The following is a 57,671-nucleotide window of genomic DNA, read 5'->3' on the forward strand; positions in this document are numbered from 1 at the left end:
TAAAAGCTCTCGCTGGCCAGCGCGGCCCCGGTGGGGTCCTGCACCGTCCGGCGCAACTCGAAGCTGCTGCGGGCCTCAGGCGTTGAGGCCTGATACTCGTACAGCGTGCTGACCAGTCCTGACGCTGAGCATGCCAATGCGGCCGAACCCGCTGCCTGGCTCTCCAGGCAGCGGTCCTGGGCGATGGGGAGGGTGATCGCCGATTGCGAGATGTCCGGCACGCCTGCCACGGCGGGTGCGTTGCTGTCTGCTGCCGCCGCAAATGTTGCATAGCGCATGGCCGAGCCGGAGCGGGCACCGGCTGCATCAGGTGGACTGAGCTGGAAGGTCAGACCGCCGTGCGCCGGGTCGTAGCGGCTCTCCTGCGTCCCACCGCGAGCATCCTTGGTCGAGGTGGGCTTGTTGCAGACACGGAAGTTGCTGCCATCGCAGGCCGGAAAGGTGGCCGTCTCCACCAGGTCGGCCAGGCCCGAACCCGGCTTGGCCTTGCGAACGCGCTCGACCAGGTTGCCACGCTCATCAAGCCGGTTCTCCACCAGATCGCCCTCGGGCGACTTCACCGAGGTCACCCGCAATGTGGCGTCGAAGGTGTACTCGGTCGTGGCGCCGTTGGCGTCGACCACCGCGACCGGGTAGGGGTTTCCGGCTGCGTAGCGATACGTCGTTACCCCGCCCAGCGGATCGGTCACTCGCGTTTCCGATGCGGCATTCACATCCGTGCTGCCGTAGGCGTACTGGGTCGCATTGCCACCGGCATCGCTCTGCTTGACGACGCGATCACCTTCGTAGGTGTTGACGTAGACCTTCAGCGACGGGTTGCTGGGGCGGCGCTCGGAAACGATCCGATAGGTGTTGGAGTTGGGGCCAGCAAGGAATTCGTACTCATACTCGGTGGTGCCGCCGCTAACGTCCACCACGCTACGCAAGCGTCCTTCATGCGGTGGCAAGCCGTTGGCGCTCCAGCGGTCGTAGGTGTACTGGACGGTAGGCAGATCGCCCGTTCCGCACAGCACGGTGTCCAGCTCCACGCAGCTGGCACGGAAGCCGCTGGCGCTGCTGACCAGGGTCGGATCGGTCGGGGAATCAAAGGCAAATCGGATGCCGTACCCGCGGCTGTTGACGACCTCAGCCAGCTTGGCCAGCGGGTAATCGTTGTAGTTGGTGCTGGTGCGGGTCACGTAGCGGTAGGACAGCGACTCGCCATTGGGCATCTCGATGTAGCGAACCTGCTGGCAGATCGCTTTGGTGAAGGCATTGGTGCCGCCAAAGCTGCTGTTGTCGGCACTGCTGTAGCCGCATGTGAACTCGGTGGAGAAGTCGAAATAGGCGGTGACCCCGTCGCGGTTACGGAACAGCAGGCGCTTGTCCTCAGCATCTCGCTCCAACGTGGCACCGTCGGCCTTGTTTGTGGCGAGTGTGCCGTCGGCCTGCCGAATGAAGCGGTAGGTCGCACCGAGCAGCACGATATCCACTGCCGGCCACAGACTTGGCTTGAAATTGAGCGGCGGACGACTGTCATTGGCCGTATAGGGGCCACAACCGGAGCACACCGCACGCCCATCCAGATTGAACTGTACGCCCGGTCGCTTGCTGGACTGAATCCGTACCAGGTCCAGGCGCGAGGGAAAGGAGCCTGAACCGATGGACAGGTCCGTACTCTGCAACAGGAATTCACCGGTGCGCGGGTCCACGCCATTGCTCAGCACCGACTGGTCGCTGGGCGGAGAAAGGCGTTGATCGATTCCGATCTGCACCTGCGCACTCGCCGAACCTGCAACCATGCTCAATGGCAGGGCCAAGCTACCCAGTACGCGGCGTACCCAACGCGACAGCATCGCAGACGTTACGGAGCGTTCGTTGAGCATCGTCGTATCGGCGCGCATGGCTTACTCCTGAGCACCGGTGATCGAGCCACCGGCGTTGGTTACGGTGACTGCATGGCCGTTCTTGCGAACCGCAAATCCGGGGGCGCCACCGGCGCCGGCGGAGGACTCCGTGCTTGTCGTTGCCTGGCCGGCTTCGCCCGGCGATCCGGCACCGCCGCCGTTACCTCCCTTGCCCGAGGGGCCCGTGGGGATGCTGATACCCCCCGCACCGCCGCCTGCAGCTGTGCCGGGAAGTCCACTATTGACGGTAGGTGCGCTTGATGCACCACCCGCTCCATTGGGGAAGCCGCCGCCTCCACCGCCGCCCGGCTTGGGGCCAATGATCATGTCCAGCCGTGGTGATTGAGCTCCACCGCCACCTCCGCCTCCGCCGCCAGCGATCGTTCCGCCTGGCAGCACTTCAATGCTCAGGGGCGCTTGGGCAACAAAAGCGTCGCCGCCAGTAATCCCGGCGCCCGCAGCCGGCGTCTCACCACCCGCGCCATTGCCGCCAGTTCCACCGCCACCATAGACCTGCCCCGAAACCTTCAACGCAATATCAATGGCGTAAGTACCAGTGGGCCACTCACCTGACACCATCGCCACGCCGCCGGGAGCGGCAATGATGCTTACCCCAGCAGGCACATCGAAGATGATCTTGGCTGGCTGTTGGCCGTTATAGCCTGCAGCATTGGCAACGGCCCTGAGGTCTACGGTCTGTCCCGAGGTGGGCGAAAGCGCCAGCGTGCGCTCGAAAGCCACCGGTTCCGGTGGATCGACTGGAGGATCAGGGTCGACAGGCTTCTTGCTGCCGACCACGGTAAGCCGATTACCCGCCGCGTCGAACACATGATCGACAGTGGAACCGTCGCCGTGAGTAACCTGGATCAATCGCCCCAGTTCGTCATAGGCAAATGACTCGTTGACCTGCGCTGCCAATGAACCAGAAGCAGTAAGCAGCGCTGCCAACGCCAGTCCAGCACCCACACGTATCAATCGCCCTGCATGCCTCATGGCTATTCCTTGGTCCGCTCACCATGGCGGAGATCAACGCTCGCAGCTGGATCACTCGGCTGCTGGGCATGGATGGGAATACGTCTCTACTCAATCCTTGAAGTACCGCCTCACGATTGCATGCCTGTTACACAGACCAAAATACTCAGCCGGCAGGCTGCAACATTGGCCTGTCCTCAGAATCATGAGATAAACATCACAGAAGACTGAAAGGAACCATCGCCCGTGGTGTTCATCGGCGATGTCCAACTTGGTAACGCCGTCCAGATCATTTGGCGGCGGCGCCCTATCTATCGGATATCACTGTCCAGATTTCTTGGCGCCGAATGCCTAGCTAACTAGCATTTCTTACCAGACAGCCGATGACAGCCTAGGTTCCGACTTCGTCGCGGCATCCTCTCCCAAATGACAAAGCCCACGGTCGAATGTGCTCAACCCATACGCTACCGATCAAAGTTCGAATCACTTTTCATCGTCCGCGCCAGCCAATCAAGCGGCCAATCACTGCAAGCTGCGGTAGCGCCCGATAGAGGCTGGTCAGAGCTCGACGTCCCGGGCAATGTGGATATCCGTCGGCGCGGTTAGCGCGATTCCGCGCGTGGACAGAATCTCCAGGAGGCAGAAGTAGAGGTCGCTGCGGACAGCGTAAGCCTGACGAGGACTGGATACGTAGGCAAAGCTATTTAGGGTGATGTTTCCATCAAGGATGCTATCGATGAACACCAACGGTGCAGGCTGGGAAAGAACGGCCTCATGTCCGGCGTAGGCATCCAGCAGTGCCTGACGCAACGCGACAACGTCCGTGCTGGCTGGCACCGCGAACATGATCTGCACCCGTCCTTGATTGTGGCCCATGGTCAGATTGCGCAACGTCTTTGTGATCAGTTCCGAGTTTGGAACAACCAGTGTTGAACGGTCCGCCGCGATGATCTCGGTCGAACGCACGTTGATCCGTCGGATGTCGCCTTCAATATCTCCCAGTTTCACCCAGTCGCCGATCTTGACCGGACGCTCCGCCAGCAGAATGAGGCCGGATATGAAGTTCTGCGTGATCGCCTGAAGACCAAAGCCGATGCCGACCGAAAGCGCCCCAAGCACCAACGCCAGCTTGTCCAGGCCCACACCTAGCACGGTCAATGCACACAATACCGCGGCGATGACACCGAGGTAGCTTGCTACCGTACTGATGGAGTTTCTGGCACCTGTGTCCAGTTCGGTCCTGGGCAGATAGGTCTTCTCGAGCCAGCCTCGGAGCAACCGGGCCAACGCCAGACCCGCCGCCAGCACCGCCACGGCCAGCAAAATCTGGCTCGGCTTCAGAATGCCTTTTCCTATTGGGATGCCATTGAGCAGCGCGATGCCCCGATCGATGATCGAGCCAATGCTCCCAAACGGCGCAGCCAGCGCGAGCAATGCAACCAGTACAACCGCCAGTCGAAGCACGCCCGACAACAGCACACCGGCCTGTTCCAATCGGGTTTGCCTCAGCCCGATGCTTACCTGGATTGTTCGGCCGACAGTGCTATCGGTGCTGAAAAGCCACGTTGCCACGTCATCGAAGAACTTCAGCAGCAAAAGCGCAGTCAGCACCACGATTCCACCACCGATCAATTGCTGGGTCACGAACTTGGCGAAGTTCAGGTAACCCAGCAATGTAGCGACGATCCCAAGCAGCACGGCCGCGCCGCCCAACAGACGCGCCAACGCCAGCCAACTGCCCTGGCGGATCCTCTCCTCGCCTGCCCTCCTGTCGGCCTGAACTGAATCTCCAGGGCCAAGCGCGTCTTCCTGACGATGATGCAGGCGCGTCAAAGTGACCAGCATCGCCAGGACCAACCCCAGATAGGCCAGCGCGATGAGCCCGTCCAGCACAATGGTACTGGCGTCACTGGTGAGTGCCGCCTTGTCCAGTGCCAACAGAACGGTACTGAACCATGCCAATCCTGCTGCAATCCACACATGCTTGCGCAAATGCAGTGCCGCTACATCATTGAGTTCCAGCAGTCGCCATGTAGCGTGCTTGGGCATCAGCAATGCCGCCCCGAGGGCAACAATGAACGCAGAAACAAACGTCGCCGCCTGTATCCCATCGGCAACCCCCCTGAGCGGCGTCGGAATCCCGCCAATTCCATCGAGCACCGTCATCAACACGACCACTGCATATCCGGGCAATAAGGTGCCCGTCAACAGCAACCAGACAGCCAAGCCAGATCGGCGTAGACGCCCGTCGGGAGCATGCTCAGACGCTGCGAAGCGCCATCCCAGGCTGCGCAACCACAAACGCAATGGCAGCATCATCACCAGCGCGGCCAACATCGCCAGCAGCAATGGGCTCCATCCATGTGTCCTGATCGCGCCTGTCATCGCGTCGCGTCCTTGGCGCAACAGGGGTGCCATCCTGGAGATGTCGCCAGGAAGCTGCGCGACAACCACCCTCCAGATGTCTGGTGACAGTGGGGACCCCACCTTCTTGCCCAACGCCTCGCTAAACAGCTCCGTGCGTTGCTCGGATATTTCACTGCTCAGGTGGGTCGCACGTACCGCCAATACCCTGAGCTGGGCAACGATGGAAGCTCGCGCATCACGCTCGCGCTTCAGGTTACTGCGTTGAAGCGCAAGTGCGGGAGGCTCGCTCCCCGCAACAGCTGCTCCCAGTTTGGAGAGCTGTTCATCCAGCTGATCGATGCCAGGCTGCAGTTCTCGCTCCAGCGCCGTGGCGGCACGCTCTATATCGGCGGCCTGCGCTGAGAGTTCCGCAAGCGCCTCTGTCGTGTCGACAGTGGCGCGTGCGCGCGCTATTCCATCCAGGGACCTACCGAGTTCCATTAATTGCTGTCTCGGTGAAGCTATCTCGCTCTGTGCCAGAGCCGGGGGCGCCCCCCCAAGGACGGCAAACATCAGCATGCCACTACACAGCTTCAGCAGATGCAATCGCGACACGAAGCTCTTCAATCGCTGCGCGAACGCCTGCTTCATCTTTGGCAAGGAGAGCAGCATTGTCACAACGATTCGGAACAGCGACTGGTAGATGGGAATCACGGGAATAATTCGGTAGCGGCGGCTCTGGCACAGCGTTAAGAGAGATACGGTGCGAACAAGTGACCCTGAGCTCATGCAAGCTATAAGCAGTGCAGAATTCTCACGAGTCCCGAGCGTAGGCTGGATTCAGTCCTAATATCGGATCCAGGATAGATCAGCGGCGCCCAACAGGGCGCGTCGGCCCCACCTTTCACATTGCTGCACTCGGTCGTAAGGATGCGACGTCTGCACCCGGTCTTGGTTGTAGAAGACCGAGCCGTTGGAGCTTCCGGACTGAGCACGATCGCGTCCAGTACGAAACTGTAAAAAATCGTGTCAAACCAGCACGCAAAGCTGCGGCTCCCGAGCCAGTCCCCTCCTTAGATGGGAGAAGAACGAAATAGCAGCCCACGACCGCTATGAGAACCTGGAGCGGAGCGATGCCCTTTCCAGACTTCGTCGGCAGGGTCAGCAGATTGGCCAGGTGGGGCACCCTATGGGTTCTGCCTCCAAGATCGCTGCGGCCGAGTGGGCGAATCGCTGACCCATCATGCACGACCACGGTGTCTGGAGCGAACTGATCGTCAAGCGCGGCCGTGCACCGATAGTCCCGATACAGATGATTCAGCTACGGCAATTGATAGGTGCCATCAGGGGGCACTGTTGTGCACCTTGCGCGGATCAAAAATGAAAAGCCGCACTGCGCCCACGCCCGGTATGCGCACCACCTGCGACGGACGGCCATCGCCGCTGGGCTTGAGCCATCCAGCCTCCAGCAATGCATGAGCGGCAAGACGCGCATCGAAGCCGGCGCACAGTTCGCGCTTGAAGGCCTCCTGCAGTACCAGGTACTCGGTGACGCCCACCTCATCAAAGCGACGGAAGCCCGCTCGGTCGCGCACTGGTGGCGCCTCCTGCGCGTAGCGCAGCGGTTCCGAGCGGCTTTCGCCATGGGCCTCAAAGAACGCACGCACGCGCGAAAGCAGTTCGTCGGTGCACGTTGTAGCCCGGGCCCTCGAAGTAGCCGTTGCGATTGAGCAGTTCCTTGTAAGCGGGATCAATGAGGGTGTAATCGATCGCGACCTGATTGCCGTCGCTGGTGAAGCAGGCATCCGGGCCGGCGAGTACCTCGCGGCCGCACAGCCTGCCATCTCCCAGCACATCGGCCAGACGGAGGCTGCGATGGTTCTTGCCGGCGAATTCCGGGTGATCCAGGCCCGTGCCGCTGTCGAGCACGCCGAGACGGATGCCGGTATCGGTCAGGCCGCGCGCATAGGCGTGGTCTGCATTCGTCGCAGCCAAGCCCCAGTCAGCATTGAACTCCTCCGTGCGCCAGCTTGTCGGATCTCCAATCACGCCAGCGACATTAGCTGGGCTCGTGACCGCTGATGTCCCTTGTACGCTGCCGGGCACAGAAGAAGAAGAAGAAGAAGAAGAAGGAGTAATCAATGATCTCGCCCACGCAGCAGCCTGCAAACTGCGTTGTTGTCGCAGATCCTCCAAGGGATCCGCTGCTACCACTGACATGGATGTGGAGAACATTAGTGAGCTCAGGACCGCCAAAGTCAACGGACGGGGAGTCAACCTACGACGCAAGCGAGAACTTGATTGATGCTTCATCAACATCTGCTCCTCTACTGACGGATGGTGGAATGACATACCCCGCTCCCCAGCCTGGAACTCAAACACCTCAATCGGTCGACGCAAAGCGCCTACCTTCGAAGTATCATGTTTATGTAGATAGAACGCTTGGACATAGCCCCCCCTACCGGCGGCGTCCAGTCCGTTGATAAATGAGTTCAGCGCTACTGACGCTAGGAGTTACACTCGTACTCAGGCGTCGGATCATGTGTAAGCATTGACGTCGATGCGGCGCTGCTCATACGCCCCTGGCTTGAGCAGCCAAGGCCTCGCACGGCCCCTCTGCTTGGTGCGCCGGATCACCCAAGAAGAGTGATTTCATCCGGGCCACCAACTGCACGCCCAGAAAGCCGGCATAAGCCGCAGCCACCTCGGTCAGCAGCATGAATACGAAGGCCCGGCAGTTGCCGGGCCTTCAAGATGCCGATCCTTATTTGAAACTGTAGCGAAGACTCGCCATGTAGCGACGGCCCAGGCCATCCAGTACATACGGGAATGGCCCGATGTCGTCGCCCACGTTGATCACCGACAACGTCACGCGAGCGGCGTCGGTGATGCGGTAGGTGACGTTGGCGTCCCAGGTGGTCCAGCTGTCTCGATAGAAGTACTGACGACTTTCCGGGGTATCGGTCATGGTGTACTGGGCGCGGCTGGTGTAGTTGGAGGCCACGCCGTAGTTCCAGTTGCCGATGCGGTGCTGTGCGGTCCAGCGGAACTGGCGCTTGGGCTCGTTGAAGCTGCCCGCCTGTTCAACGAACGGCACGTCCCGGTTCGCAGCCTGGCCACGGTTCTTCGGCATGTAGCCATAGAAGTCCAGGTCCAGCACGCCGAAGCGCGACAGGTCCCAGCGGTAGCCGACTTCGGCGGTCCAGCCGCGGAACATCAGCACCGGGCCGTTGCCATACTCGGTCTTGATGTCGGTGGCCACGCCGGTGCTCGGATCACGCGTTACCAGGCCGCAGAAGCGGTTGGCATTGGGCACGTTGGCAGCATTGAAGTCGGCGTTGTCGAAGCAGCCGGTGATGATGTCGTTGGCGCTCAGGGCGGTGATCGCGTTGTTGATCTCGATGTCATACCAGTCGGCGGCGACGCGCAGGCCTGGGATCCACTCCGGTGCGAACACGATGCCGGCCGTCCACGACTTCGCCGTCTCGTTCTGCAGACGGGTGCTACCGTTCCTAGAGCCCAATGTTGTGGTTGGCTGCTGGCGGAAGGTGTTCGGATCGGCGCCCGGGTACGCGGCGAAGAACGCCTGGCAGTTGCGGTTACGCACTGCAGGGTTCGAACCCCCATTGATGCTGTCCAACGAGCACACTTCCGGGATGGTGAAGTAGGCCGGTTGCTGGGAGGTGTAAAGCTCGGCGATGGAGGGGGCGCGCAATGACTGGGTCTTATTGCCGCGCAGTTGCAGGCCTGCAATCGGTTCGTACTGGATGCCGTAGGTGAACGCATTGAACGCGCCGGCCACGGAGTTGTCGACGCGGCGGAACTTGGCAGTCAGGTCCAGCCGGTGCAGGCCCGGGAGATCCCAGTCGGGATTGAACAGCGGCGCCAGCACTTCGGCGAACACTTCGTTGGTGTTGTATTTACCCTGTGTAGCCTGGGTTGGCACCGAACGGCCGTGGCCCAGGCGCTGGTACTCGCTGGGGGTGAAGGAACCTTCTTCGCGGCGGTGTTCGAAGCCGGCCGCAACGGAAAGCTCACCACCGGGAAGATCGAACAGACCGCCGGACAGCGAGGTGTTGATCACGGTCTGACGGGTCTGCGCCTTGGCCACGGTACGGGTGGAGACATAGTCCAGGGCTTCGCGTGATGCCTGGTTCTCGCCGAACAGGTTCAGCGGGCGGCAGTTCGCATCGGCCGTAGTGCCCGGGCTCGTGGCATCGCAGATGATGCGGCCGCTGGCATCGGTGGTGACGTTGATCGCATTGATGAAGTTCTGCTGGATCAGACCGGTGCCGAGGTAGTCGAAGTCGCCACGGCCATGGGTGACGCTGGCTTCCCAGTTGAAGTTGCGTTTTCCAACCTCGAACGCACCACTCAGGCCAAGCACCGCACGGGTCAGGCGGGTTTCGGTGCTGGCGTTGTTCATCGACAGGTCGCGCGAAGAACGCGACAGGCGGAACGAGGTGATGCCGTTGTCGGCGAGGATCTTGCGGGTTTCCTCACTCAGGAACGGATTGCTGGCGCTGAAGGTCAGCGCGCCGTCGGCCGCACCGCCTCCGTCCAAGCGGGCGTTGCCGAAGGACACCGCGTTGTAGACGTTCTGGTCCAGGGTTTCGCGGGCCGTCGCTTCGTATCGCGAGAGTTCGAAGAAGCCCCGTACGTTGTCGGTGAAGTCGAAGCTGCCGGTAGAGAACACCGAGCGTCGTTCGAGGTCGGCGATCAGCGGCATCGTCTCGAACAGGTTCAGGCCGTCACCGCCGGATGCATTGCCGCCCGCGTAGCTGGTGCCGGGGTTGAACTCGACCAGCTTGCCCTCGTTGTTGAATTGCCACAGTTTGTCTTTGTTCGGGCCGAAGCCAAGGATGTCACCCAGGCCGTTGCGCGTGTAGCTGCCGGTGGCCGGCATCACCAGGCCACCGAAGGTCATGCTGGCAATGCGCCGGTTGCGGATCCAGACCTGGTCGGGGATACCGTCGGCCGGCCCGGTATTGAACGGAATGCTGCCGTCGATGCGGCCATCATTGGTCGGACGGCGCAGGGGCTGGGAAGTGGCATTGGCCACCGTGGGATTGGCCTGCAGGCTGTAGCCCTGGCGGTAGAAATCACGTTGCAGCGCGTTCACACCGTCGGCGTTGTCCAGCTCGGCGGCCACCACGATGTGGCCGCGCCCATCAGCGAAGTCGGTACCGAAGATGGCCGACCAGGAGTAGCGCTCGTTGTCGTTCTTGCTGGTTCTACCGTAGCCCAGCTCGACTTCGGCGCCATCGAACTTGTCGCGCAGGATGATGTTGTTGACGCCGGAGATCGCATCCGAGCCGTAGGTGGGGGCACCGCCCACGCTCAGGCTTTCAATGCGTTGCACCATGACGCTGGGAATGGCGTTCATGTCGACCTGAACACCCGAACCACTGCCGGCACCAAAGATGGTGGGCGGGGTGGAGGTCACGAAGCGGCGCCCGTTGACCAGGGTCAGCAGGCGATTACTGCCCAGGCCGAATTTGCTGGCGAAGTTGACGCCGGCACCGAAGCTGGATTGGTCGCCACGCGAACTGACGCCCGCACTGATGCCGGGAATCTTAGTCACTGCGTCGATGAGGTTGGTGTCGCCATAGTTCTCGATCGATTCACGGCTGACCACCGCCGCCGGTTCCAGCGTGTCGAAGCCGGCGCGGTAAATGCGTGAGCCGGTGACGGTCATCCGATCAAGTTCGGTCAGCGTACTGGCGGGGGCTTGGGTGGTGGGCTCCAAGGCCTTACTCTCTTGGCTCTCTGCAACCTGTTGCGCCAACACCGGTGCGGGCTCGATAGCAGCCAAGAACAACACTGCGGTGATAGCAAGCATCAACGGGTTACGGCTAAACGAGTGCTGATCCATATGTCCCCCTCAAGAGTGATGTGACAGCAGCGCTGTTGAATCGGCATGAGAGTCTGAAGTTTGTTTGTCGCTTAACTTGCCGATAACAAACCATTGCACGTAGATATATCCATTTGCAATATTCAACGCTAACGCTGGCATAACTCACATTGTTACTAATCTCACAAATTTATTTGCCATCGGCGCTGGACGACGACGCTGTCCTTGTCCGCTCGTTGGTTGCTGATGTTGATTGCCATTGTCCTGCCGCTCGCCTTGCCCTGCAGGCCTCGTTTTGAGCGATTTTTGCCTAGGTCCCGTCTATTCCCTGGTCTGATTACTACGAAGGCGATAGCATCCAGCTCGACAAGGCGTTCGCTGAACTCAGCTCCAAAGCAGAGGGCTCAGCGCCTGCCGGTGATACGCTGCCGGATTGATGTAAATCAATCTCGCATGTGAATAGATTTCGCGCTTGGACGAGGTATGTGTCCATTAGAGAGGCCCTTTTACGGGTTGTACTGAGCGTGTTCACAGTTCGCCTCAGATCATCGCCCGGTCAGCTCTCTACTTTCGTGGGCAGCCGACGATGCTGCGCTGTTCCGATGGGGCAGCGTTTTGCCTAACAAACTAAGGATCTGTGTCCATGCGAGTCTCATTGAAAGCAATCGCATTGTCCGTCGTCGCATTGGGAGGAGCCAATGCTGCCTTCGCCAACACGTCGGATCCCGGTACCACCGCGTACCTCAGTGCACAGAACACGATCGGCGTATTGCAGTACTGCGCCGGGAAAGGGTTTGTGGATGCTGGCGTCGCATCCGCGGCTGGTGAGATGCCGAAGATGAAGGTTGAAGGGGAGCTTGCCGCAGCCGGTACGGCGGCTCGTAGAGTCGGTGAGCGCGGCGTGGTGTTCCACTTCTCCGCCAAGGGCAAGAAGTCGATGATTCCAGTTGTCACCATCGAGGCGCTGGCGGAGGCTGGGAAAACGTCAGTCAAGAGCGTCTGCGAGACCTACGCAAAGGCCTTCGAGCCGGCTGCAGACAAGAGCAGGAAGTAGTGATTGCTCTCATCGGCGCTTTGACCGGAACGGGCCTGTACATCGTGGGGCTTTAAGCTGCCGGTCAAGCAGTGCAACCGTCAGGCGGCCGGCAACTACCGGCCGCCTTTTTGTTGCCTGGCCGGATGACCACGAAGACGACAGCATTCAGCTCGCCGAGGCGTTCGCTGAACTCAGCTCTAAGGCAGAGGGCGCAGTGCCTGCCGGTGATACGCCGCTGTAACAGCGCACGTGGTATCCACGACGTGTTGAAGGCTGCCGGCGTGGCGGGGCGTCATGCCGCTGAAGGATGTGGAAGGCCGGAAGGGTGGGCGTGACGTCCACGGTGCAACCACGGCGGCAGCTTTCGACACGTGCTCAGCCCAGTTCTGATCGGAATCGGGCCACCTATCAAGGAGCGACCATGATCAACCACACCACTAGTTCTATTGCCGCCGTCGCGCAGGCAGGGCCTGGGGTGGGTGGTCCCTGCTACGTGCCGGCGTCTACACGATTGAGCTGATGCTCACCGCTGCGGTGTGCGCTGCGGCCGCCGTCGGGGTCGCGCTGACGATCGCCCTGCTGAACCTGGACGTGCCGTTGACGATCGCCGCATTCAGCTCATCGTGAGCATTGGTTTTGTTTTAGTCGAAACTGAAGATGGTCAAAAAATCGGTGCGGCGCGTGCGCGAAGTGCTGCGCGTCGCCGGCATCAAGCAGACACCCGGCGGTCGCCAATACAGCTTCGTTGACGCGCTGTAGACAGCTTTTCGTAAGTGTTTTCCCGCGCAACGCGGAGGGAAAATCTTATGCGAAGGCGGGTGACATACCTTGTAATACATAGGGTCTGAAACGGCATTGCGAGGCTAGCAATGCGGCGCTACATTAAATGCGGCGCTACATTAGCGGCTAACGTGCCGCCTTCGTCTTGTTCAATAGACCTTCGGGTCAGGGAGGTTGTCCATGCGATACCCGCTTCGTTCACTGCGTGCGTGGGGCCTGTTCGCACTGCTGATGGCTGGCCCAGCACTGGCCCAGGCCGCCGACACCACCACCTTCAACGTCACCCTGGTGGTCACCAAGGCCTGCACCATCACCGCCGCTGCGGCAACCAACGTCGACTTCGGCACTGCGGCCTCGACCACGGCGACCCCCACCCTGGGCCAGGGCACGGTCACCGCGCAGTGCTCGGCCCTGACCCCGTACACGATTTCATTGAATGCGGGCGCCAATGCCAGCACTGCCAATGACGTCACCACCCGCCGCATGAAGAACACCAACGCCGCGGTGACCGCCAACAACTTCGTGGGCTACCAGCTGTACCAGGATGCCGCGCACACCCTGGTCTGGGGTTCCACCTCCGGCACCAACACGCAGGCCGGCATCGGCACTGGCCTGGCCGTGCCTTACATCGTCTACGGCCAGATCCTCAACCTGAGCACCAACAACCCGGCCACCGGTAACTACCTGGATACGGTCACCGCCACGATCACCTATTGATGGAGCACGCCCGCATGGCCGGACCCCGCCCGTGGCGCGCCACCGGCGTGGCGCTGCTCGCCCTGTGCCTGCTGGCGACCTCCATGGCAGGTGCCACCAGCCTGCAGGTCGCCCCCACCAGCCTGCAGCTGGAAGCCCGCCAGCGTGCCGGCGAGCTGTGGCTGACCAACAGCGGTACCTCGCCGGTGAAGCTGCAGGTACGCGTCTTCCGCTGGGTGCAGCAGGGCGGGCAGGAACAGCTGCTGCCCACCGATGAACTGGTCGCCACCCCGCCGATGCAGGAACTGGCGGCCGGGCAGCAGCAGCTGGTGCGGGTGATGCGGCCCAACCGCGAGCCGCCGCCGGCACAGCAGTACTACCGGCTGATTGTCGACGAGGTGCCCGACCTGGCCACTCGCACCGACGGCATGCAGTTCGTGCTGCGCTATTCGATCCCGGTGTTCGTGCAGCCAGCGTCGGGCAAGCTGGCCGCGCGGCTGGAGGCCCGGCTGGTGCGGCTGGCCGATGGCCGCAACGGGGTGGAGGTAGCCAACGCCGGCAACAGCTATGCGCAGATTGCCGACCTCGCACTGGGCAGTGCCCAACGCCCTCGCATCGTGCACCCCGGGCTGCTGGGCTATGTGCTGCCCGGGCAGGTGATGCGCTGGCCGATCGAGCGCACCGCCATCGACCGCGACAACGACCAGATCACGGCCAAGCTCAATGGCGAGTCGGAACAGACGCCGCTGTCGCCACCATCGGCTCGCTGAGGCGTTGATGGGCGCGCTGTTTGCTGCCCTGGCTCCTGCGGCGACCGAAGCCGCCGATGTGTCCGGCGTAACGGCCACCTTGGCCGCCGACGTATCAGGCATCTCCGCCGATGCGATCCTGCCGCCCCCCACCCCGCTGACCGCCAGCCAGACGCTGTACCTGGACGTGTCGCTCAACAGCACGCCGCGCGGGCTGCTTCCCTTCATCGAGAACCGCGGCCGCCTGCAGGCCAGCCCCGAGGTTCTGCGCCAGCTCGGCTTCAATGCCAGTGGCGATGCGCCGGTGTACCTGGACCAGATCAGCGGCGCGGTGGTGCGCTATGACGCCCACCTGCAGACCCTGGCGCTGGACGTGCCGCTGGACCAGCTGACCCTGCCGACCACCGTGCTCAGCCGCCCGCAGACGCGTGCGCCCGCCGGCAGCGCCTCGCCCGGCGTGCTGCTCAACTACGACATCTACGGCAGCCGGGTGGACACGCTCGGCAACCTCAGCCTGAGCTCGGAGCTGCGCCTGTTCGGCGTCGGCGACGGCACCTTCGAGAACACCGCGATCAGCCGTCGCTACCAGCAGCCCGGCGACCGTCGCTGGCGCGGCGAAAGCGTGCGCCTGGATACACGCTGGCGCCTGGATTTCCCCGACAAGGCGATGACACTGGAGGTCGGCGATTTCTACAGCGGCTTCGTCGATTGGACCCGACCGGTGCGCCTGGGCGGCCTGCAGATCGGCCGCAACTACGGGCTGCAGCCCTATCGCGTCCTGACCCCCACGCCCAGCTTCCTCGGCCAGGCGGTGGTGCCGTCCACGGTCGAGCTGTACGTCGATGGCCTGCGTCAGTACAGCGGCCAGGTGCCGGTTGGCCCGTTCCAGCTGGCCGCGCAGCCGGGCATCAGTGGCACCGGCAGCGCGCAGGTGGTGGTCACCGATGCGTTCGGCCGCATGCAGACGCTGGACTTCAGTTTCTACGGTACCCAGCAACTGCTGGCCAAGGGCCTGTCGGACTGGTCGGTCGGTGTTGGCCAGCTGCGCGAGGATTTTGGTCAACGCTCCTTTGGCTACGACGACCGTACCGTCGCCAGTGCGAGCTGGCGCGGCGGCGTCAGCGATACCTTCACCGGCGAAGCCCATGCCGAAGGCGGCGGCGGCCTGGCCCAGGCTGGCATCGGCGGCTGGTGGCTGCTGAGCGGTGCCGGCGTGCTCAACGCGGCCTATGCACGCAGTGATTACCACGGTCTGCAGGGCGGGCAGTGGGCGCTGGGCTACAGCTGGAACAACCGCCGCTTCAACTTCAACCTGCGCAGCGTGCGCAGCCACGGCGACTACCGCGACCTCGGCGCACTGCAGGGCAACCTGCCGCCCAGCATCAGCGAACAGGCGACGGTCGGCCTGGACCTGCTGCGGCTGGGCACCCTCAGTGCCAGCTACCTGCGCCTGCGCTATCCCGATGGCGAGGACAACCGCTATGCAAGCCTGTTCTGGTCGCGCAGCTGGAGCCAGCGCTGGTCGGCCTACCTGTCGGTGAACCAGAACCTGGACAACAGCAATGACCGCAGCATCTATCTGTCGATGACCGCCAGTCTCGGCAACAACCGGCAAGCCAGCCTGTCCAGCCAGCGCAACGGCGACAGCCAGAGCTGGGTGGCCGACGTCACCCAGCCGGTGCCCGGCGACGGCAGCGCTGGCGGTGTCGGCTGGCGCGCCCAGGTCCGCCATGGCGAGGATGGCAATGGCGGCCTTGCCGAGGTCGGCCTCCTGAACGATGTCGGCCGCTATTCGTTCGGCGCTTCGCGCCAGGGCGGGCTCAACTACAGCTATGCCAGCGCCAGCGGCAGCCTGGTGTGGATGGGCGGGCACACTTTCGCCGCCCGCGAGGTCTCCGACGCGTTCGCGGTGATCAGCACCAATGGCGTCGGCGGCGTGCCGGTACGGCTGGAAAACCGCTTGATCGGCGTCACCGATGATCGTGGCCTGCTGCTGGTCAGCCCGTTGCTGTCCTGGCAGCGCAACCGGGTCTCGATCGACACCCTGGACCTGCCCGAGGACATGCGTGCCGATCGCATCGAAGATTGGGTAACGCCGCGCCAGCGCGCCGGCACCCACGTGACATTCCAGTTGCGCTCGCGGCCCTCGCTGAGCCTGACACTTCAAAGCATGGACGGGCAGCCATTGGAGGTGGGCAGCGAGGTGCAGCTGCCCGACGGCCGCCAGGCCACGGTTGGATACGACGGCCTGCTGTACCTGGAGGACGTACCTGCTGGCAGCGTGCTGTACGTCACCACCAGCCGCAGCCAGTGCCGGGTGAAGGTACCGGATCTGCCCAAGGTGGTTGCCTCCGGCGCCCGGCCGCACCCGGCACCGTTGCCGTGCATTCCGGAGGTGGCGCCATGAGGGTACTGCTGCTCGGCCTGCTGCTGTGGACCGGCCTGCTGGCAGCGGCGCCTGCCAGTGCCACCGCGGTCTGCACGGCGGTCGCCAATCCGACCCTGCCGTTCGGCAACATCAACAGCAATGCACCCGGCCCGAGCACGGCCAACCTCAACATCACGGTGACCTGCACCACCGCTGCGCTGAGCCTGCTGGCCACCACCGGTGTACGCGTCTGCGTGGGCATTGGTGCAGGCAGTGGCGGCGGCAGCGCCACGACCTCGCGGACGATGGTCACCGGCAGCGGCGACACCCTGAATTTCCAGCTGTACAACAATGCCAGCTTCGGTCAGGTCACCGGGCTGGTTCCGCGCGGCACGCCCCCGGCACAGGAGCTGACCATGAGCTACAACGTGCCCCTGCTGATAGGTGGCAGTGGCGCGCAGACCACGCAGTTGTTCGCGCAGATTCCAGCCAACCAGGTCCTGGCATCGGGCGCGTACAGCAGCACCTTCAGCGGTGCCAACGTGGTGCTGACCTGGGCCTGGAACGAAGTGCTGTTCGGCACGGCGACGGTGCCGGCCACCTGCAACGGCGGCGCCACCGGCACCAACAGCGCCAGCGCAGCCTTCAGCTTCACCGCCACCGCCAATGTGCTCCCGCAATGCGGCAGCTACGTCACCACCAACATGAACTTCGGCAACGTCACCGGCGGCATTCCCGCCAACATCGATCAGACCGCCACGCTCACGCTGACCTGCCTGAAGAACACCGCCTTCCAGGTCGGCCTCAACAACGGCCAGAACAACCCCGCTGCCACCTCCACCCGGCGCATGGCCACCACCATTGGCAGCGGCACCTACTACCTCCTCTATGAGCTGTACCGTGATGCCGCTCGCAGCCTGCGCTGGGGCAATACCCTCAACGTCGACACCGTTGGCGGCACCGGAAGTGGCAGCGCACAGCAGCTGACCATCTATGGCCGGGTGCCGCCGGTCACCGGCCAACCACCGGCCGGCACCTACAACGACCTGGTGCAGGTGACCATCACCTATTGAGGCCCCCAATGTAATGACCCACTGAAAACCTGCTCAGGTTTTACTTTCCCCGAAGGAGACACCGAGTTCTTGTTCATGCCAAGCAACGCAGCCACCGTGCGGTAGCCAAACGACGGCTCGGCCTCGATCAACTCCTTGATTGGCTCGGCAAGCTCGGCTTTCACCTTTGCAGGCGACCGGGTCGGCTTGTAGTACATGGTCCGCCGTGCCACGCCGAACGACTGGCACAGCTTGACCAGCGGTACCGCTACACCGTCGTCCTTCAAGCCCTGCTGGACCGAGAGCATCAGCTCTCGTCCTTTCCCAGCAGGGAGGCCAGCTTTTTTCGGGCGCGGATCTCCAGCATCGCCTCGCCGTAGGCTTCCTGCAGGTCCTTGAGCTGGCGCTCGTACTGCTCGCGCACGTCCTCCGACTTGGCCCGTAGGGCATTGTCCATGCCGCGCTTACCGTCTTCGACCCAGCTCTCGATCTCGGCTGGGGTCAGGTCGAACTGGCAACTGGCCGCCGCTACCGTCGTCTTGCCCTGGATGATCTCAAGGGCCAGCGCCGACTTGCGCCGGGCCGTCCAACGTTTGATCTCTTCTTCCATCACTTCGCTCATCGGTGTCTCCTTCGGGGAAAGTAACACCTGAGCAGGATTTCAGTGGGTCATTACAATTACGTCCACTACTACAACCATGAGCGCATCAAGCTCGGGCTGCAAGGGCTCAGTCCGGTGGGATACCGGCTGAGAAACACCGCCTGATCGGCGGCATCGTGACCGTCCAACTTATGGGGGTCAGTTCAAACCCGGGGCGATTCAGTGTTCCTTCTTAGCTGATCGTAAGGATCCAGTTGCGGAATGCCGCAATGGAAGGCCACTCTGCTTTGTGTGCAGGGTAAGCGAAGTAGTAGCTCAGACCGCTGTAATAGGATGTGTCGAGCGGCATGAGCAGATGGCCCGACTGTAATTCATCCGTGATCAGGCATCGTGGTAGCAGGCCAACGCCGATCCCCGTCGCAACGGCCTGGATCAGATGCGATGTCACCTCGAAGGTTGGTCCAAAATAGGAGCCGTGTAGCTTGACATTGCAAGCATCGAACCACTGTTCCCATACGTTGGGGCGAGAGGCGACCCTGAGAAGTAGCAGCGAATGCAGATCATGCGCCGATTGGATGGGGTGCCGACCCAGCAACTCGGGACTAGCGACAAGGACCAGTTCCTCTTTGAGCAGGCGGTGAGAAGCTAGGCCTGGCAATCCATCTTTACCAACGCCGATTACCGCATCCATCCCTGCCATGTCGAGGTCAAAGTCACCAATTCTCGAATGCACGTGGACCACTACGTTTGGATTGGCGGCATAGAAAGTGTGCAGCCGTGGCATCAGCCAACGAGCGCCGAAGGTGGGTAGTGCGGCCAAATTCAAGATGCCTCCACCCGAGCGAAACGCGATGGCCTGCAGCGTCGCGTTTCGGAGTCCCGTGATTGCGCTGCCCACGCCACGCATGTACATCCGCCCCACATCGGTCAGCTCGATCCGCCGCCCTTTCCGTAGAAACAACTGCACGTCCAGCAGTTCTTCCAGAGCCTGCACCTGGCGACTGACCGCACTTTGTGTCAAGGAAAGCTCCTCTGCTGCCCGGGTGTAGCTCTGGTGTCGTGCCGATGCCTCAAACGCCAGCAGCAGGGACATGGAAGGGGTTAGGGCTCGTGGATTCATTCATAAACCTCATGCATGCCGCGAGAAAAATACGCTTTTTTTCGGTGCACTGAGTGACTAAGTTCACGAATGCTGACTTTCTTGAAGGTATTGAGAGATCGGTGGAGTATGAACGCTGCGGGAAATCGAGCGGCCGACCAGGTAGTTTCGCAAGGGAGGGAAAATGTGAGCGCGGCCAATCACGATGTACCTCCGCCGCTGTGTGCGGCGGCACAAGACCAATTCGAGCCCCTCGAGTTCCAGGTGCCGTGGGGGGCGGTCGATGCGCACGCCCACGTCATTTCTGGCGATCCGGTCCACCTACTGGTGAGCAACCGCAGCTACACGCCGCCACCGGCTCCGGAGGCGAAGTACCTAACCATGCTCGATGCCCTGGGCATAACCTATGGTGTTCTGGTGCAGATCAGCGTTTACGGCACCGACAATCGATGCATGCTAGACACTCTGCGGCGCCATCCGAGCCGCTTGCGAGGTGTGGCCGTTGTCTCGCCCGAGATCACCGATCGCGAACTGGAGGAACTACACGAGGCCGGAGTGCGTGGGCTGCGCATCAACGTGCTTTTTGGCGGCGGCATCGGCTTTGCGGCGATGGAGAAGCTGGCTCACCGTATCAAGCATCTGGGTTGGCACATGCAGTTCCTGATGGACGTACGAGCCTTGCCAGAACTGCTGCCGCGCATGGCCGACTTACCTGTTCCTGGCGTGGTGGACCACATGGGGCACATGCCTGTGGAGGAAGGCCTAAATTCACCCGGTTTCACTTCGTTGCGTCGTCTGGTAGCTGATCACGGCTACTGGGTAAAGCTCTCGGGTGCCTATCGCATCAGTGATCGCTTCGAAACTTATGAAAACGTCAGCCCCTTCGCTCAATCTCTGATCGCCGATGCGCCGGATCGCATGCTTTGGGGCAGCGACTGGCCACATGTCTCCCAAAGCCGCACACCAAATACGGCCCGGCTGCTCAACCTCCTGGCGGCATGGGCGCCCGATTCCGGAATCCGCCATCGCATCCTCGTTACGAATCCCACTTGCCTTTATGGCTTCCCACCCATCGCCCAACCAGCCACGGCTGGGTATCCCTTACATACAACACGAAGAGATGAAGAATGAGCTGGTATAGCCAAATGAGCAAGACTGAGCGGCGCACCTTCACTGCCGCCTTTGGTGGCTGGGCACTCGACGCCTTCGACTTCATGATATTCACCTTCGTCATCACGACGATCAGCACGCTCTTCCAGATCGATAAGGGCCAAGCGGGCATGTTGGCCACCGTCACCTTGCTGTTCTCCGCTGTGGGCGGCTGGCTGGCTGGCATTCTGGCCGACCGTTTCGGGCGCGTGCGCGTCTTGCAGGGCACCATCCTCTGGTTTTCGGTATGCACGATGCTGATCGGCTTCGCACAGAACTTCGAGCAGATTCTGATACTGCGTGCACTGCAGGGGTTGGGCTTTGGTGGTGAATGGGCCGTGGGGTCAGTCCTGATGGGCGAGATGGTGCGCACCGAGTACCGCGGCCGAGCAGTCGGTACGGTGCAAAGCGGCTGGGCGGTGGGTTGGGGTCTTGCCGCCGTGCTCTACACCGTTGCCTTCACCTTGCTCCCAGAAGACTATGCATGGCGAGCCCTGTTCTGGATCGGCATCATTCCCGCTGTACTAGTGTTGTTCATTCGCCGACACGTGCCGGAGCCTGAACTGTTCCAACGCACTCAGAAGGCAGAAGTGAGCAGTCATCACCGTACCTCCGCATGGGCCATCTTCTCGCCGGCGCTCATCAAGACAACGGCGCTGAGCGCATTGCTGTGCACCGGGGTGCAGGGTGGTTATTACGCCGTGACCACTTGGCTGCCAACCTTCTTGAAGGTCGAGCGTAACCTGTCAGTCATTGGAACTGGTGGCTATCTGCTGGTGATCATCGTAGGCTCCTTCATCGGCTATCTGGTTGGCGCATACCTGACCGACCGCTTAGGCCGGCGGGCAAATCTGCTGATCTTCGCGGTGCTCTCGGGAGTTACCGTCTATGCGTACACTCAGATCGCTCTGTCCAACGAGCAGATGCTGTTGCTCGGTTTTCCGCTTGGCTTCGCTGCCTCTGGGATCTTCAGCGGCATGGGCGCGTATCTGACAGAGTTGTTCCCTTCTGCAGTCCGCGCCACGGGGCAGGGTTTCGCCTACAACTTCGGTCGCGGTATCGGCGCGCTGTTTCCCAGTTTGGTCGGCTATCTGGCGAATACTAAAGGCTTGGGCGTCGCCATCGGCATATTTGCTGGTGGAGCAGCGGTGATGGTTCTGCTGACTGCGATGCTGCTGCCCGAGACCAAAGGTCGGGAAATCTCCTGATGTTCCTTGCTGATGATATCGAAGCCACGTCTCTTCTTGGGCGCCTTTATGATCCCGCGCCTTGATCGTCTGCCCGCAGTGGGCAGCGTTTACCAAGAATTTGCGAAAGAGTTACGGCTGCATGGCTTTGAGGGGGAGGTGTGTGAGCGCCATTCCGAACGCACAGCGTTGGCGACCGACAACTCGATCTACCAGATACTGCCCGCATTGGTGGTGTTCCCCAAGAATTCGCAGGATCTCATCCGAATCGCTCGATTGGCCGCAAACGAGCGCTTTCGTGAGTTGCGACTGTTTCCGCGCGGTGGCGGCACCGGCACTAATGGCCAGTCACTAGGCGACGGCGTGGTAGTAGATGTGTCGCGTCACATGAATCGTATCCTCGAAATCAATGCCGAGCAGCGCTGGGCACGAGTGCAGGCGGGTGTAGTCAAGGACCAGCTGGATGCTGCCCTCAGGCCCTATGGCTTGTTCTTTGCGCCCGAGTTGTCTACTTCCAACCGGGCCACCGTCGGCGGCATGGTCAACACTGACGCCAGCGGGCAGGGATCGTGTGTCTACGGTAAGACCAGAGACCACGTGCTCGAGTTGAGCACGGTGCTCGCCGACGGGACGCTCTGGGCTTCGTCCGCAATCAGCGACGAAACACTCACGGATCTGCAGGCCCGAACAGATCTGGCGGGTCGCGTGCACCGCATCGTTGATGAAATTCAGAAACGCGACGCTGCGCTGATTGATCAACACTTTCCTAAGCTCAACCGCTGCCTGACCGGCTACGATCTAGCTCATATCCGCGACGCGCAGGGACGTTTCAATCTCAACAGCATTCTATGCGGAGCGGAAGGCAGTCTTGGCTTCGTTGCCGAAGCCAAACTGAATCTGTTACCCATCCCTAAGCACGCCGCGTTGGCGGTGGTGAGCTACACCAGCTTCGACGCCGCACTGCGCGATGCGCCTCGACTGCTCAAGTTGCAGGCCACATCCATCGAAACCATCGATGCCCTGGTGCTGCGTTTGGCACGCGATGACATCAGCTGGCCAGAAATTGCCCGCTTCTTCCCCGGCGCCTCACAACCCCTCGAGGGCGTGAATCTAGTGGAGTTCACTGCCGACGACCCGGCGGCTCTCGACGCCGCACTGAACAACGCTTTGGGCCTGTTAGACGGCGTGAGCACCGCCTCCGGCGTGCTGGGCCACTGCATTGTTCGTGTCCATACCGAGGCGGAGAGCATCTGGACCATGCGCAAGCGTGCGGTGGGACTGCTGGGGCGACTTCGCGGTGAGCGACGCCCGCTGCCTTTCGTTGAAGACACGGCGGTCCCCCCCGAGAACTTGGCCGACTATATCGCGGAGTTCCGCGAACTATTGGACGGCTTCGGGCTGGTCTATGGCATGTTCGGTCATGCCGATGCGGGCGTGTTGCATGTGCGCCCGGCGCTAGACATGAAAGATCCGGCGCAAGAGGGCAAGATCCGGGCAATCACCGATGCGGTCGTGACCTTGACGCGCAAGTATGGTGGTGTGCTGTGGGGGGAGCATGGAAAGGGACTGCGCTCGGAGTACGCACCGGCCTTTTTTGGTCCCTTGTATGCACGTTTGCAGGACATCAAGGCGGTATTCGATCCGCATAATCAGTTCAATCCCAGAAAGATTGCAGCACCTGCGGGGAAGATGCTGACGCGCTTGAATGAAGCTCCAACGCGTGGCCAGCGTGATCGTGTTATTCCCATCGCCGTACGCCGTCACTTTGAGGACTCGCTGCATTGCAACGGCAACGGTTCCTGCTTCAACTTCGATGCCGACGACGCCATGTGTCCGTCGTGGAAAGCGACACGTGACCGGCGCTTTTCACCCAAAGGCCGCGCCGGGCTGCTGCGCGAATGGCTGTACCTTGTCAGCCAAGCGGGTCAGGCCGAGCAGTTGAACATCAGAGCCGCCAGCATATGGCAGCGCATGGCGGCACTGCCCGTAAGGCTCCGCAACACTCTCGGCAATTGCGGTGGCGAATATGACTTTTCGCACGAGGTCAAGGAAGCGATGGACTCCTGCCTCTCCTGCAAATCCTGTGCGGGACAGTGTCCCATTAAGGTGGATGTACCTGCTTTTCGAGCGAAGTTCCTAGCCCTGTACTACACCCGCTATCTTCGCCCAACACGGGATTGGCTGTTGGCCTGTCTGGAACCCATGCTGCCCTGGATGGCCAAGGCTCCATACCTCATGAATGCGCTGATGGCCAGCGCGCCGTCGCGGTGGATGCTGCGCCGTGTTGGCCTGGTGCATATCCCTCGCTTGAGTGGTCTCGACCTGGCGGCCCAGGCGCGCCGTGCCGGCTTTGCGGTGGCCACGTTACAAAGCATTGCAGCGACCACTGAGCAGGGACAATGCCCCGTAGTGCTTGTGCAGGACGCATTCACTAGCCATTTCGAGTCCGATCTCGTGCTTGACACCCTGCGGCTGCTTGAAGGACTCGGCTTTCAGCCTCTGTTGGCGCCCTACTTGCCCAACGGCAAGCCGCTGCATGTGCATGGTTTCCTGAACGGGTTTCGCCGCACGGCCAAGTGCAATGCCCGCATGCTCCAGAACCTGGCCGCTACGGGCGTACCGCTGGTCGGCATTGATCCGGCAATGACACTGGTCTACCGCTCGGAATACAGGGAGGTAATGGGCGAAGCGGAATGGCCGCGCGTCAAACTTCTTCAGGAGTGGCTGGCCGAAACACTGGTGCCGCATGGCAGCGCCGTGCCCGATGACGCAGAGCCCTATTTGCTGCTACCCCATTGCACAGAACGGACCAACGCTGCGGGTGCGATAGAGCATTGGAAGCATGTGTTCGCGGCATTCGGCGTCCGGTTGAATGTCCAGACATCGGGGTGCTGTGGTATGTCAGGCACCTATGGCCATGAAACTCGCAATCGCCCGACTTCCGAAGCGATCTACGGGATGAGTTGGGCACCGTTGGTGGCACGGCACCATGCAGGCGCCAGATTGATGGCGACGGGCTATTCCTGTCGCAGCCAGGTGCGTGCGATGGACTCGGTAACTCTACCTCATCCCGTGCAGGTTCTACTTGCGCTGCACCGTACGGTGACTCAATCCCGCAAAGCTTGAGATCGCTCGGGCTGTGACATATGCGTTTGCGAGCGCATGGAACTTCGATATCTACGCAACATTCTCGCTGAAACTAAATAGCTTCGTCTCATCACCGCAGCCTACTGATTGCATATCGATCGATCTCACCTGTCCCGCACTATCAAGGTGTAATGACCCACTGAAATCCTGCTCAGGTGTTACTTTCCCCGAAGGAGACACCGATGAGCGAAGTGATGGAAGAAGAGATCAAACGTTGGACGGCCCGGCGCAAGTCGGCGCTGGCCCTTGAGATCATCCAGGGCAAGACGACGGTAGCGGCGGCCAGTTGCCAGTTCGACCTGACCCCAGCCGAGATCGAGAGCTGGGTCGAAGACGGTAAGCGCGGCATGGACAATGCCCTACGGGCCAAGTCGGAGGACGTGCGCGAGCAGTACGAGCGCCAGCTCAAGGACCTGCAGGAAGCCTACGGCGAGGCGATGCTGGAGATCCGCGCCCGAAAAAAGCTGGCCTCCCTGCTGGGAAAAGACGAGAGCTGATGCTCTCGGTCCAGCAGGGCTTGAAGGACGACGGTGTAGCGGTACCGCTGGTCAAGCTGTGCCAGTCGTTCGGCGTGGCACGGCGGACCATGTACTACAAGCCGACCCGGTCGCCTGCAAAGGTGAAAGCCGAGCTTGCCGAGCCAATCAAGGAGTTGATCGAGGCCGAGCCGTCGTTTGGCTACCGCACGGTGGCTGCGTTGCTTGGCATGAACAAGAACACCGTCCAGCGGATCTTCCAGCTCAAGGGCTGGCAGGTGCGCAAGCGCGCACTTGGGCAACGGCCGAGGATCGAGGCGAAGGTGTCTCGTGCCGAACGTCCTGACCAGCGCTGGGCCATGGGCCTTAAAGAACGCACGCACGTGCGAGAGCAGCGCATCGGTGTCGGCACTGCCGGTCCCACCGCGACGCTGCATCCATGCCTGAAAGCACATCGCCACGCCCCGTGTAGCCTCGCCATTGGACCAGCCGGTGATGCGGTGGCGGCAACTGCTGGCCAAGTCTCCGGCAAAGGCGACAACGGCAAAACGCTCGGCCACGCGGCGCACCTCACCGGAGGCATCCTCAGGTACATAGGTGGCCAGAAATCGATCCGTGGATTCGCGCAGCTGGGCGGTCAGCGTAGGGCTGTCTTGCTGGGTCAGGTAACCCATCCAAAGCGGCCAAGGTGCGCCGTAGGTTCGCGCGGCGGCGTCCTTGAGCAGAGCCGACAGCGCCGCGCCGTCACTGGCATCGTGCAGGCGCTCAAACACACCATGCCCGCCCTCGGCCTCAGCCGGTACGTCGGCCAGGCGCACGGACTGGCCCGCCCGTGCCTGCTTACCCACCTCGGCCATGTGCTGGGCCAGTCCGACCTCGCCAGCCGACAGGATCAGCACCCGCCAGCGTGCTGCCGCACGGGCCTCACCGGCCCGGTTGGCGCGGCTCTTGCCATTGCCGTTGGCCAGCAGATAGGCGGCATCACCGGCCTGCTTGGGATCGATCTGCGCCAGTTCATCCAGAATGAGCGTGGCATCGTTGTGCAACACCGCCACGCCTTCCAGACCGTTGGCCGTGCTGCGCCACTCGCGGGCATATTCTGGGAGACCGACCACGCTGGCCGCCACGCGCAGCGCGGTGCTCTTGCCGCTGCTGCTGCCGCCGACCAGGTGGAAACCACCGCCCGTAGCGCCGGTGAAGTGCAGCAGCGGCCCGGCGAACATGGCTGACACCGCCAGCACCAGACGCGAGTTGTCCTGACAACGTCGGGCCACGTCGCGTCGCCAGTCATCCAGCGAGCCAACGGCCGCATATCGGATTACTTGGCTGACCTGCATCCGCGCCCGATGTGCTGTTTCGAGCCCCCCGCCCTTCGATCTTACGCAGCGTCTCCAACAGTTCACGTGCTGTGATCGCTGCAATGGGTCGTTGGCCGATGGAGGGCGTCAGATCCTTTTCGATCAAGCGTGTCTCTCGCTTCACCGACCCGGCAGACAGCTTCTTGGCTCTCATCGCCAGATGTTCACGTGCCAGCGCCTCGAACGTGTTGGTGGCCAGTTCCAGGCTGGCCACCTTCTGCGCCTTGCGCTGCTCACCGGGATCAACACCTTCCGCCAACAGCTTTCGCACAGCAGCATGGCGCTCGCGCACAGATGCCAGGCTCACCTCTGGATAAGTGCCAAGCGACAGCGTGTTGCGCTTCCCGGTCACAGGACGCCGATAGTCCCAGCGCCACCATCTGGCGCCATCAGGTTTCAGCAGGAGATACAGGCCTCCACCTTCTCGCAGCTTCTGCACGACAGCGGTTGGCTTGGTCTTGCGAATGGCGGTATCGGTCAATGACATGTTGACGGTAGCTGAGTTGGCGGTAACAAGTATGGAGCGAGTGGAGGTTACCGCCAAAGATACCGCCAGAGAAGTCTGGATTCTGCTGGATCAAGTAGGACTCAATCGGACGCAAAAAAGGCCGAAACCCCTGTTTTTTCAGGATATTTCAGCCTTCATAGGACGACATAGGATCATCAGTTGGTGGGCCCACCAGGATTCGAACCTGGAACCAAGGGATTATGAGTCCCCTGCTCTAACCGTTGAGCTATAGGCCCGGTGCAGCCTCACAGTGTAGTGAGGCTGGCAATGGGTTTCCACTGCGCGCCAAACCAGGCCCGTGCGCCACTACTGCCCCAGGCGCTGCATCAACCGATCCAATGGAGCACGGTTGTGGTACTCACCGCGCAGGCCGCGCTCGCGCTCGCCACACTCCCCATTGTCGGCCACCACCAGGTCGGTGCCGCGCAGCAGTACTCGTGTCGTGCAGCGCCCCTGGTGCAGGTACAGCACGTCCTCATCCTCCTCTGGTGCAACACGGCCCACAACCCGCGGCGCGGCGCCCTCGCCGTTACCAGGCACGCTCAGCTCGAATGCGCCCCCCTTGGCTGCGATGTCGATGGCATTTCCGTCGCTGCGCTCCCAATGGGCAACCCAGTCGGTCAGGCTGGTCTCGACATAGTTGCTCGTTTTCATCACGCGCGGCTCCGGTGCCCAGCCCACCACTTCCTTGCTCGGCGGACGTACTTTCACGCAGTAGTAGCTGTTCCAGCGGTCGCCGATCACCAGGCCAGTGCCCGGTTCCATCTCCTCGCCACTGCGGCACCCATCACGCTCTTCGTCCAGGCAGCCTTCCGCCTCGCCCAGCAACAGCACCTCCCCGGCGTCGACCACGCGGCCCACGACATAGTCGAACTGGCTGCTGAAGAAACTCTCGGCATTGCACGCCGGCGGTTGTGGAGTATCCGCCCAGGCAACCAGCGGTGACAGCGAGAGCAGCAGGATCGGCAGTTTCATCGGCATTCCATTGACCTGGGCGAAAACAGGACACGTATCCTATCCCCTCGCCTGCAACGCGGATGATCGCAGGCAAAAAAAACAGACCCCGCTTGCGCGGGGTCTGTCAGGTACTTCATGTGCAGCGGATACGCGTCAGTCGATATCCAGGAAGCTGCGCAGCTGCTCCGAGCGGCTCGGGTGACGCAGCTTGCGCAGGGCCTTCGCTTCGATCTGGCGGATGCGCTCGCGGGTCACGTCGAACTGCTTGCCGACCTCTTCCAGCGTGTGGTCGGTGTTCATGTCGATGCCGAAGCGCATGCGCAGCACCTTGGCTTCACGCGGGGTGAGGCCGGCCAGCACGTCACGCACGGTTTCAGACAGGTTGATGTTGGTGGTGTTCTCGATCGGGGACTCCACGTTGGTGTCCTCGATGAAGTCGCCCAGATGGGAATCCTCGTCGTCACCGATCGGGGTTTCCATCGAGATCGGCTCCTTGGCGATCTTCATCACCTTGCGGATCTTGTCTTCCGGCATGTCCATTTCCTTGGCCAGCTCCTCCGGCGTGGCCTCGCGGCCGTACTGCTGGAGCATCTGGCGGGAAATGCGGTTCAACTTGTTGATCGTTTCAATCATGTGCACCGGGATACGGATGGTGCGCGCCTGATCGGCGATCGAACGGGTGATGGCCTGGCGGATCCACCAGGTCGCATACGTGGAGAACTTGTAGCCACGACGGTATTCGAACTTGTCCACGGCCTTCATCAAGCCGATATTGCCTTCCTGGATCAGGTCGAGGAACTGCAGGCCGCGGTTGGTGTACTTCTTGGCGATCGAGATCACCAGGCGCAGGTTGGCCTCGACCATTTCCTTCTTGGCCTTGCGCGCCTTGGCTTCGCCGTAGGCCATGGCACGGCTGAGTTCCTTCAGATCGTCCAGGTCCAGCTGGGTCAGCTTCTCGATGTCGATCGTCGCCTGCTGTTCGGCGATGATCTGGTCCTTCACTTCGCGCAGGGCCGATGACCACTTCTGCTTGCGCTTCAGTGCGTCTTCCACCCACTCCAGGTTGGTCTGGTTGCCTTCCCAGGAGCGGATGAAATCCTTGCGCGGCATGCGTGCGGTGACGGTCGCCAGGTTCAGCACGCGGCGCTCATGGGCCTTGATGCCGGCCATGGTGTCGCGCAGCTGCTTGGTCAGCACGTCGGTCAGCGGCAGCGGCAGCTTCAGGGTGACGAACACCGCCGACATCTCCTCGCGGAGCTTCAGCAGGCTCTTCTTGTCGCCCTTGGCCACAGCCTTCTTGAACGCATTGAAGGCATCGCTCAGCGCCTGCATGCGCGCGGCGACTTCCTCCGGGTCCGGACCGGTCGGTGCGGCTTCTTCATCGCCGCCCTCGACATCATCGTCCTCTTCCTCGTCAGCGTCGGCGTCGGCGTCGTCACCGTCATCGGAGGCAGCGGGCGCGGCCGGGGCGGCCACTTCTTCAGCCAGGTCGTTGAAGCCGACGATCACCTCGGCCAGGCGCTTCTTGCCTTCCTTGTGGGCTTCGTAATCGTTCAACAGCGATTCGACCGACACCGGGAACTGGCCCAGTGCGGCCTGCACCTGCGAAAGGCCTTCCTCGATGCGCTTGGCGATGGCGATTTCGCCTTCGCGGGTCAGCAGCTCGACGGTGCCCATTTCGCGCATGTACATGCGCACCGGGTCGGTGGTACGGCCACCTTCGGTGTCGAGTGCGCTCAGCGCGGCGGCAGCTTCTTCGGCCGCGGTGTCATCGACTTCGCGGTTACCGGTGTTGCCGTCATTGAGAAGCAGGGTTTCGACATCCGGCGCAACTTCATGGACATCAATGCCCATGCCGTTGATCATGCCGATGATGTCTTCGATCTGTTCCGGGTCGACCATGTCGTCCGGCAGATGGTCATTGACTTCGGCGTAGGTCAGGTAGCCCTGTTCCAGGCCCTTGCTGATCAGTTGCTTGATTTCGGATTGGGCAGGACGTTCGTTGGCCATGTAGTGCTCGCGCCACCGGCTAGGGGGAAATAGGGAACGTAGCATTATACCAGCCCGGGGCCCCGCCTGCCGGGCGGTGGTCCCGCAGGCTCAGGGCCTGAGAAGGAAGGTCACGGGACCGTCATTGACCAGGCTGACGACCATATGGGCACCAAATCGGCCCGTTTCCACCCCCGGCGCGTGATTTTCACGACAGATCTCGACAAATCGATTGAACCCCTGTTCAGCCTCTGCCGGCGGAGCGGCGCTGGTGAAACTCGGGCGCATGCCCGAACGGGTATCTGCGGCCAGGGTGAACTGACTGACCAGCAGCAGCCCGCCACCGGTGTCGCGCAATGATCTGTTCATCTTTCCGGCCTCGTCGGCGAACACCCGGTAGCCCAGCAGGCGCTCGGCCATCCGCTGCAGCTGGGCTTCGGTATCGCCCGGCTCCATCCCCACCAGCGCCAGTAGGCCGGGGCCGATCTGCCCCACCGCTTCGTCATCGACATGGACGGCGGCCTGGCTGACACGTTGGATCAGGACGAGCATCTGCGGGCTTCCAATGAACAGGCCGGCCACGATAGCAGCGCCCTTGGCTAAACTGGCGCCGATGAATCCGCAACGCAAAGCCCGGCTGGTCTACCGCGCCACCACCCTGTTCGCCCGCCTGCCCTGGCCGCTGCTGCGGGGATTCGCGCGCGGCCTGGCGTGGGCGTGGATCAATCTCAACGCCCGCGAGAGCCGCGTCACCCGGCGCAACCTGGAACTGGCCTATCCAGAACTGGACGGCGCCGCACGCGACCGCCTGCACCGCGAGCTGCTGCGCTCCACCGCCCTGCAGGCCATCGAGACCCTGCGCCTGTGGAGCCAGGAACCCGCCGACAACCTGCGCCTGCACCTGAAGCAGCGCCACGGCGAAGCCCTGTACGACGCGGCGCTGGCCAGTGGCAAGGGCGTGATCGTGGCCGCGCCGCACTTCGGCAACTGGGAGCTGTTGAACCAATGGCTGGCCTCGCGCGGGCAGATCGCCATCGTCTACAAGCCGCCGGAGGACGAGGCCAGCGACGCCTTCCTGCAGATCGTGCGCGGCGGCCAGAACGTGCAGCAGGTGCGCGCCGAAGGCCCGGCCGTGCGCCAGCTGTTCAAGGTACTCAAGGACGGCGGTGCCACCGGCATCCTGCCCGACCAGCAGCCCAAGGCCGGCGATGGCGTGTTCGTGCCATTCTTCGGCGTGCAGGCACTGACCATGACCCTGGTCAACCGCCTGGCCGAACGCACGGGGGCCACCGTGCTGTACGGCTGGTGCGAGCGGATCGGCCCGGACATGGAATTCGCGCTGCACATCGAGCCGACCGACCCGTCCGTGGCCGACCCGGACCCGCAGGTGGCCGCCACCGCGCTCAACGCCGGCATCGAGCGGATCGCCCGCCGCGACCCGGCGCAGTATCAGTGGACCTACAAGCGCTATACCCTGCGACCACCGGGCAGCGACGAGGAAGACCCGTATGCGACCGAAGAGCATCCACACTGAAAGCCGCTCCCGCCGGCCTGCGACAGACCGCCGCAGCACGTTGAATACGACGCTGGCGCCCCCATAGAGACACCGATGTCTGCCTCCCCCGGTCCTGCCATGTCTGCTTCTTCCCTGTTCGGCGATCCGGCCGCGATCCGCTGCGAGCGCGCGGTGGCCGAACTGCGCGCCGGTCGCCCGGTCCTGCTCCATGATGGCCAGGGCCAGCGCCTGGCGGTGATCGCGCTGGACAGCGCCACCGCCAGCAGTTTCGCGGCCTTCGCCACTGCCGCGCGCGAGCGCCACTACCTGTTCCTGACCGCCACCCGCGCCCGCGTGCTCGGGGTGGAGGCCGCGGAGGGCGCGCGCCTGCCGCTGGCCGGTGTCGCCTTCGATGCCCTGCCCTCGCTGGGCTACCTGCGCGAGCCGGGCCCGATGCCGGACGGCTGGAGCGCCGGTGACGCCTTCGATGCCGGCGCAGTGGAACTGGCCCGCCTTGGCCTGCTGCTGCCGGCGATGGTGGCGGTGCGCCTGGACGTCGATGACCGCACCTTCGACGGTGCCGCCGAAGTGGCGCTGTGCGACCTGGCTGAAGGCGCGGCGCATGCCGCCCACGATTACGAGCTGGTGGCGCGTTCACCGGTGCCGCTGCGCGACGTCGGCATGACCACCTTCGCGGTGTTCCGCGGTGGCGTGGCCCAGCGCGACCAGGTGGCGATCATCGTCGGCGAACCGGACCTGTCAGCCGTGGTACCGGTGCGGGTGCATTCCTCGTGCCTGACCGGCGACCTGTTCGGTTCACTCAAGTGCGACTGCGGCGATCAGCTGCGGCGTGGCCTGCGCAAGCTGAAGGAACTGGGTGGCGGCGTACTGCTGTACCTGGACCAGGAAGGCCGTGGCACCGGCATCGCCGCGAAGATGCGTGCTTACGGCTACCAGCACGACGGCCTGGACACCATCGATGCCGATGCACAGCTGGGCTTTGGTGCCGACGAGCGCCGCTACGGCAGCGCGGTGGCGATGCTGCGTGGCCTGGGCATCGCGCGCGTGGCCCTGCTCAGCAACAATCCGACCAAGGCGCAACGCCTGCGCAATGCCGGCATCGAGGTGCTGGACTGCATCCCGGTCACCGGCGAGATCACCGCCGAGAACGAGCATTACCTGCGCACCAAGGCCGACCGCGCCGGTCACATGCTCGATGTCGACGCGCTGATCCAGGCTGCCCAGTAATACGGCCGACCTGCTACCGTCTGCGCGGTGCGGTCGTCGCCGCCATCGCCTGCCCTGCTGCCTGACGGAGCCCGCGTGACCGAAGCCTCGATACCTGCACCGCTCACCTCTGACTGGCAGGCGCTGCCAGCACGCGCCGCGCGCCTGGCAGCACTGGAAGGCGCATTCGGCGGCCTGTTCGTGCCGGGCCTTCCGCTCGCAGCGGCCTGGTGGTTCTTCGATCTGCCCGCCGGCCTGTGGGGCGCCGTGGTCGGGCTGCTGGTGGGCATCGCCTTCGGCGCCTGGCTCGGCCGCCGGCGCCTGACCCGCACCCGCTGGCGCCTGGATGCGCAGGGACTGGGCCTGCGCCGCGATCTGATGTGGCAGCTGGAAACGCGCATTCCCATTTCGCGCGTACAGCACCTGGACCTGCGCCGCGGTCCGCTGGAACGCCGCGCCGGGTTGGCCACGCTGATCGTGCACACCGCCGGTACCCGCATGAGCGCGGTCACCGTGAGCGGCCTGGACGAGGCCGATGCCGAGCGCCTGCGCGACACCCTCTCGCACCAGCTCGACCAGGACGCCGACGCCCTGTGAGCCAGCCGCCACCCCTGCCCGCGTCGCTGCCCAACGGTGGCGAGGATCATCGCCTGCACCCGTGGTCGTGGCTGTTCGTGCTGCTGATGCAGCTGCGCCACTACTTCCTGCCGCTGGTGGCGCTACTGGTGTTCGGCCAGCGCGGTGACCGCGATCCGATGTGGGCCCAGCTCATTCCACTGTCGGCAATTGCCGTGCTGGTGCTGGTATCGGTGCTGCAGTACCTCAGCTATCGCTACCGCATCGGCAGCGATGCGATCACCGTGCGCAGCGGCCTGCTGGCGCGCAACCGGCGGGAAATTCCATTCGCCCGCATCCACAACGTGGAAGTGCGGCAGAACCCGCTGCATCGCCTGTTCGGCGTGGCCGAGCTGCGCCTGGAATCGGCTGGCGGCGTGCGTCCGGAAGCGGAGATGCGGGTACTGAAGCTGGACCAGGCACTGGCCTTGGAACGGCTGGTGCGCCAGCGCGGACAAGCACCGCAGGCTGGCGACGTGACCACATCCGGGCAGGTGGCCGACGCTGACAGCGAACATGTGCTGCTGCGCCTGTCGAGCTGGGACGTGGTGCGCATGGGCCTTCTCTCCAACCGCGGCTGGGCGCTGGCGATCGCCGCGTTCGGCGTGCTGTTCCAGACCGTGCCGCGGCCGGTGATGGACGACGCCCTCCAGCGCGGCGGCCGCGACGCCTTCGGCTATGCAAGCCACCTGCACCCCGGCGTGGCCGGCGCCTTCCTGCTGCTGGCCGCGGCCTTGCTGCTGGGCTGGCTGGGACTGCGTGCGCTGTCGGTGGTGCTGACCCTGCTGCGCTACCACGGCTTCACCCTCAGTGAGCAGGAGCGCCGCCTGACCGTATCGGCCGGACTGCTCAGCCGCACCCGCAGCAGCGTGGCGCGGCGCCGCATCCAGGCCTGGACGCTGCGCGAAAGCACCCTGCATCGTTGGTTCGGCCTGCGCCAGCTGCGCATCGACAGCGCTGCTGGTGGGCCGTCTCGCGATGAGGACCGCGCCCTGCGCGAACTTGCGCCGCTGGCGTCCAGTACGCGTTGTGAGCAGCTGGTGCAGCACCTGCTGCCGCAGCTGCAGTGGCCGCCGCTGCAATGGCACGCCATTCCGCAGCGTGGCTGGTGGCGGTTGTGCCTGGGCGCGCTGCTGCTGGTGCCCCTGCTGGCCGCGGCCGGGTACTGGCGCTGGGGGCCCTGGGGCCTGGTCGTGCTGGCCTGGCTGCCGGTGGCACTGCTGGTCGCGCACCGGCAGATGGCGCGCATGGGCTGGTACCTGGACGATCAATACGTCGCGGTGCGCGGCGGCTGGTGGAAGCGCTGGTGGCGCTGGGCCGAACTGGACAAGGTGCAGGGCCTTCGCCTGCAGCGTTCGCCGCTGGACAAGCTGCTGGGCACCAGCAGCCTGCAGCTGGATACCGCCGGCGCACATGGTGATGTGGCGCTGACCCTGCACCATCTGCCGCGCGCGCAGGCGCAGCAGGTGATGGAGCAGTTGGCTGCGGCGCTGGCACGGCGCAAGCTGCGCTGGTGATGGCAGGGTCGGATTCCGGACATGTAGCAGGTAGTGCCGGCCGCTGGCCGGCAATTGCAGACATTTCCCGGGTTGCCGGCCAGCGGCCGGCACTACCTCAACGCTGCGACCGGCCCCAATAACCCAGGTCCTTGCGGATCTGCAGATCGCGCAGCCAGGTGCCGAACGGCTTGCGGCGCAGCGCGCCCATTTCGCCAGCCAGGAAATCCTCGGTGGCGGTGATCACCCGCTCGCTGGACAGGCCATCGCGATACGGGTGGATGGTATCGGCGTAGCGCACGATCTCCGCCTGCAGCGCGGCGTCCGGATGCAGCGCACGCTGCAGCATTGCCGGCAGCTGCGCCGCATCGTCGAAGTCGATCATGTGCGGTTTGGGCACGCGGTTGCGGAAGGTCACCACCGGCTTGTGCTGGACGATGAACTCCGAAACGATCGACGAGGTATCCGACACCAGCACATCGGCAGCACGCTGCGCGGCCATCACCTGCTCAGGCTCGATGAAACGGGCATTGGCACCGGCCAGCGCGCGGTAGCGCTCGAACAGCTCCGGCGGGCACTTCGGGTGCAGGGTCAGCAGCCAGTAGCGCTCACCGGCGGCGATGTCGGCGGCGATCTGCGCATGCAGGTGCGGGGCCGCGCTGAGCCGCTCGGTGAAGGTCGAGCCAAACAGGATCACCGGGCGCCCACCTGCCGGCGCGCGCAGCGCAGCGCTCTCGCCGCCATCGTCGCGGAACAGCGGGTCCAGCTTCGGCCAACCGGTCTCTGCCACCGCGAAATGGCCCTGCAGGGCGGCGATCTCGCGGAACGGCGCGGTGGTCGCCGGGCCCTGGGTGCAGTACAGGTCGAACATGCCGCGCACCCGGAAGTGGCCGCGCGCACTGTCCCGCTTCTCCACATTGAACCCATGGAACAGCTGCACCTTGGCCCCGGACAGGAAGGTCGGCACCCAGTTGGCCGCGCTGAACACCGCTCGCGGACGCATCGCCAGGGCCTGCTTCAGGCCGATGTTGGGCACCCCCGGCAGAGCACTGCCCTCGGCGCCGTCCTCGAACCAGGCTGCCACCTCCTGCCCGGAGGCGTGCAAGGCCTGCGCCAACGGGGCGAGAATAGGCAGCGCATAACGCTCCGTCGCAAACAACAGGTACCCGGCCATCATGTCCTCCACGACCGCTCCCATCGAACGGCCTCGCATCTCGGCCTGCATTATCGCGTTCAACGAGGCTGGGCGCATCGGCGACTGCCTGGCCTCGCTGCCCTTCTGCGACGAGATCGTGGTGGTGGACTCGTATTCCACCGATGCCACCGTGGCCATCGCCGAGGCCGCCGGCGCCCGGGTGCTGCAGCGCCCGTTCGAGGGTTTCCGCAGCCAGAAGGCGTTCTGCGTAGAACAGGCGACGCACGACTGGGTGCTGTGCCTGGACGCCGACGAGCGCATCAGCCCGGAACTGCGCGCGGCCATCGAACAGGCCCGTGACGGTGGCTTCACCGGCCATGCTGGCTACCGCTTCGCCCGCCTGTCGGAGTACTTCGGCAGGTTCCTGCGCCATGGCAACGCCTACCCGGACCGGGTGATGCGCCTGTTCGACCGCCGCAAGGGGGGCTGGCGCGGCAAGCGCGAGATCCACGAGGCGGCCAGTGTCGACGGCAGCGTCGGCACCCTGCAGGGCGACCTGATCCACTACCCCTACCGCTCATTGCAGCAGCAGCTGGCCAAGACCGAGAAGTACGCGCGGATGATGGCCGAGCACGAATTCGCACGCGGCAAGCGCGCCACCCTGGGCAAGCTGGTGCTGGCGCCCGCCTGGCGGTTCTGGCGCGGCTTCCTGTTCCGCGGCGGCTTCCGCGACGGCTGGCATGGCCTGGTCTACGCCTATGTTCGCGCCAATTACGTGCGCCAGAAGACCATCATGCTGTGGATGCTGGGCAACGGTCAGGCCGTGGCCGACCCGGCGGTCCGCCCGGACCGGCCCTGAGCCTGCTGTGTCACACTGCCCGCGCGTTGCCTGAAGACTCCCCCATGAAAATCCTGTACACCAACTTCCACTACGGCGACGGTGGCGGCCACACCACGTACATCGTCTCGCTGGCGCGTGCGCTGCATGGCCAGCACACGCTGCATGTCGCTGCACCGGCCGACAGCCGCCTGCTGCGGACCGTGGCCGACGAGAGCATCGCCAGCACGCTGCCACTGGCCTTCGGCAGCGGCCTGCCCACCCTGCCGCAGCAGCTGGCCGAACAGCGCGCGCTGCGCCGGCTGGTCCGCGATGAAGGCATCGACCTGATCCACGTCAATGGCGCACGCGACCACCGCTTCGTGATGCAGGGCCTGCTCGGCATGCGCCACCCGCCGATCGTGCTGACCAAGCACAACAGCAAGCCGACCGGCACCTTCGGCAATGCGCTGCGTGCACGCTGGGCAACCGATCGCGTGATCGCGGTATCGGCCGACACCAAGCGCCTGCTGCAGCAGGGCCCGTACCGGCGCTGCCCGATCGATGTGGTGCGCAATGGTGTCGATCTGGAGCGCTACTCGCCGCTGCCCTCCGGAAGCGGCCACGCGCTGCGCCAGCAATGGACGCAGGATCCGCAGGCGCTGGTGCTGGTCAGCAATGCCGGCACCGACGATTACAAGGGCTGGATCGACCTGGGCCAGGCCATCGCGCGCCTGCCCGATGCGATCCGCCCGCACGTGCACATGGCGGTGGCCGGCCATCTGCCCAGCCCGCAGCAGCGCGAACAGGTGCAGGCCCTGGGGGAAGTCGCTGCGCAGGTGCACTTCACCGGCCTGCTGGCCGATACCCGCGTGTTGATCGCCGCCGGTGATGTCGGCTTCGTGCTGTCCCACGATGTCGAGACAATCTCCTTCGCCTGCCGCGAGATGATGGCCAGCGCCAAGCCGATGCTGGTCAGCGACTACGCGGGCCTGCCGGAAAACATTGAACAGGGTGTCGATGGCTGGGTTGTGGCCACCCGCAACATCGACGCCATCGCCGCACAACTGCAGGCGTTGTATGAGCAGCGCGATACGCTGGCGGAACACGGTCGGGCGGCGCGTCGCCACGCAGAGCGTGAGTTCGGCCTGCAGACGTTCGCTGATGCCACGCTGGCCAGCTACCAGGCTGCGCTGGCCGGGACCTGAGCGGCGGCACCGGCGCGCTCAATCCGCAGCGCCGGGCCCTGCAGGCGCCGCTCCCGTTCGAGTTCCGCCGCCGATGGCCTGCAGGGGCCCATGATCGCCGGCGTCGGCACCAGCCACCAGCGCCGCCGATTGGAGATACCGGCCATTTCCGCGCGCGACCGATCAATGCACGCCTGCATCGCATCCTCGTTGACCAGCAGCCAGCGTCGTTGCGGAACCAGCCGTTGCCAGCGCACAGCGGCCTGCAGTTGTTCATGCCAACGCTCCTCGAAGCCGAAGGTCGCCGCCGGGCGATCAGCCATCAACAGGTTCTGCTCCTTCCACGCCACCAGTCCAAGCTCGGCCTCCGGGCCGATGCGTGCACCGACTTCGCGCATCAGGCCACGTGCCGAACTGGAATCATTCAGCACCGGATAGCCCAAAAGGCTGTACAGCACCCAGACGGCAGCCAGGGTCGAGACCAGGGCGTAGTGATGGCGACGGCGACCGCACACCCACAGGCTCAGGGCCGCCCAGATCCCCATCGCCAGCGCCGCCCATGCCAGCGCATCGATGGCGCCGGGTGCCAGGCCGCGACCCTGGGTCAGGCGCACTTCGAAGGCCGGATCGCCCAGCAGCGCCAGTGCCCCGGCCACGACCAGCGCCGCAGCCAGCAATCCGGTGAATGCCGCCAGCACGCCCTGAACATCACGCCGCCTCAGCAGCCCCGGCAGCAACGGCGCCAGCGCCAGGCAGAACATCGGCAGTGCCGGCAGGATGTAGACATCACGCTTGCCGTGGGGAATCGAGAAGAACAGCACGACCAGCAGCCACCAGGCCAACGGCAGCAGGTAGCGCGGGTCGCGGCGGCGCAGGCGCCGGCACCAGGCCGGAGCCGCCCAGGGCAGCAGCAGGAATGCGGGGATCCACAGCGACGGCATGATCCCGAGGAAGTACCACCACGGTTGGTGATGGTCCCAGGATTGCGTATAGCGCTGCGCGGTCTGCCGGAACAGGATGTCTCCCGCGTAAGCACGGTACTGCTCCGAGCCCGTCGCCAGGCCAGCCAGCAGCATTGGTACCAGCCACAGCGACAACGCCAGCAGGAACGCCAGTGGTGCCAGCCAGAAGCGGCCCTCACCCACATGCAGTCGCACCCTTGGCCAGTGCAGCGCCGAGGCGATCGCCGCTGGCACGATCATCATCAGCGCGAGCACGCCCACGCCTTTGGTGATCACCCCGATGCCGGCGAAGAACCAGCCCAGCCACCACCAGCGCCAGGCCGGGCCCAGCAGCAGGTGTCGCAGCAGGCCGTAGTTGGCCAGGGTGATGAACAACACCACCAGCGGATCGATCTGCGCCTTCTTCGCCTGGAAGGTGAAATGCAGTGCGAACAGCAGCGCCCAGCCCGCATACAGACCGACCTGCCGCGTCCACAGCCGTCTGCCCAGGTCGATCACGCACCACAGCGTACCGAGCGCCGCGATCAGCGAGGGCAACAGGAAGGCAACCCGCCAGTGGCCGACCAGGCTATACAGCGTGGCCTGCCACCACATCAGCATCGGAGGCTTGTCCGAATACAGCTCGGTGCCACGCTGCGGGAACAGCCAGTGGCCACTGTCGACCATCTGTTTGGCCACCAGCGCAAAGCGTGGCTCGTCAGAGGGCCACGGATCGCGAAGGCCCAGCCCGGCCCCCAGCACCAGCAGGGCCATTACCACCAACAACCCGGTCTGGCGTGACGCGGGGGATTTCAGCATGGGCCTCGAAGCGGCAGCGGGGTCAGGCTGCTTTTAACAGACGCGCGTAGAAGAAACCGTCAGCATCGTCTTCACCCGGCAGTCTCTGCCGCGCCACACCTTCGCAATCCACGCCGAAGGTGTCATCAAGTGGCTGCGCCAGCGCGTCCGGATGCCACTTCAGGAACGCTCGGACCTGGTCGATGTTCTCGGCACGCAGGATCGAGCAGGTGGCGTACAGCAGCACGCCGCCCGGGCGCAGCATCGACCAGCAGGCTTCCAGCAAACGCGCCTGCACGCCGACCAGCGCATCGATGTCCTCGGCGCGGCGGTGGAACATCACATCCGGCTGACGGCGGATCACGCCGGTGGCCGAGCACGGCGCATCCAGCAGGATCGCGTCGAACGGCACGCCATCCCACCATGAACCTGGATCACTGGCATCTGCGGCCAGGGTCTGTACGTGCTCACCCACGCCAGTGCGGATGTAGGTATCGCGTGCGCGCGCCAGGCGACGGGCATCGATATCCAGTGCCAGCAGGCGCAGGCTCGGATCGCGTTCGAGCAGGTGCGCAGACTTGCCACCGGGTGCCGCGCAGGCATCCAGCACGCGCGCACCAGACGCCGGCGCCAGGGCATCGGCCGCGCACTGCGCCGACAGGTCCTGCACCGACAACGCGCCTTCGGCGAACCCCGGCAGCTGGTTCACCGCAACGGGGACCGCCAACCGCAATGCATCTGCACTGAGCGCACTGGCTTCGGCAGCAATACCGGCCTCGGCCAGCGTTGCCAGCACCTTGTCGCGGCCGCCATGCTGGCGGTTGGCCCGCAGCCACAGCGGCGCGGGCTGCAGGCTGGCAGTGAAGACGGCCTCGGCCTGGGCCGGCCAGTCGCGTTCAATCGCATCGGCCAGCCATTCCGGGAAGGCATCGCGTGCGGGCTGCTCCGGGAAACCCTCGCGCTGTGCACGGCGCAGGATCGCGTTGACCAGGCCGGCCTGGCGCTCGCGACCCAGCGCACGCGCGGCATCGACCGTGGCCGACAGTGCCGCATGCGCAGGCAGTTCCAGCACATCCAGTTGGGCAAAGCCGACCATCAGCAAGGTACGCAGGTCGGCATCGCGGGCCGACAGCGGCTTCTGCATCCAGCCCTGCAGGGCAGCGTCATAGGTGCTGCGGCGGCGCAGGACCGCGAAACACAGCGCTTCCAGCAGTGCACGGTCGCGGCTGTCAGCCAGCTTGGGCAGCGCCCAGGCAAGTTCGGCCTTCAGCGAACGGCCGCGGGTGAACACCTGCGCCAGCACGCGTGCAGCCAGCATGCGGGTGGCTGCGCCCGGCGCCGCCTTGGCGACGGAAAAATCGTTCTGCTTCGACACCGCTTATGCTCCCACGCGCAGGTCGCGGCGGGCGTTGAGGTAGTCGGCGGCGGTGATCGCCTTGCCACCTTCACGCTGCAGCACGCGCAGGCGCAGCGCGCCCTGGCCGCAGGCGATGTCGATACCGTCGCGGCTGGCCGCCAGCACCGTGCCCGGCGCCTGGCCATGGGCCAGATCCAGCGCCACTGCGCCATGGATGCGCACGCGTTCGCCAGCCAGGCTCGCCTCGGCAATCGGCCACGGGTTGAATGCACGCACGGTGCGTGCCAGCGCGCCGGCATCCAGTGCCCAGTCCAGCCGGGCCTCGGCCTTGTCCAGTTTGTGCGCGTAGGTCACGCCCTGCTCCGGCTGCGGCCGCGCGACCGGCTTGATGCCCGCGCGCAGCAGGCCCAGGCCGTCAGACAGCACCTGCGCGCCGAGTTCGGCCAGCCTGTCGTGCAGCTGCCCACCGGTATCGGTGGCGGCGATCGGCAGTTCCTGGTGCAGCAGCACCGGGCCGGTATCCAGGCCGGCCTCCATCTGCATCAGGCACACGCCGGTCTTCGCATCGCCGGCTTGGATCGCGCGCTGGATCGGCGCGGCGCCACGCCAGCGCGGCAGCAGCGAGGCATGCACGTTCCAGCACCCGTGGGTCGGAATGGCCAGCACCGCCTTGGGCAGGATCAGGCCGTAGGCCACCACCACCATCAGGTCCGGTTGCAGGTCGCGCAGCTGCTGCTGGGCCGCCTCGTCCTTCAGCGATTCCGGCTGGTAGACCGGGATGCCACGGGCAACGGCTTCCAGCTTGACCGGCGATGGCGCCAGGCCACGGCCACGGCCGGCGGGGCGATCAGGCTGGGTGTAGACAGCGACGACCTCGTGATGACGCGCGGCCGCGCGCAGCGACGACACCGCGAATTCCGGCGTACCGGCAAAGACAATCCTCATGGCTACCCCACTTGCAGGATGGATTCGTGCAGGAAAGAAAAACGGCGCCGTCGGCCGGCGCCGTACAGCCCGCGCTTGCCGCGCAGGCACGGGCCACCCCAAGGGCGGCCCGGATTGGCGATCACGCCACGTGCTTGCGCTGCTTGGCCAGCTTCTTGCGGACCATCTCGCGCTTGAGCGGCGACAGATAGTCGATGAACAGCTTGCCGTCCAGGTGGTCCATCTCGTGCTGGATGCAGGTGGCCAGCACTTCACCGGCTTCCAGCTCCTGCTGCTGGCCGCTGCGGTCCAGGTACTTCACGGTGATGGTGTCGGCACGGGTCACGTCGGCGAAGATGCCCGGCACCGACAGGCAGCCTTCCTGGTACACCCGGCCTCCGTCCTTGGCGACGATTTCCGGGTTGATGAACACATGCGGTTCATTCTTTTCTTCACTGACGTCGATGACCATGAAGCGCTTGTGCACGTCCACCTGGGTGGCGGCCAGGCCGATGCCCGGCGCGTCGTACATGGTCTGGAACATGTTGTCGATCAGTTCCTGGAAGGCCGGCGTGGTGACTTCGGCAGCGTCGATCAACGCAGCCTTGGTACGCAGGCGCGGATCGGGGAACTCGAGGATGGGGAGAAGAGCCATGGCAATTTCCGGATTGGGGGCCGGCACGCCGGCATACGTCGCAGATTCTAGCTGCAACGCTTGCCTTGCGCCCCGGTTTCTGGACTATAGTGCGCGGACCTGTTGGGGAATCAGGGCTTCACACCTATGTTGCTTCGTTTTCGTACGGTCGTCGCCGCGGCGATGCTGACCGTGGCTGCCTATGCTACCGCCGTGGAAGTGAATGGCGGGCACCCGGACACCTATGTGGTCCGAAAAGGGGATACGTTGTGGGATATCGCCGCACGTTTCCTGCAGAAGCCGTGGCTGTGGCCGGAGATCTGGCAGGCCAATCCGCAGATCGCCAATCCGCACCTGATCTATCCCGGTGACGTGCTCAGCCTGGCCTATCTGGACCGGGTGACCGTCGCAGCCAAGCCCGGCCCGCGCCAGGAAGCTCCGATCGACGCCATTCCGTTGGCCCAGGTCGAGCCGTTCCTGAAGCAGCTGAGCGTGGTCGACAGCATCGAGCAGCTGCCCGCCGTGGCCGGCCTGGAAGAAGAACGCCTGCGTGCCACCAGCGGCCACGCCGTCTACGTGCGCCTGGCCGACGCCCAGCTGGGCCAGCGCTGGGCCGTGGTCCGCCCGACCGTGCGCTACTCCCAGCCCAAGCCGACCGAGGACCTGACCGCCAATGGCGACGTCACCCCGGGCAGCGGCAACCTGTGGCAGGCCTACAGCGCGCCCAACCACCGCCGCGGCGTGCTCGGCTATGAGCTGGCCCAGGTCGGCACCGGCACCATCACCCGGATCGCTGGCGGCAAAGTCCAGGCATCCACCCTGGTCCTGGACAGGAACGAAGGCGGCCGCGAAGTACGTGTCGGCGACCGCCTGGTCCCGATCGAGGCCCGGCCCTACGACCTGCAGTTCGTGCCGCATGTGCCCGCTGCCGGCGTCGAAGGCGTCGACGTGCGCGTGCTGGCAGTGACCGACATGTTCACCGCCGGTGGTCCGCGCGACGTGATCGCGATTTCGGCCGGCCGCGCGCAGGGCGTGGACAACGGCACCGTGTTCTCGCTGTGGCGGCCAGGCCGCCATGTGGCGGACCGCATGAAGTACCCGACCTCGTCGCGTATGGACGATGCCCTCAGCGGCAACGTTGGCCGTGTTGCGCTGCCGGATGAGTACGCCGCGCACGCGATGGTGTTCCGTACCTTCGACAACGTCAGCTACGCACTGGTGATGCAGGGCGTGAAGCCGGTGCGCGTGGGTTACAACGCACTGCATCCGGACGCGAAGTAACCGTTGCCGGGCTGCCCCGGCCACCCCAGGTAGTGCCGGCCGCTGGCCGGCAGCCACCTCCGGGAAAACCTGACGATCACACGCGAAGGCGCCCTAGGGCGCCTTTGTTGCATCTGGTCGATAGTGGGGAATGACCAAGCAAGCTGAAGAGGCGCTGCTGCGCCTGGTGATGGCGGGGGGCGCATTGGCGCAACGGCGGGCGCTGCTGCAGAGCCAGGGCGATGCGGGCGCGGCCATCTCGCTGGGCGTGGCGGGATGGCGTGCACATGGCTGCACCCCGGAACAGTGCGCGGCATTGGAGCGCCCCGATACGCGGACCTGGGCGGCGGGCCTGCGCTGGCTGCTGGACGACAACCACCATCTGTTGGCCTTCAACGATCCGGCCTTTCCTCCGTCCCTGCTGGACGTCCCCAACCCGCCACTGGCACTGTTCGTGGCCGGCGACCCGAGCCTGGCCTGGCGCCCCTCGGTGGCGCTGGTCGGCAGCCGTTCGCCGACGCCCGGTGGGCGGGCGCTGGCGACACGCTTTGCCGGCTGCTTCGTCGAAGCCGGACTGGCGGTGACCAGCGGGCTGGCCGCCGGTATCGACGCCGCCGCCCACCTGGCCGCGCTGGAGGTCGGCGGTTGCACCGTGGCAGTGATCGGCACCGGCCCCGACCGGGCCTACCCGGACAGCCATGCCCGGCTGCAGGCGCGGATCGCCACAGAAGGCGTGGTGCTCAGCGAGTACCTGCCGGGCACGCCGGCACGCCCAGGCCATTTCCCGGCGCGCAACCGGCTGGTGGCCGGGCTGGCGCTGGCCACGGTGGTGGTCGAAGCAGCGCAACGCTCGGGCGCACTGATCACGGCCCGCCTGGCCGCCGAGGCCGGGCGCGAGGTCTGCGCCCTGCCCGGCTCGGTGCTCAATCCACGCGCGTCGGGTTGCCACCGGCTGATCCGTGAAGGCGCAGCGCTGGTCGAGCGCCCCGAGGAAGTGCTGGAGCTGCTGGCCCCGGCCCTGCGCCAACAGCTGCCGGGCTTGCAATCGCGGCTGGCCACCCCCACTGAACAGGCACCGCCGGCGCTCCTGCCGGCGCGCTGGGCCGACGACCCTGACTACCAGTGCTTGTGGCGGACCCTGGACCACAACCCAAGCGGTATGGATTCACTGATCACGCGCTGTGGATTGACGGCGTCACAGGTGTCCTCCATGCTGCTGGCCATGGAACTGGCGGGAATCGTGGTGTGCGTACACGGCCGCTACTGTCGAACTCCCTAGTTTCTTCACCTCCACAGCGTCGCGCGACGCAGGCCGAGGGGCAATGAAAGAGAGCATCCTGGACGTACTGCTGTACCTGTTTGAACACTATTTCAGCGAAGATGCGGACCTGATCCGTGACCGCGATTCGCTGCAGAACGGCCTGATCCAGGCCGGTTTCAGCCCAACCGAGATCAACAAGGCGTTCGACTGGCTCGACGCCCTGGCCGCGCAGCGGCCGAGCGTGGCCCAGGCGAGGGTCGATGGCCCCGTGCGCGTCTACCACGGTCCCGAGCTGGACAAGCTGGACGTGGAATGCCGTGGTTTCCTGCTGTACCTGGAACAGCACGGCATCCTCGACGCCGACCAGCGCGAGCTGGTGCTGGACCGGGCCATGGCCCTGGACCAGGACGAACTGGACCTGGATGACCTGAAATGGGTCGTGCTGATGGTGCTGTTCAACCAGCCCGGTTCCGAAGCGGCCTATGCCTGGATGGAAACGCAGATGTTCATGGACGAGCCAGAACCCCTGCACTGACCGTACACTTGGGGGCATAGCGCATTCAGGAGCGTCCCCGTGAGCGAGTGGTTCCACGCAGAAGGCAACCGGCAGCAAGGCCCGCTGCCGGCGGAACAGTTGGTCGAGTTGTTCCGCAACAACCAGATCTCCCTGGACACTCTGGTCTGGCGCGACGGGCTGCCACAATGGCAGCCGTTGCGCACGGTCGTCGACGAACTCGGCCTGATCGTACCGGCACTGGATGTCGCTGCGGCCGCCGCCGAACCCGAGCCGGAAGCGGTGGCGACAGCGCCGCCTCCGCCGCAGCCGCCCGTACTGCCGCCGTCCACACCGTATGCCACCAGCACGGCGACGACGGCCCTGCCGCCTCCGAAAAAGAAGCTCTCCGGCTGCGCGCTCACCGCCATCATCGGCGGCGGCCTGCTGCTGGTCCTTGTGCCGATCATTGCGATCCTTGCCGCGATCGCCCTGCCGGCCTACAACGACTACACCCTGCGTGCCAAGGTCGCTGGCGCGGTGACCGTGCTGCAACCGCTGAAGGACCAGGTGCAGCATTTCGCCGATGACGAAGGTCGTTGCCCGGGCGCCAACGACGCCGGCTTCCCGGCGCCGGGCGACTTCGCCCATGCCGGCCTGTCGGCGGTGAACATCGGCCGCTTCAACAACGGCCATTGCGGTATCGAAGCCACCCTGGCCGTGCCCGGCAAGAGCATCGACGGCGACCTGCTGTGGCTGGAATACGACCGCGACAGCGGCCGCTGGGAATGCACCGGCGAAAGCGACGACAAGTACCTGCCGCCGTCGTGCCGCGGTTGAGCCGCACGCACGCCAGCCCCTCCAAGGACGACCCAACAGGGAACATGCAATGACTGAGTGGTATTACGCCGAAGGACAGCAACGCCAGGGCCCCCTGCCGGTCCAGGAGATCCGCCAGCGCTTCCAGCGCGGCCAACTGAACCTGGACACCCTGGTCTGGCATGAAGGCATGGCGCAGTGGGCTGCGCTGCGCCAGGTGGTCGACGAGCTCGGACTGCAGACGCTGGCCGATGCCAGCACTGCCACCGGCAGTGGCGGTTTCGACCTGCGCGGCGACTATGCCGCCATCGACAACGGCACCGCGCCGCTGCCCGGCACCGGCGCCATCAGCAGCTCGCCGTACAACGCGCCGGCCGCCGCCGGTACCGCCGGCCATGTACAGCCGGTGATGGGCGGCGAAGTGATCTACGCCGGTTTCTGGAAGCGCGTAGCGGCCTACATGATCGACTACTTCGTGCTGGTCATCCCGGGCAGCATCATCGGTGCCATCCTCGGCGTGGTCCTCGGCGCCAGCATGGGCGCCGTCGGCAGTGGCGAATCGTCCATCGAAATCGTCGCGCAGCTGGCCAGTGCGCTGATCAACCTGGGCATCGGCATGGCCTACTACACCTGGTTCCATGCCTCGCGGGGCGGTGCCACGCTGGGAAAGATGGCGGTCGGCATCAAGGTCGTGCGCGGCAATGGCGAGCGCCTCACCAAGGCCCGCGCCTTCGGTCGCTACTGGGCCATGCTGCTGAGCAGCTTCACTCTCGGCATCGGCTTCCTGATGGCCGCGTTCACCGAACGCAAGCAGGGCCTGCACGACATGATATGCGACACTCTGGTGGTCGACCGTTGGGCCTATACCGACCAGCCGCAGCTGCAGCGTCGGGAACTGGGCACGGTCACCATCCTGGTTCTGGTCCTGACCGCCCTGCTGTCGTTGGCGGGCCTGGTCCTGCTGGTGGCAGCAGTCGGCTTCATCGCCAAGATGGCCTCATGAACGACCATCCTCACGCCTCGCTGCTTGACATGGGCTGGCCGGGCGTGATTCCTCTAATAAGGTGAAACCTGAACGCCCGGCACACTACCGGGCGTTCAGTTTATGGATTTGCCCGTGGCCGCTTCACTAATGCGGCCGTTTGCTCCACCCTAGCGGCCCCTTCCCCCGGTCCGCCCACAGACCTTTCCCGACATGCCCAAGCACCTGCTCATCGTCGAATCGCCGGCCAAGGCCAAGACGATCAACAAATACCTCGGCAAGGACTACACCGTCCTGGCCTCGTATGGGCATGTGCGTGACCTGATTCCGAAGGAAGGCGCAGTCGACCCGGACAACGGGTTCGCCATGCACTACGACGTGATCGACAAGAACGAGAAGCATGTCGATGCGATCGCCAAGGCCGCCAAGGGCGCCGACGACATCCTGCTGGCGACCGACCCGGACCGCGAGGGTGAGGCGATCAGCTGGCACATCGCCGAGATCCTGAAGGAACGCGGGCTGGTCAAGGACAAGCCGATGCAGCGCGTGGTCTTCACCGAGATCACCCCGCGCGCCATCAAGGAAGCGATCAGCCAGCCGCGCGCGATCGCCAGCGACCTGGTCGATGCCCAGCAGGCGCGCCGCGCGCTGGATTACCTGGTCGGTTTCAACCTGTCGCCGGTGCTGTGGCGCAAGGTACAGCGCGGTTTGTCCGCCGGCCGCGTGCAGAGCCCGGCGCTGCGCATGATCGTCGAGCGCGAAGAAGAGATCGAAGCCTTCATCGCCCGCGAGTACTGGTCGATCGCCGCCGAGTGCGCGCACCCGTCGCAGCACTTCAACGCCAAGCTGATCAAGCTGGACGGGCAGAAGTTCGAGCAGTTCACCGTCACCGATGGCGACACCGCCGAGGCGGCCCGCCTGCGCATCCAGCAGGCCGCGCAGGGTGCGCTGCACGTCACCGACGTGGCCAGCAAGGAGCGCAAGCGCCGTCCGGCGCCGCCGTTCACCACCTCCACGCTGCAGCAGGAAGCCTCGCGCAAGCTCGGCTTCACCACCCGCAAGACCATGCAGGTGGCGCAGAAGCTGTACGAAGGCGTGGCCATCGGTGACGAAGGCACCGTCGGCCTGATCTCGTACATGCGTACCGACTCGGTGAACCTGTCGCAGGATGCACTGACCGAGATCCGCGACGTGATCGCCCGTGACTACGGCATCGCCTCGCTGCCGGACCAGCCCAACACCTACCAGACCAAGTCGAAGAACGCCCAGGAAGCGCACGAAGCGGTGCGCCCGACCTCGGCACTGCGCACCCCTGCGCAGGTCGCGCGCTACCTGACCGATGACGAGCGCAAGCTGTACGAACTGATCTGGAAGCGTGCGGTGGCCTGCCAGATGATCCCGGCCACGCTCAACACCGTCAGCGTCGATCTGTCGGCCGGCAGCGAGCACGTGTTCCGCGCCAGCGGCACCACCGTGGTGGTGCCCGGCTTCCTGGCCGTGTACGAAGAAGGCAAGGACAACAAGAGCGCCGAGGACGAGGACGAAGGCCGCAAGCTGCCGGCGATGAAGCCCGGCGACCGCGTGCCACTGGAGCGCATCGTGGCCGACCAGCACTTCACCCAGCCGCCGCCGCGCTTCACCGAAGCGGCGCTGGTGAAGGCGCTGGAAGAGTACGGCATCGGTCGTCCCTCGACCTACGCTTCGATCATCCAGACCCTGCTGTTCCGCAAGTACGTGGAAATGGAAGGCCGCAGCTTCCGCCCGTCCGATGTCGGCCGCGCGGTATCCAAGTTCCTGTCCAGCCACTTCACCCAGTACGTCGACTACGACTTCACCGCCAAGCTCGAGGACGAGCTCGATGCCGTCTCGCGTGGCGAGGAAGAGTGGATTCCGCTGATGTCGCGCTTCTGGGGACCGTTCAAGGAACTGGTCGAAGACAAGAAGGAATCGGTCGACCGCGCCGAGGCCAGCGGCGCACGCGAACTGGGCACCGACCCGAAGACCGGCAAGCCGGTCAGCGTGCGCCTGGGCCGTTTCGGGCCGTACGCGGCCATCGGCAGCACCGCCGAGGACGCCGAGGAGAAGCCCAAGTTCGCCTCGCTTCGTCCGGGCCAGTCGATGCACACCATCACCCTGGAAGACGCGCTGGAGCTGTTCCTGATGCCGCGCGCACTGGGTGAGGACAAGGGCGAAGACGTCAGCGTCGGCATCGGTCGTTTCGGCCCGTTCGCCAAGCGCGGCAGCACCTATGCCTCGCTGAAGAAGGAAGATGACCCGTACACCATCGATCTGGCCCGCGCCGTGTTCCTGATCGAAGAGAAGGAAGAGATCGCGCGCAACCGGATCATCAAGGAGTTCGAGGGCAGCGACATCCAGGTGCTGAACGGCCGCTTCGGTCCGTACATCAGCGACGGCAGGATGAACGGCAAGATCCCCAAGGATCGCGAGCCGGCGTCGCTGACCCTGGCCGAAGTGCAGCAGCTGATGGAAGAAACCGGCAAGCCGGTGCGCAAGGGCTTCGGCAAGAAGGCCGCGGCCAAGAAGGCACCTGCGAAGAAGGCGGCGGTGAAGAAGGAGGCGGCACCGAAGAAGGCCGCCGCCAAGAAGGCCCCCGCCAAGAAAGCGGTGAAAAAGGCTGCTGCGAAGAAGGCGCCGGCCAAGAAGGCCGTCAAGAAGGCCGCGAAGTAGATCCGCGCCCTGCGTGGATGAGGGGTAGTGCCGGCCGCTGGCCGGCAACCCCCAGAAGCATCAGATGCCGGCCAGCGGCCGCCACTGCCGGGGTGCCTGGTTCCACCCCATCTGCACGCAGCGGGGGGATAATGAAGGCCCACGCCGGGCCGGTCGCCGCCATGAAAGAACTCACCCTGGACTCCGCTGTCGCCTCGCTCCGCGCAGGCGGCGTGATCGCCTATCCGACCGAAGCGGTCTGGGGCCTGGGCTGCGATCCCTCGCACGAAGCCGCGGTGCACATGGTTCTGCGGCTGAAACAGCGCCCGATCGAGAAGGGCATGATCCTGGTCGCCGCCGAGCTGGCGCAGCTGGAAGGCTGGGTACGCCTGCAGGCACTGCCCGATGCCCGCCAGCGCGCAGTGCTGGCCAGCTGGCCCGGCGCCAACACCTGGATTCTGCCGGCCGGCCCACGAGCCAAACCGTGGATTACCGGCGAGCACAGCGGCATTGCGGTGCGCATCAGTGCCCACCCGCTGGTGGCCGCGCTATGCCGTGCCTGGGGTGGCCCGCTGGTGTCCACCAGCGCCAACCTGGCCGGCGAGCCACCGGCGCGCAGCCGCGAGGAACTCGACCCACGCCTGTTGCGCCTGCTCGACGGCATCCTCGATGGCGAGACCGGCGGCCTGGCCCAGCCGACGCCGATCCGCGACGCGCTCAGCGGCAACGTGCTGCGCTCCTGAGCAGACGATTGCACAGCCACCGACAATCGCGCACCCTGCCGCCATGAACCTGCTGCGCGCCACCTTGAGCCTGTGCCTGCTGTTGCCTTGGAACTCACCGGCCGCCGAGGACGTGCGCGTATACCGCTGCGTGGCCAGCAATGGTGCCGTGGCGCTGCAGGACAAGCCCTGCAACAGCGGCCGCCAGGAAGTGCGCGACCTGCAGCGTCCGCGGGATCCTGCGCCGCGGGTGGTGCGTAGTGACGCCACGCCATCGCCGCCCAGCGATACCCCGGTCATCCGCGAGCGCGAAGTACGCCACGTCTACATCCAGCCGCCACAGCCGATGTACGAGTGCGTCACCGAGGATGGCCAGCGCTATACCAGCGACAATAACGAAGGCAATCCGCGCTGGGTCCCGTTGTGGACCAGTGTCTGGCTGCCGCACGGGCATCGTGGCCCGGCCTATCCCGGACCGCGTCCGGCATTCGGTACACCGGTGGGGACCCCCATCGGTGAAGGCGCGGGTTATCGTCCGCCCTCGGTGGGCATGGGGGTACAGGTTCCGGCCGGCAGCGTCCTGGTGCGCGACAGCTGCCATGCGCTGCCACCGCAGGAAGTCTGCGCGCGCCTGCGTGACCGCCGCTGGGAGCTGGACCGCCGCTACAACAGTGCGCTGCAGAGCGAACGTACGGCCATCAGCAACGAACAGCGCGGCATCGACGCTCGCGTGTCGCGCGATTGCCAGCGCTGAGCGCCGCGCCGCATCACCACCTGTACGCTGTACGCATGAACAAACTGATCTGGCTGGCCCTGGTGTTGCTGCCCGGCGCGGCACTGGCCGAAACAAGCGTGGTGTATCGATGCACCTCCAGCAGCAGCGACGTACCCACGCTGCAACGCACGCCCTGCCCGTCCGGCAGCAAGCAGCAGGTACTGCGCGTACCCGATCCGGCCAACGCACAGCCGGCGGTGGTCGCCCCCACCCCCGCCGTCGAGACGCCAGCCCCCCTGCCGGCAGGACCCGCGCCCGCGCAGGCGCCCTCTGCAACGCCACGCCGTGCGGACGAAGGCCGAACGATCATGGAAGCGGGAATGGTCGAACGCGAGGGCGGCAACCAGATCCTCGACAGCGCGACGCTGCGTCGTGACGCCGAGGCCCACGCCGAAGCAAAGGACGGCCCACCGAAGCCGCCCCTGCCCCCGATCTTCCAGTGCACCGACAGCCAGGGCGGCAGCTACCTGCACGAGTACGAGGCCGCGCCCGGTCGGTGCGAACTGATGACGGTACAGGGCCTGGGCGGCGTCACGCCGGTGAATGCGGCCGGCTGCGAAGTGGTACGTGATCGCTGCGAGGAACTGCCCGAAGCGCAGCGTTGCGGCGGCTGGCAGCAGCGCTTCCGCGATGCACGCGGCCGCGAACGTTTCGCCACGCCAGAGAACCGCGACGGCGCACGCAGCGAGCGCGAGCGGCTGCAGGGTGTGCTGGAGGCCAGCAACTGCCCGGTACCGGGGTGACGGCCACCCGGTAGTGCCGGCCGCTGGCCGGCAACCACAGGATCTTCAGATGATTGCAGTTGCCGCCCAGCGGCCGGCACTACCTGCTGAAAGCTCAGAATCCGTAGCGCAGGAAACCACCATCCACCGCGATGCACTCGCCGGTGACATAGCTGGCGGCGGGCAGGCACAGGAAGCCCACGGCCGCAGCCACTTCCTCCGGCTCCCCGATGCGGCGCATCGGCGTGCGGTTGATCACTTCCTCGTAGTAGTCCGGGTCCGACAACGGGCCGGACGTGCGCCGCGTGCGGATGTACCACGGCGCCACCGCGTTGACCCGGATGCCATCCTCGGCCCACTCGACGGCCAGGTTGCGGGTCATCTGGTGCATTGCCGCCTTGCTCATGCCGTAGACCACGCCGCTGCGCACATGGGTCAGGCCGGATACGCTGCCGACGTTGACGATGGATGACGAGGCATGGCGTGCCAGCAGCGGGTGCGCGTAGCGCGACAGTTCGAACGCCGAGAACAGGTTGGTCTCGAAGATGTTGCGCCACTCGTCCTCGGAATACTCGGTAGCCGCTTTGCTGATGTTGCCGCCGGCGTTGTTGACCAGGATGTGCAGGCCATCGCTATGGTCTTCCACCCAGTCCAGGATCTGCCGGCGGTCTTCGTCATCGGAAACATCGGCAGCCAGCGCGTGCACCTGCATCTGCGGATACATGTCCAGCAGCTCGTCGCGCGCGGTCTCCAGCATGTCTATATCGCGCCCGACGATCATCAGGTCGGCACCGAAGCCAGCCAGTTCATGCGCGATTGCAAGGCCGATGCCGGCACTGGCACCGGTGATCAGGGCAGTCTGGCCGTCCAGGCGCCACCGTTGCTGGGTCATGTGTCCTCCGGGGCCGCGCCCGCTGTGTTTCGATGCGGCAAGGATACGCGCTCACGGCAGCCCCCTGCCCGGAATGCGACACTGCACGCACGCCCACTGCGGAGAGCCGCCATGCGCATCCTGATCGTGTCCACGTCCCTGCTGGCCGCCGTACTGCTGGCGGCGTGCCAACGGCCGCCGACGCCCAACCCGGAGAAGCCACCGGCACCGCAGGCAATGACCCGTGCAATGCATGAGCCGCTGGACCGCGCCAAGAGCGCGCAGAAGGCCGTGGAGGATGCTGCAGCACGCGAGCAGAAGGCCGAGGCCGACGCGACGCAATGACCTGTGGGGTCAGAGCCCTTTGCGGAGCAAAGGGATCCGACCCCGTGAACGAAAACGCCCGGCCGGGGCCGGGCGTTTCCAATAGATCCACGCCATGCGTGGATGGACTTCCGATCAGAACCCGCAGAAGCAGTACGCCAGCGCCTTCACCGGCGCACCGTTGCCCTTGTCGCGGGCCGCGTTCTCGACGAAGCGCAGCTGCGTATCCACTTCCGGCATCGCACGCGCCAGCATCATCCGCGCCATGCCCGAGTCGGACAGCATCCAGGCACCGGCACGGCTGCCGGCGAAGCCGCTGACGAACTGCGCGAACGGCGTCGCCGCCTTCTCGATGTAACGCACGCGGTAAGCATCGGCCTTGCCCAGCTTGGCACGGCTGGCGGCATCGGCCACCGCATCCTTCAAGCCACCGAAGGCGTCGACCAGACCGCGTTCCTTGGCCTGCGCACCGCTCCACACGCGGCCACGGGCCACTTCGTCGACCGCCTCGACCGGCTTCTTGCGGGCGTCGGCAACGCGACCGGTGAAGTCGGCGTAACCCTTGTTGATCACCGACTGGATGACCTGGCCCACCGCCGGATCCATCGGGCGGGTGACATCGAAGGCACCGGCGAAGCGGGTCGTACCGACGCCGTCGGTGTGCACACCGATCTTGTCCAGCGCGCGGCTGAAGTTCGGCACCATGCCGAAGATCCCGATCGAACCGGTGATGGTCGACGGATCGGCATAGATGCGGTCGGCATTCATGCTGATCCAGTAGCCACCGGAGGCAGCCAGGTCGCCCATCGACACCACCACCGGCTTGCCAGCGGCCTGCAGGGCCACCACTTCGCGACGGATCTGCTCGGAGGCGAACACCTCACCACCCGGCGAATTGACGCGCAGCACCACGGACTTCACGTTCTCGTCGTCGCGCGCTGCACGCAGCAGCGCCGAGGTTGACTCGCCACCGATGCGGCCGGCCGGCAGGTCGCCACCGCTGATCTCGCCGGCTGCCACCACCACCGCCACCTGCGGACGGCTGTCGACCGGGTTGCGGCGCGCATCGAGCTGGCCCAGGTAGCTGCCGAAGTCGACGTTGCGGAAACCACCGTCGGCATCGTCGTCAGCCACGCCGCGCTCGATCATCAGATCCTCGAATTCCTCGCGGGTCTTCAGCGAGGTCACCAGCTTCTGCTGCAGGGCGAACTTGGCCAGGTCGCCACCGGCGGCGGAGATGCCTTCCGGCAGCGTGTCGATGCCGGCGGCCAGCTGTGCCGGATCCAGGCGGCGGGCTTTGGCGATGTCACCCAGGTAGCGCTGCCACACGTCGTTCATCCAGAACAGGTCGGCTTCCTTGGACGCCGGCGAAGCGGCGTCGAGCACGTACGGCTCGGCAGCGGACTTGTACTCGCCCACCTTGAACAGGTGCACGTCCACGCCCAGCTTGTCCTGCAGGCCGGTGCGGAAGTACTGGCGGTAGCGGCCCAGGCCCTCGAGCACCACCGACCCCATCGGGTCCAGGTAGACCTCGTCGGCCTGCGCGGCCAGCAGGTACTGCGACTGGCCCATGCTCTCGCTGTAGGCCACCAGCTGCTTGCCGGACGCACGCAGGTCCTGCAGCGCAGCGGCCACTTCACGCAGCGAAGCGAAGCCCGACGGCTGCAGCTTGTCCAGCTCCAGCACCACGCGCTCGATCTTCTTGTCTTCCTTGGCCGACTCGATCACCCGCAGCAGGTCACGCAGCTGGATCTCTTCGGCACCGTTGTCGCCCACCGCCTTGGCCAGCGCGCGGCTGACCGGGTCAGCGCTGAACTGCTCGACCAGGCGGCCTTCCGGCGCGATCACCAGGGTGGTGCGGTCCTGCAACGATTTGCTGGCACCGGCACCCATGCCGGCGGCGATGACGAACATCACCAGCAACAGGAACAGCAGGCCGAAGAACACCAGGTTGAGGATCAACCGGCGGGTGAAATTCATGACGTCCCACAGCCCGATGAAGAAACTGGTGACGGGGTTGCGACGCGCCGGGGGCAGCGGGGGCACGGGTTGATTCATGGAACGCTCCGGAAGGCTTCTTGCCGTAGTGCCAGCATAGCCGGTGCCGCGTGATGCGGCATCGGACACAAGTCAGGGGATCGCCCGCCACGGGTCGCCGGGGCGGGCAGGAAGGATCAGGACAGGCTGGACTGGCCGATGCGCAGGCTGCTGCGGCGCAGGCGCCAGCCCATCAAGATCGCCGCCGCGGTGAGACCGACGATCAGGCCGATCCACATGCCCTGCGGGCCCATGCCCAGGCCCAGGCCAAGCCCGGCGCCGAGCGGCATGCCCAGGCCCCAGTACGCGAACATGGCGATGAACATCGGCACGCGAGTGTCCTTCAGGCCGCGCAGCGCACCGGCCGACAACACCTGGATGCCATCCGGGAACTGGAAGGTGGCCGCGTACAGCAGCAGGGTCGAGGCCAGCCCGGCCACTGCCAGATCATTGGTGTAGACACCGACGATGGCGTCATGGCCGAACAGCAGCACCGCCGCCGACAGGGTCTGCGTGCCCATGATGATCGCGTAGCCGGCCCAGGCCGCGCGGCGCACGCCGAAGCCATCGCCACGGCCGACCGCATGGCCGACGCGCACGGTAGTGGCCTCGGCCACGCCCATGGGGATCATGAAGCACAGCTGGGCGACGTTGATCGCGATCTGGTGCGCAGCCGCTTCATTGGCACCCAGGCGACCGATCAGCAGCGCGGTGACGATGAACAGACCACCTTCCATCAGCACGGTGATCCCGATCGGCAGCCCGGTGCGCAGCAGATCCCAGATCGCCGGCCAGCGCGGCCCTTCGAAGTGCGAGAACAGCCGCAGATGGGCGAAGCGTTTGGTGAACCACAGGTAGGTGGCGAAGGCGATCGCCTGCAGCCACATCATCACCGCCGAGGCGATGCCCAGGCCTTCGGCACCCATTTCCGGGAAGCCCAGCTTGCCGTTGGCCAGCACGTAGCCCATCGGCGCCAGCACCAGCAGGCCACCGAAGCCGATCAGCATGGTCGGCAGGGTCCAGTGCATGCCCTCACTGAGGTAGCGCATGCAGAAGTACAGGGTCAGTGCCGGGCCACCCCAGCGCACCGCATGCAGGAACGCGGTCGCCCCCGGCACGATGTCCGGTGCGATGCCGAAGGCCGGCAGCAGCGGCGGCACTACGGTGAGGAAGGTGAACATGATCAGGCCCAGGCCCAGCGCCAGCCACAGCGCCTGGCGGAACAGCGGGCCGATCTCGCGCTCACGACCGGCGCCGTGCAGCTGCGACACCGAGGCGGTAAGCGAGATCAGGGTACCGATCGGGATCAGCATCGGCAGCCACAGCAGTGCGGTACCAATGGTCACCGCGGCCAGGGTCGCCGTGGCGTGGTGGCCAGCAATGACGTTGTCGACGAAGGAGATCAGACCGGTGGAGACATGCCCGAGCACAAGCGGCAGGGCAAGCAAACCGGTGGCGCCGACTTCCTTGCTGAAGCGCGGCGTGGAGGTTGCAGTAGACATAAGGTGCTTGACGCGAACTGCGGTTGCGCGCGAAGGGCACAGGCACCGGGTTGCGGCCGGTCATCTTACGCGCGCAGCGCGCGCATTCCCATGACATGGCGTGAATGCTGGGTTTCAGCAGCCCCCGGTTTACCGCGTTGCGATCGCGTTACGAACAGAAAAAAGGGGACGGAGGGGATTAAGTCGTTTCAAGCCCGACTGTGCCGAGTACGACTTAATCCCCTCCGTCCCCTTTGTTTACTGACCCGCCTGGCGCTTGAGCCAGCTGTCGCGCTCGGCGGCGGGCACGGCGAGGAAGGCGCTGCGCACCGCGTCGCGTTCCTGCGGCGGCGTGCGCTGTGCGACCAGGGTCAGCTGGGCCAGCTGCGCCAGGCTGAGCTGGCGCAGCACGGCCAGCGCG

Annotated in this window: 47 protein-coding genes, 1 tRNA gene and 2 pseudogenes (1 of these 50 running past the window's edge); 26 read left to right on the plus strand and 24 right to left on the minus strand. The window is 64.8% G+C overall.

Annotation, left to right across the window (positions count from 1 at the left end):
• The 6 genes from AC07M7_RS06955 to AC07M7_RS06980 all read right to left on the minus strand — a co-directional run.
• On the minus strand, positions 1–1,883 hold a 1,883-nt coding region (locus AC07M7_RS06955), incomplete at its 3' end, for a hypothetical protein (RefSeq protein ID WP_495207008.1).
• A gap of 3 nt (positions 1,884–1,886) precedes the next feature.
• Positions 1,887–2,834, minus strand: a complete 948-nt coding sequence (locus tag AC07M7_RS06960; RefSeq protein ID WP_495207009.1) for an RHS repeat domain-containing protein — start codon at positions 2,832–2,834, stop codon at positions 1,887–1,889.
• A 582-nt stretch (positions 2,835–3,416) separates the two neighbouring features.
• Positions 3,417–5,855 (minus strand): DUF3772 domain-containing protein, encoded by a 2,439-nt coding sequence (locus AC07M7_RS06965; protein ID WP_495207126.1) that lies wholly within the window; start codon positions 5,853–5,855, stop codon positions 3,417–3,419.
• A gap of 692 nt (positions 5,856–6,547) precedes the next feature.
• The gene (locus AC07M7_RS06970) at positions 6,548–6,871 is read right to left on the minus strand and encodes a hypothetical protein (RefSeq protein WP_495207010.1); all 324 of its coding nucleotides are present in this window, start codon (positions 6,869–6,871) and stop codon (positions 6,548–6,550) included.
• Positions 6,855–7,439, minus strand: a complete 585-nt coding sequence (locus tag AC07M7_RS06975; RefSeq protein ID WP_495207011.1) for a hypothetical protein — start codon at positions 7,437–7,439, stop codon at positions 6,855–6,857. Before AC07M7_RS06975 ends, AC07M7_RS06970 begins: the two co-directional genes overlap by 17 nt.
• Positions 7,440–7,968: 529 nt before the next feature.
• Positions 7,969–11,046, minus strand: a complete 3,078-nt coding sequence (locus AC07M7_RS06980) for a TonB-dependent receptor domain-containing protein (protein ID WP_495207012.1) — start codon at positions 11,044–11,046, stop codon at positions 7,969–7,971.
• Between the two features lie 655 nt (positions 11,047–11,701).
• On the opposite strand from AC07M7_RS06980, the gene AC07M7_RS06985 reads away from it, so the two are divergent.
• The 5 genes from AC07M7_RS06985 to AC07M7_RS07005 all read left to right on the plus strand — a co-directional run bounded on the left by AC07M7_RS06985 (position 11,702) and on the right by AC07M7_RS07005 (position 17,760).
• The gene (locus AC07M7_RS06985; protein WP_495207013.1) at positions 11,702–12,112 is read left to right on the plus strand and encodes a hypothetical protein; all 411 of its coding nucleotides are present in this window, start codon (positions 11,702–11,704) and stop codon (positions 12,110–12,112) included.
• A gap of 942 nt (positions 12,113–13,054) precedes the next feature.
• Positions 13,055–13,591: a Csu type fimbrial protein gene (locus AC07M7_RS06990; protein ID WP_495207014.1), complete on the plus strand. Its 537-nt coding sequence runs from the start codon at positions 13,055–13,057 to the stop codon at positions 13,589–13,591.
• Positions 13,591–14,340, plus strand: a complete 750-nt coding sequence (locus AC07M7_RS06995) for a fimbrial biogenesis chaperone (RefSeq protein WP_253077641.1) — start codon at positions 13,591–13,593, stop codon at positions 14,338–14,340. The genes AC07M7_RS06990 and AC07M7_RS06995 overlap by 1 nt, the downstream gene beginning before the upstream one ends.
• 7 nt (positions 14,341–14,347) lie before the next feature.
• On the plus strand, positions 14,348–16,726 hold the full coding sequence (locus tag AC07M7_RS07000; RefSeq protein ID WP_495207015.1) for a fimbria/pilus outer membrane usher protein: 2,379 nt from the start codon (positions 14,348–14,350) through the stop codon (positions 16,724–16,726).
• Positions 16,723–17,760, plus strand: a complete 1,038-nt coding sequence (locus tag AC07M7_RS07005) for a Csu type fimbrial protein (RefSeq protein WP_495207016.1) — start codon at positions 16,723–16,725, stop codon at positions 17,758–17,760. Before AC07M7_RS07000 ends, AC07M7_RS07005 begins: the two co-directional genes overlap by 4 nt.
• On the opposite strand, the gene AC07M7_RS07010 is transcribed toward AC07M7_RS07005, so the two are convergent.
• Positions 17,754–18,047, minus strand: coding sequence for a hypothetical protein (locus AC07M7_RS07010; RefSeq protein ID WP_495207017.1), 294 nt, complete (start codon positions 18,045–18,047; stop codon positions 17,754–17,756). The two genes, AC07M7_RS07005 and AC07M7_RS07010, sit on opposite strands and share 7 nt — an antisense overlap.
• The gene (locus tag AC07M7_RS07015) at positions 18,047–18,361 is read right to left on the minus strand and encodes a DUF1153 domain-containing protein (RefSeq protein WP_495207018.1); all 315 of its coding nucleotides are present in this window, start codon (positions 18,359–18,361) and stop codon (positions 18,047–18,049) included. Before AC07M7_RS07015 ends, AC07M7_RS07010 begins: the two co-directional genes overlap by 1 nt.
• Positions 18,362–18,418: 57 nt before the next feature.
• Here AC07M7_RS07015 and AC07M7_RS07020 point away from each other — a divergent pair.
• Positions 18,419–18,505: pseudogene (locus tag AC07M7_RS07020) on the plus strand (IS3 family transposase); the annotation flags it as partial.
• Positions 18,506–18,572: 67 nt separating this feature from the next.
• Here the strand turns inward: AC07M7_RS07020 and AC07M7_RS07025 are convergent.
• Positions 18,573–19,433 (minus strand): LysR substrate-binding domain-containing protein, encoded by an 861-nt coding sequence (locus AC07M7_RS07025; protein WP_495207019.1) that lies wholly within the window; start codon positions 19,431–19,433, stop codon positions 18,573–18,575.
• Positions 19,434–19,529: 96 nt separating this feature from the next.
• On the opposite strand from AC07M7_RS07025, the gene AC07M7_RS07030 reads away from it, so the two are divergent.
• The 4 genes from AC07M7_RS07030 (at position 19,530) to AC07M7_RS07045 (ending at position 25,419) form a co-directional block, all read left to right on the plus strand.
• Entirely contained in the window at positions 19,530–20,570 is a 1,041-nt protein-coding gene (locus AC07M7_RS07030) for an amidohydrolase family protein (RefSeq protein ID WP_495207020.1), read from the plus strand.
• Positions 20,571–20,584: 14 nt separating this feature from the next.
• A complete protein-coding gene (locus AC07M7_RS07035; RefSeq protein WP_495207021.1) occupies positions 20,585–21,796 on the plus strand; it encodes an MFS transporter in 1,212 nt (403 codons plus the stop codon).
• A 12-nt stretch (positions 21,797–21,808) separates the two neighbouring features.
• Positions 21,809–24,901 carry a D-2-hydroxyglutarate dehydrogenase YdiJ gene (gene ydiJ, locus AC07M7_RS07040; RefSeq protein ID WP_495207127.1) on the plus strand — a complete coding sequence of 1,031 codons (3,093 nt, stop codon included), beginning with the start codon at positions 21,809–21,811 and terminating at the stop codon, positions 24,899–24,901.
• A gap of 203 nt (positions 24,902–25,104) precedes the next feature.
• Positions 25,105–25,419, plus strand: a complete 315-nt coding sequence (locus AC07M7_RS07045; protein ID WP_495207018.1) for a DUF1153 domain-containing protein — start codon at positions 25,105–25,107, stop codon at positions 25,417–25,419.
• On the opposite strand, the gene AC07M7_RS07050 is transcribed toward AC07M7_RS07045, so the two are convergent.
• From AC07M7_RS07050 to dtd, 6 genes and pseudogenes are all read right to left on the minus strand, one after another.
• Positions 25,347–26,672, minus strand: a complete 1,326-nt coding sequence (locus AC07M7_RS07050) for a DUF927 domain-containing protein (RefSeq protein WP_495207128.1) — start codon at positions 26,670–26,672, stop codon at positions 25,347–25,349. The genes AC07M7_RS07045 and AC07M7_RS07050 overlap by 73 nt on opposite strands.
• A 33-nt stretch (positions 26,673–26,705) precedes the next feature.
• A pseudogene (locus tag AC07M7_RS07055) lies at positions 26,706–27,243 on the minus strand (tyrosine-type recombinase/integrase); the annotation flags it as partial.
• Positions 27,244–27,424: 181 nt separating this feature from the next.
• Positions 27,425–27,500 (minus strand) — tRNA-Ile (locus AC07M7_RS07060).
• A gap of 70 nt (positions 27,501–27,570) precedes the next feature.
• A complete protein-coding gene (locus AC07M7_RS07065) occupies positions 27,571–28,239 on the minus strand; it encodes a hypothetical protein (protein ID WP_495207022.1) in 669 nt (222 codons plus the stop codon).
• 135 nt (positions 28,240–28,374) lie between these two features.
• Positions 28,375–30,231, minus strand: coding sequence for an RNA polymerase sigma factor RpoD (gene rpoD, locus AC07M7_RS07070; RefSeq protein ID WP_046983410.1), 1,857 nt, complete (start codon positions 30,229–30,231; stop codon positions 28,375–28,377).
• 90 nt (positions 30,232–30,321) lie between these two features.
• Positions 30,322–30,762, minus strand: coding sequence for a D-aminoacyl-tRNA deacylase (gene dtd / locus AC07M7_RS07075; protein WP_046983411.1), 441 nt, complete (start codon positions 30,760–30,762; stop codon positions 30,322–30,324).
• A 61-nt stretch (positions 30,763–30,823) separates the two neighbouring features.
• Between dtd and AC07M7_RS07080 the strand changes: the two genes are divergently transcribed.
• The 4 genes from AC07M7_RS07080 to AC07M7_RS07095 all read left to right on the plus strand — a co-directional run bounded on the left by AC07M7_RS07080 (position 30,824) and on the right by AC07M7_RS07095 (position 35,064).
• The gene (locus tag AC07M7_RS07080) at positions 30,824–31,744 is read left to right on the plus strand and encodes a lauroyl acyltransferase (protein ID WP_136638541.1); all 921 of its coding nucleotides are present in this window, start codon (positions 30,824–30,826) and stop codon (positions 31,742–31,744) included.
• Between the two features lie 75 nt (positions 31,745–31,819).
• Positions 31,820–32,953 (plus strand): GTP cyclohydrolase II RibA, encoded by a 1,134-nt coding sequence (gene ribA / locus AC07M7_RS07085; protein WP_046983413.1) that lies wholly within the window; start codon positions 31,820–31,822, stop codon positions 32,951–32,953.
• A 75-nt stretch (positions 32,954–33,028) separates the two neighbouring features.
• Positions 33,029–33,529, plus strand: coding sequence for a PH domain-containing protein (locus AC07M7_RS07090; RefSeq protein WP_046983414.1), 501 nt, complete (start codon positions 33,029–33,031; stop codon positions 33,527–33,529).
• On the plus strand, positions 33,526–35,064 hold the full coding sequence (locus AC07M7_RS07095) for a PH domain-containing protein (protein ID WP_495207023.1): 1,539 nt from the start codon (positions 33,526–33,528) through the stop codon (positions 35,062–35,064). The genes AC07M7_RS07090 and AC07M7_RS07095 overlap by 4 nt, the downstream gene beginning before the upstream one ends.
• Before the next feature lie 97 nt (positions 35,065–35,161).
• Here AC07M7_RS07095 and AC07M7_RS07100 read toward each other — a convergent pair whose 3' ends face one another.
• Positions 35,162–36,220 carry a CDP-glycerol glycerophosphotransferase family protein gene (locus AC07M7_RS07100; protein WP_495207129.1) on the minus strand — a complete coding sequence of 353 codons (1,059 nt, stop codon included), beginning with the start codon at positions 36,218–36,220 and terminating at the stop codon, positions 35,162–35,164.
• Between AC07M7_RS07100 and AC07M7_RS07105 the strand changes: the two genes are divergently transcribed.
• Both AC07M7_RS07105 and AC07M7_RS07110 read left to right on the plus strand, forming a co-directional pair.
• On the plus strand, positions 36,219–37,037 hold the full coding sequence (locus AC07M7_RS07105) for a glycosyltransferase family 2 protein (RefSeq protein ID WP_136638542.1): 819 nt from the start codon (positions 36,219–36,221) through the stop codon (positions 37,035–37,037). The genes AC07M7_RS07100 and AC07M7_RS07105 overlap by 2 nt on opposite strands.
• A 44-nt stretch (positions 37,038–37,081) precedes the next feature.
• Positions 37,082–38,203, plus strand: a complete 1,122-nt coding sequence (locus AC07M7_RS07110; RefSeq protein WP_046983418.1) for a glycosyltransferase family 4 protein — start codon at positions 37,082–37,084, stop codon at positions 38,201–38,203.
• On the opposite strand, the gene AC07M7_RS07115 is transcribed toward AC07M7_RS07110, so the two are convergent.
• From AC07M7_RS07115 to def, 4 genes are all read right to left on the minus strand, one after another.
• Positions 38,176–39,942, minus strand: coding sequence for an ArnT family glycosyltransferase (locus tag AC07M7_RS07115; RefSeq protein ID WP_495207024.1), 1,767 nt, complete (start codon positions 39,940–39,942; stop codon positions 38,176–38,178). The two genes, AC07M7_RS07110 and AC07M7_RS07115, sit on opposite strands and share 28 nt — an antisense overlap.
• 22 nt (positions 39,943–39,964) lie before the next feature.
• Complete coding sequence (gene rsmB / locus AC07M7_RS07120; protein ID WP_136638543.1) at positions 39,965–41,296, minus strand: 16S rRNA (cytosine(967)-C(5))-methyltransferase RsmB; 1,332 nt, start codon at positions 41,294–41,296, stop codon at positions 39,965–39,967.
• Positions 41,297–41,299: 3 nt separating this feature from the next.
• Complete coding sequence (fmt, locus tag AC07M7_RS07125; protein ID WP_447782665.1) at positions 41,300–42,223, minus strand: methionyl-tRNA formyltransferase; 924 nt, start codon at positions 42,221–42,223, stop codon at positions 41,300–41,302.
• A gap of 121 nt (positions 42,224–42,344) precedes the next feature.
• On the minus strand, positions 42,345–42,857 hold the full coding sequence (gene def, locus AC07M7_RS07130; protein WP_046983422.1) for a peptide deformylase: 513 nt from the start codon (positions 42,855–42,857) through the stop codon (positions 42,345–42,347).
• 126 nt (positions 42,858–42,983) lie between these two features.
• On the opposite strand from def, the gene AC07M7_RS07135 reads away from it, so the two are divergent.
• The 9 genes from AC07M7_RS07135 (at position 42,984) to AC07M7_RS07175 (ending at position 52,558) form a co-directional block, all read left to right on the plus strand.
• Positions 42,984–44,117, plus strand: a complete 1,134-nt coding sequence (locus tag AC07M7_RS07135) for a LysM peptidoglycan-binding domain-containing protein (RefSeq protein WP_046983423.1) — start codon at positions 42,984–42,986, stop codon at positions 44,115–44,117.
• Between the two features lie 130 nt (positions 44,118–44,247).
• Entirely contained in the window at positions 44,248–45,375 is a 1,128-nt protein-coding gene (gene dprA / locus AC07M7_RS07140) for a DNA-processing protein DprA (RefSeq protein WP_136638545.1), read from the plus strand.
• Positions 45,376–45,418: 43 nt separating this feature from the next.
• On the plus strand, positions 45,419–45,892 hold the full coding sequence (locus tag AC07M7_RS07145; protein WP_005411195.1) for a DUF494 family protein: 474 nt from the start codon (positions 45,419–45,421) through the stop codon (positions 45,890–45,892).
• Between the two features lie 39 nt (positions 45,893–45,931).
• The gene (locus AC07M7_RS07150; RefSeq protein ID WP_046983425.1) at positions 45,932–46,690 is read left to right on the plus strand and encodes a pilin; all 759 of its coding nucleotides are present in this window, start codon (positions 45,932–45,934) and stop codon (positions 46,688–46,690) included.
• A 49-nt stretch (positions 46,691–46,739) separates the two neighbouring features.
• Positions 46,740–47,672, plus strand: coding sequence for an RDD family protein (locus tag AC07M7_RS07155; protein ID WP_006395961.1), 933 nt, complete (start codon positions 46,740–46,742; stop codon positions 47,670–47,672).
• A 192-nt stretch (positions 47,673–47,864) separates the two neighbouring features.
• Positions 47,865–50,339: a DNA topoisomerase I gene (locus AC07M7_RS07160; protein ID WP_046983426.1), complete on the plus strand. Its 2,475-nt coding sequence runs from the start codon at positions 47,865–47,867 to the stop codon at positions 50,337–50,339.
• Positions 50,340–50,470: 131 nt separating this feature from the next.
• On the plus strand, positions 50,471–51,061 hold the full coding sequence (gene tsaC, locus AC07M7_RS07165; RefSeq protein WP_136638547.1) for an L-threonylcarbamoyladenylate synthase type 1 TsaC: 591 nt from the start codon (positions 50,471–50,473) through the stop codon (positions 51,059–51,061).
• A gap of 43 nt (positions 51,062–51,104) precedes the next feature.
• Positions 51,105–51,794, plus strand: a complete 690-nt coding sequence (locus AC07M7_RS07170; RefSeq protein ID WP_046983428.1) for a hypothetical protein — start codon at positions 51,105–51,107, stop codon at positions 51,792–51,794.
• A gap of 35 nt (positions 51,795–51,829) precedes the next feature.
• Positions 51,830–52,558, plus strand: a complete 729-nt coding sequence (locus AC07M7_RS07175) for a hypothetical protein (protein WP_337302244.1) — start codon at positions 51,830–51,832, stop codon at positions 52,556–52,558.
• A gap of 94 nt (positions 52,559–52,652) precedes the next feature.
• On the opposite strand, the gene AC07M7_RS07180 is transcribed toward AC07M7_RS07175, so the two are convergent.
• Positions 52,653–53,429 carry an SDR family oxidoreductase gene (locus AC07M7_RS07180; RefSeq protein WP_046984257.1) on the minus strand — a complete coding sequence of 259 codons (777 nt, stop codon included), beginning with the start codon at positions 53,427–53,429 and terminating at the stop codon, positions 52,653–52,655.
• A 111-nt stretch (positions 53,430–53,540) separates the two neighbouring features.
• Between AC07M7_RS07180 and AC07M7_RS07185 the strand changes: the two genes are divergently transcribed.
• Positions 53,541–53,753: a hypothetical protein gene (locus tag AC07M7_RS07185; protein ID WP_012512229.1), complete on the plus strand. Its 213-nt coding sequence runs from the start codon at positions 53,541–53,543 to the stop codon at positions 53,751–53,753.
• A gap of 114 nt (positions 53,754–53,867) precedes the next feature.
• Here AC07M7_RS07185 and sppA read toward each other — a convergent pair whose 3' ends face one another.
• The 3 genes from sppA to AC07M7_RS07200 all read right to left on the minus strand — a co-directional run.
• Entirely contained in the window at positions 53,868–55,790 is a 1,923-nt protein-coding gene (gene sppA / locus AC07M7_RS07190; RefSeq protein WP_495207025.1) for a signal peptide peptidase SppA, read from the minus strand.
• A 116-nt stretch (positions 55,791–55,906) separates the two neighbouring features.
• Complete coding sequence (locus AC07M7_RS07195) at positions 55,907–57,271, minus strand: MATE family efflux transporter (RefSeq protein WP_046984256.1); 1,365 nt, start codon at positions 57,269–57,271, stop codon at positions 55,907–55,909.
• Between the two features lie 237 nt (positions 57,272–57,508).
• Positions 57,509–57,671, minus strand: the final stretch of a protein-coding gene (locus tag AC07M7_RS07200; RefSeq protein ID WP_495207026.1) for a DUF3106 domain-containing protein. 413 nt of this gene lie beyond the right edge of the window; the window shows 163 of its 576 coding nt (coding positions 414–576); its start codon lies beyond the right edge, outside the window; it ends in the stop codon at positions 57,509–57,511.

This window comes from Stenotrophomonas sp. GW821-FHT09E08 (assembly GCF_059416125.1).

Bases quoted from the DNA above. Each gene is read 5' to 3' on its own strand.
- dprA (WP_136638545.1), top strand. From the start codon at position 44,248: ATGACCAAGCAAGCTGAAGAGGCGCTGCTGCGCCTGGTGATGGCGGGG.
- fmt (WP_447782665.1), bottom strand. From the start codon at position 42,223: ATGAGGATTGTCTTTGCCGGTACGCCGGAATTCGCGGTGTCGTCGCTG.
- tsaC (WP_136638547.1), top strand. From the start codon at position 50,471: ATGAAGGCCCACGCCGGGCCGGTCGCCGCCATGAAAGAACTCACCCTG.
- AC07M7_RS07115 (WP_495207024.1), bottom strand. From the start codon at position 39,942: ATGCTGAAATCCCCCGCGTCACGCCAGACCGGGTTGTTGGTGGTAATG.
- ydiJ (WP_495207127.1), top strand. From the start codon at position 21,809: ATGATATCGAAGCCACGTCTCTTCTTGGGCGCCTTTATGATCCCGCGC.
- rpoD (WP_046983410.1), bottom strand. From the start codon at position 30,231: ATGGCCAACGAACGTCCTGCCCAATCCGAAATCAAGCAACTGATCAGC.
- AC07M7_RS07080 (WP_136638541.1), top strand. From the start codon at position 30,824: ATGAATCCGCAACGCAAAGCCCGGCTGGTCTACCGCGCCACCACCCTG.
- ribA (WP_046983413.1), top strand. From the start codon at position 31,820: ATGTCTGCCTCCCCCGGTCCTGCCATGTCTGCTTCTTCCCTGTTCGGC.
- AC07M7_RS07110 (WP_046983418.1), top strand. From the start codon at position 37,082: ATGAAAATCCTGTACACCAACTTCCACTACGGCGACGGTGGCGGCCAC.
- AC07M7_RS07065 (WP_495207022.1), bottom strand. From the start codon at position 28,239: ATGAAACTGCCGATCCTGCTGCTCTCGCTGTCACCGCTGGTTGCCTGG.
- def (WP_046983422.1), bottom strand. From the start codon at position 42,857: ATGGCTCTTCTCCCCATCCTCGAGTTCCCCGATCCGCGCCTGCGTACC.
- AC07M7_RS07180 (WP_046984257.1), bottom strand. From the start codon at position 53,429: ATGACCCAGCAACGGTGGCGCCTGGACGGCCAGACTGCCCTGATCACC.
- AC07M7_RS07045 (WP_495207018.1), top strand. From the start codon at position 25,105: ATGAGCGAAGTGATGGAAGAAGAGATCAAACGTTGGACGGCCCGGCGC.
- AC07M7_RS07005 (WP_495207016.1), top strand. From the start codon at position 16,723: ATGAGGGTACTGCTGCTCGGCCTGCTGCTGTGGACCGGCCTGCTGGCA.
- AC07M7_RS07170 (WP_046983428.1), top strand. From the start codon at position 51,105: ATGAACCTGCTGCGCGCCACCTTGAGCCTGTGCCTGCTGTTGCCTTGG.
- AC07M7_RS07015 (WP_495207018.1), bottom strand. From the start codon at position 18,361: ATGAGCGAAGTGATGGAAGAAGAGATCAAACGTTGGACGGCCCGGCGC.
- AC07M7_RS07025 (WP_495207019.1), bottom strand. From the start codon at position 19,433: ATGTCCCTGCTGCTGGCGTTTGAGGCATCGGCACGACACCAGAGCTAC.
- AC07M7_RS06980 (WP_495207012.1), bottom strand. From the start codon at position 11,046: ATGCTTGCTATCACCGCAGTGTTGTTCTTGGCTGCTATCGAGCCCGCA.
- AC07M7_RS07100 (WP_495207129.1), bottom strand. From the start codon at position 36,220: ATGATGGCCGGGTACCTGTTGTTTGCGACGGAGCGTTATGCGCTGCCT.
- AC07M7_RS07030 (WP_495207020.1), top strand. From the start codon at position 19,530: ATGCTGACTTTCTTGAAGGTATTGAGAGATCGGTGGAGTATGAACGCT.
- AC07M7_RS07185 (WP_012512229.1), top strand. From the start codon at position 53,541: ATGCGCATCCTGATCGTGTCCACGTCCCTGCTGGCCGCCGTACTGCTG.
- AC07M7_RS07000 (WP_495207015.1), top strand. From the start codon at position 14,348: ATGGGCGCGCTGTTTGCTGCCCTGGCTCCTGCGGCGACCGAAGCCGCC.
- AC07M7_RS07175 (WP_337302244.1), top strand. From the start codon at position 51,830: ATGAACAAACTGATCTGGCTGGCCCTGGTGTTGCTGCCCGGCGCGGCA.
- AC07M7_RS07155 (WP_006395961.1), top strand. From the start codon at position 46,740: ATGACTGAGTGGTATTACGCCGAAGGACAGCAACGCCAGGGCCCCCTG.
- AC07M7_RS07105 (WP_136638542.1), top strand. From the start codon at position 36,219: ATGTCCTCCACGACCGCTCCCATCGAACGGCCTCGCATCTCGGCCTGC.
- dtd (WP_046983411.1), bottom strand. From the start codon at position 30,762: ATGCTCGTCCTGATCCAACGTGTCAGCCAGGCCGCCGTCCATGTCGAT.
- AC07M7_RS06990 (WP_495207014.1), top strand. From the start codon at position 13,055: ATGCGATACCCGCTTCGTTCACTGCGTGCGTGGGGCCTGTTCGCACTG.
- AC07M7_RS07035 (WP_495207021.1), top strand. From the start codon at position 20,585: ATGAGCAAGACTGAGCGGCGCACCTTCACTGCCGCCTTTGGTGGCTGG.
- AC07M7_RS06995 (WP_253077641.1), top strand. From the start codon at position 13,591: ATGGAGCACGCCCGCATGGCCGGACCCCGCCCGTGGCGCGCCACCGGC.
- AC07M7_RS07160 (WP_046983426.1), top strand. From the start codon at position 47,865: ATGCCCAAGCACCTGCTCATCGTCGAATCGCCGGCCAAGGCCAAGACG.
- AC07M7_RS06965 (WP_495207126.1), bottom strand. From the start codon at position 5,855: ATGAAGCAGGCGTTCGCGCAGCGATTGAAGAGCTTCGTGTCGCGATTG.
- sppA (WP_495207025.1), bottom strand. From the start codon at position 55,790: ATGAATCAACCCGTGCCCCCGCTGCCCCCGGCGCGTCGCAACCCCGTC.
- AC07M7_RS07145 (WP_005411195.1), top strand. From the start codon at position 45,419: ATGAAAGAGAGCATCCTGGACGTACTGCTGTACCTGTTTGAACACTAT.
- AC07M7_RS06975 (WP_495207011.1), bottom strand. From the start codon at position 7,439: ATGTTCTCCACATCCATGTCAGTGGTAGCAGCGGATCCCTTGGAGGAT.
- AC07M7_RS07135 (WP_046983423.1), top strand. From the start codon at position 42,984: ATGTTGCTTCGTTTTCGTACGGTCGTCGCCGCGGCGATGCTGACCGTG.
- AC07M7_RS07010 (WP_495207017.1), bottom strand. From the start codon at position 18,047: ATGCTCTCGGTCCAGCAGGGCTTGAAGGACGACGGTGTAGCGGTACCG.
- AC07M7_RS06985 (WP_495207013.1), top strand. From the start codon at position 11,702: ATGCGAGTCTCATTGAAAGCAATCGCATTGTCCGTCGTCGCATTGGGA.
- AC07M7_RS07195 (WP_046984256.1), bottom strand. From the start codon at position 57,271: ATGTCTACTGCAACCTCCACGCCGCGCTTCAGCAAGGAAGTCGGCGCC.